The sequence below is a fragment of the Paracoccus aminovorans genome (assembly GCF_001546115.1).
In the GTDB taxonomy this organism is placed as follows: Bacteria; Pseudomonadota; Alphaproteobacteria; order Rhodobacterales; family Rhodobacteraceae; genus Paracoccus; species Paracoccus aminovorans_B.
In genome coordinates this window covers 306,159-361,795 of sequence record NZ_KQ955209.1, presented here as the reverse complement: position 1 = coordinate 361,795, position 55,637 = coordinate 306,159, and the positions used below count along the sequence as shown (strand labels likewise).

General features: G+C 67.6%; 55 protein-coding genes and 1 pseudogene (2 of these 56 cut by a window edge). 44 read left to right on the top strand and 12 right to left on the bottom strand.

Going from position 1 to position 55,637, the window contains the following annotated elements:
- A protein-coding gene (locus ASV56_RS13690; RefSeq protein WP_062562615.1) for a GlxA family transcriptional regulator crosses the window boundary here: on the top strand, positions 1 to 686 show its 3' portion. Its footprint begins 283 nt before the window's first position; the window shows 686 of its 969 coding nt (coding positions 284–969); its start codon lies beyond the left edge, outside the window; it ends in the stop codon at positions 684 to 686.
- A gap of 3 nt (positions 687 to 689) precedes the next feature.
- Here ASV56_RS13690 and ASV56_RS13685 read toward each other — a convergent pair whose 3' ends face one another.
- Entirely contained in the window at positions 690 to 1,595 is a 906-nt protein-coding gene (locus ASV56_RS13685) for a LysR family transcriptional regulator (protein ID WP_062562614.1), read from the bottom strand.
- 98 nt (positions 1,596 to 1,693) lie between these two features.
- On the opposite strand from ASV56_RS13685, the gene ASV56_RS13680 reads away from it, so the two are divergent.
- From ASV56_RS13680 to ASV56_RS13670, 3 genes are all read left to right on the top strand, one after another.
- Positions 1,694 to 2,467 (top strand): SDR family oxidoreductase, encoded by a 774-nt coding sequence (locus ASV56_RS13680; RefSeq protein WP_062562613.1) that lies wholly within the window; start codon positions 1,694 to 1,696, stop codon positions 2,465 to 2,467.
- Positions 2,468 to 2,736: 269 nt separating this feature from the next.
- Complete coding sequence (locus ASV56_RS13675) at positions 2,737 to 2,934, top strand: hypothetical protein (RefSeq protein WP_062562612.1); 198 nt, start codon at positions 2,737 to 2,739, stop codon at positions 2,932 to 2,934.
- Positions 2,935 to 3,174: 240 nt separating this feature from the next.
- Complete coding sequence (locus ASV56_RS13670; RefSeq protein ID WP_062562611.1) at positions 3,175 to 3,435, top strand: hypothetical protein; 261 nt, start codon at positions 3,175 to 3,177, stop codon at positions 3,433 to 3,435.
- Positions 3,436 to 3,518: 83 nt separating this feature from the next.
- Here the strand turns inward: ASV56_RS13670 and ASV56_RS13665 are convergent, their stop codons facing one another.
- Complete coding sequence (locus ASV56_RS13665) at positions 3,519 to 4,244, bottom strand: aspartate/glutamate racemase family protein (RefSeq protein WP_062562610.1); 726 nt, start codon at positions 4,242 to 4,244, stop codon at positions 3,519 to 3,521.
- 15 nt (positions 4,245 to 4,259) lie between these two features.
- The gene (locus ASV56_RS13660) at positions 4,260 to 5,774 is read right to left on the bottom strand and encodes an NCS1 family nucleobase:cation symporter-1 (protein ID WP_156429170.1); all 1,515 of its coding nucleotides are present in this window, start codon (positions 5,772 to 5,774) and stop codon (positions 4,260 to 4,262) included.
- 264 nt (positions 5,775 to 6,038) lie between these two features.
- On the opposite strand from ASV56_RS13660, the gene ASV56_RS13655 reads away from it, so the two are divergent.
- Both ASV56_RS13655 and ASV56_RS13650 read left to right on the top strand, forming a co-directional pair.
- Positions 6,039 to 6,695: a GntR family transcriptional regulator gene (locus ASV56_RS13655; RefSeq protein ID WP_062562608.1), complete on the top strand. Its 657-nt coding sequence runs from the start codon at positions 6,039 to 6,041 to the stop codon at positions 6,693 to 6,695.
- A 274-nt stretch (positions 6,696 to 6,969) separates the two neighbouring features.
- Complete coding sequence (locus ASV56_RS13650; protein ID WP_062563321.1) at positions 6,970 to 9,759, top strand: bifunctional aconitate hydratase 2/2-methylisocitrate dehydratase; 2,790 nt, start codon at positions 6,970 to 6,972, stop codon at positions 9,757 to 9,759.
- A 542-nt stretch (positions 9,760 to 10,301) separates the two neighbouring features.
- On the opposite strand, the gene ASV56_RS13645 is transcribed toward ASV56_RS13650, so the two are convergent.
- Both ASV56_RS13645 and ASV56_RS13640 read right to left on the bottom strand, forming a co-directional pair.
- On the bottom strand, positions 10,302 to 10,547 hold the full coding sequence (locus ASV56_RS13645) for a hypothetical protein (RefSeq protein WP_062562607.1): 246 nt from the start codon (positions 10,545 to 10,547) through the stop codon (positions 10,302 to 10,304).
- Positions 10,547 to 11,104: a hypothetical protein gene (locus tag ASV56_RS13640; RefSeq protein ID WP_062562606.1), complete on the bottom strand. Its 558-nt coding sequence runs from the start codon at positions 11,102 to 11,104 to the stop codon at positions 10,547 to 10,549. Before ASV56_RS13640 ends, ASV56_RS13645 begins: the two co-directional genes overlap by 1 nt.
- 116 nt (positions 11,105 to 11,220) lie before the next feature.
- On the opposite strand from ASV56_RS13640, the gene moaA reads away from it, so the two are divergent.
- Complete coding sequence (moaA, locus tag ASV56_RS13635; RefSeq protein ID WP_172823773.1) at positions 11,221 to 12,255, top strand: GTP 3',8-cyclase MoaA; 1,035 nt, start codon at positions 11,221 to 11,223, stop codon at positions 12,253 to 12,255.
- On the opposite strand, the gene ASV56_RS13630 is transcribed toward moaA, so the two are convergent.
- Complete coding sequence (locus ASV56_RS13630; protein ID WP_062563319.1) at positions 12,252 to 12,605, bottom strand: GFA family protein; 354 nt, start codon at positions 12,603 to 12,605, stop codon at positions 12,252 to 12,254. The genes moaA and ASV56_RS13630 overlap by 4 nt on opposite strands.
- 138 nt (positions 12,606 to 12,743) lie before the next feature.
- Between ASV56_RS13630 and uvrA the strand changes: the two genes are divergently transcribed.
- From uvrA to aroA, 28 genes are all read left to right on the top strand, one after another.
- A complete protein-coding gene (gene uvrA, locus ASV56_RS13625) occupies positions 12,744 to 15,602 on the top strand; it encodes an excinuclease ABC subunit UvrA (protein ID WP_062562605.1) in 2,859 nt (952 codons plus the stop codon).
- 424 nt (positions 15,603 to 16,026) lie between these two features.
- On the top strand, positions 16,027 to 16,392 hold the full coding sequence (locus tag ASV56_RS13620; protein WP_018000806.1) for an NADH-quinone oxidoreductase subunit A: 366 nt from the start codon (positions 16,027 to 16,029) through the stop codon (positions 16,390 to 16,392).
- On the top strand, positions 16,392 to 16,916 hold the full coding sequence (locus ASV56_RS13615) for a NuoB/complex I 20 kDa subunit family protein (RefSeq protein WP_026155504.1): 525 nt from the start codon (positions 16,392 to 16,394) through the stop codon (positions 16,914 to 16,916). Before ASV56_RS13620 ends, ASV56_RS13615 begins: the two co-directional genes overlap by 1 nt.
- 4 nt (positions 16,917 to 16,920) lie before the next feature.
- Entirely contained in the window at positions 16,921 to 17,535 is a 615-nt protein-coding gene (locus tag ASV56_RS13610) for an NADH-quinone oxidoreductase subunit C (protein WP_062562604.1), read from the top strand.
- A complete protein-coding gene (locus ASV56_RS13605) occupies positions 17,532 to 17,963 on the top strand; it encodes a thioesterase family protein (RefSeq protein ID WP_156429169.1) in 432 nt (143 codons plus the stop codon). The genes ASV56_RS13610 and ASV56_RS13605 overlap by 4 nt, the downstream gene beginning before the upstream one ends.
- A gap of 2 nt (positions 17,964 to 17,965) precedes the next feature.
- Positions 17,966 to 19,204, top strand: a complete 1,239-nt coding sequence (locus tag ASV56_RS13600; RefSeq protein WP_026155505.1) for an NADH-quinone oxidoreductase subunit D — start codon at positions 17,966 to 17,968, stop codon at positions 19,202 to 19,204.
- Entirely contained in the window at positions 19,204 to 19,923 is a 720-nt protein-coding gene (gene nuoE, locus ASV56_RS13595; RefSeq protein ID WP_062562603.1) for an NADH-quinone oxidoreductase subunit NuoE, read from the top strand. Before ASV56_RS13600 ends, nuoE begins: the two co-directional genes overlap by 1 nt.
- A gap of 27 nt (positions 19,924 to 19,950) precedes the next feature.
- Positions 19,951 to 20,520 (top strand): hypothetical protein, encoded by a 570-nt coding sequence (locus tag ASV56_RS13590; RefSeq protein ID WP_062562602.1) that lies wholly within the window; start codon positions 19,951 to 19,953, stop codon positions 20,518 to 20,520.
- Positions 20,521 to 20,531: 11 nt separating this feature from the next.
- Positions 20,532 to 20,783 (top strand): DUF5337 domain-containing protein, encoded by a 252-nt coding sequence (locus ASV56_RS13585; protein ID WP_437435921.1) that lies wholly within the window; start codon positions 20,532 to 20,534, stop codon positions 20,781 to 20,783.
- Positions 20,784 to 20,787: 4 nt separating this feature from the next.
- Entirely contained in the window at positions 20,788 to 22,083 is a 1,296-nt protein-coding gene (nuoF, locus tag ASV56_RS13580) for an NADH-quinone oxidoreductase subunit NuoF (protein WP_062562601.1), read from the top strand.
- A 149-nt stretch (positions 22,084 to 22,232) separates the two neighbouring features.
- Positions 22,233 to 22,631, top strand: a complete 399-nt coding sequence (locus ASV56_RS13575; protein ID WP_062562600.1) for a DUF5333 domain-containing protein — start codon at positions 22,233 to 22,235, stop codon at positions 22,629 to 22,631.
- Positions 22,628 to 23,089: a hypothetical protein gene (locus ASV56_RS13570; RefSeq protein WP_253880033.1), complete on the top strand. Its 462-nt coding sequence runs from the start codon at positions 22,628 to 22,630 to the stop codon at positions 23,087 to 23,089. Before ASV56_RS13575 ends, ASV56_RS13570 begins: the two co-directional genes overlap by 4 nt.
- Before the next feature lie 87 nt (positions 23,090 to 23,176).
- Positions 23,177 to 25,198 (top strand): NADH-quinone oxidoreductase subunit NuoG, encoded by a 2,022-nt coding sequence (gene nuoG, locus ASV56_RS13565; RefSeq protein WP_062562598.1) that lies wholly within the window; start codon positions 23,177 to 23,179, stop codon positions 25,196 to 25,198.
- Positions 25,199 to 25,203: 5 nt separating this feature from the next.
- Entirely contained in the window at positions 25,204 to 25,977 is a 774-nt protein-coding gene (locus ASV56_RS13560; RefSeq protein WP_062563317.1) for a hypothetical protein, read from the top strand.
- A gap of 18 nt (positions 25,978 to 25,995) precedes the next feature.
- On the top strand, positions 25,996 to 27,033 hold the full coding sequence (nuoH, locus tag ASV56_RS13555) for an NADH-quinone oxidoreductase subunit NuoH (protein ID WP_062562597.1): 1,038 nt from the start codon (positions 25,996 to 25,998) through the stop codon (positions 27,031 to 27,033).
- Positions 27,034 to 27,036: 3 nt separating this feature from the next.
- A complete protein-coding gene (locus ASV56_RS13550) occupies positions 27,037 to 27,219 on the top strand; it encodes a hypothetical protein (RefSeq protein WP_062562596.1) in 183 nt (60 codons plus the stop codon).
- Positions 27,219 to 27,710, top strand: a complete 492-nt coding sequence (gene nuoI, locus ASV56_RS13545) for an NADH-quinone oxidoreductase subunit NuoI (RefSeq protein WP_018000820.1) — start codon at positions 27,219 to 27,221, stop codon at positions 27,708 to 27,710. Before ASV56_RS13550 ends, nuoI begins: the two co-directional genes overlap by 1 nt.
- Positions 27,707 to 28,111 (top strand): carboxymuconolactone decarboxylase family protein, encoded by a 405-nt coding sequence (locus ASV56_RS13540; RefSeq protein ID WP_018000821.1) that lies wholly within the window; start codon positions 27,707 to 27,709, stop codon positions 28,109 to 28,111. Before nuoI ends, ASV56_RS13540 begins: the two co-directional genes overlap by 4 nt.
- Positions 28,108 to 28,710 carry an NADH-quinone oxidoreductase subunit J gene (locus tag ASV56_RS13535; protein ID WP_062562595.1) on the top strand — a complete coding sequence of 201 codons (603 nt, stop codon included), beginning with the start codon at positions 28,108 to 28,110 and terminating at the stop codon, positions 28,708 to 28,710. Before ASV56_RS13540 ends, ASV56_RS13535 begins: the two co-directional genes overlap by 4 nt.
- Before the next feature lie 92 nt (positions 28,711 to 28,802).
- Positions 28,803 to 29,108 carry an NADH-quinone oxidoreductase subunit NuoK gene (gene nuoK, locus ASV56_RS13530; protein WP_018000823.1) on the top strand — a complete coding sequence of 102 codons (306 nt, stop codon included), beginning with the start codon at positions 28,803 to 28,805 and terminating at the stop codon, positions 29,106 to 29,108.
- Between the two features lie 6 nt (positions 29,109 to 29,114).
- Positions 29,115 to 31,226: an NADH-quinone oxidoreductase subunit L gene (nuoL, locus tag ASV56_RS13525; RefSeq protein WP_062562594.1), complete on the top strand. Its 2,112-nt coding sequence runs from the start codon at positions 29,115 to 29,117 to the stop codon at positions 31,224 to 31,226.
- A 1-nt stretch (position 31,227) separates the two neighbouring features.
- On the top strand, positions 31,228 to 32,769 hold the full coding sequence (locus ASV56_RS13520) for an NADH-quinone oxidoreductase subunit M (RefSeq protein ID WP_062562593.1): 1,542 nt from the start codon (positions 31,228 to 31,230) through the stop codon (positions 32,767 to 32,769).
- Between the two features lie 9 nt (positions 32,770 to 32,778).
- Positions 32,779 to 34,284: an NADH-quinone oxidoreductase subunit NuoN gene (gene nuoN / locus ASV56_RS13515; protein WP_062562592.1), complete on the top strand. Its 1,506-nt coding sequence runs from the start codon at positions 32,779 to 32,781 to the stop codon at positions 34,282 to 34,284.
- On the top strand, positions 34,277 to 35,032 hold the full coding sequence (locus tag ASV56_RS13510; RefSeq protein ID WP_253880031.1) for a biotin--[acetyl-CoA-carboxylase] ligase: 756 nt from the start codon (positions 34,277 to 34,279) through the stop codon (positions 35,030 to 35,032). The genes nuoN and ASV56_RS13510 overlap by 8 nt, the downstream gene beginning before the upstream one ends.
- Before the next feature lie 5 nt (positions 35,033 to 35,037).
- Positions 35,038 to 35,817, top strand: a complete 780-nt coding sequence (locus ASV56_RS13505) for a type III pantothenate kinase (RefSeq protein WP_062562590.1) — start codon at positions 35,038 to 35,040, stop codon at positions 35,815 to 35,817.
- Entirely contained in the window at positions 35,810 to 37,486 is a 1,677-nt protein-coding gene (locus ASV56_RS13500) for a ribonuclease J (protein WP_062562589.1), read from the top strand. The genes ASV56_RS13505 and ASV56_RS13500 overlap by 8 nt, the downstream gene beginning before the upstream one ends.
- Positions 37,487 to 37,533: 47 nt before the next feature.
- Positions 37,534 to 38,235 (top strand): tRNA (guanine(46)-N(7))-methyltransferase TrmB, encoded by a 702-nt coding sequence (gene trmB, locus ASV56_RS13495; RefSeq protein WP_062562588.1) that lies wholly within the window; start codon positions 37,534 to 37,536, stop codon positions 38,233 to 38,235.
- 73 nt (positions 38,236 to 38,308) lie between these two features.
- Positions 38,309 to 39,643, top strand: a complete 1,335-nt coding sequence (gene aroA / locus ASV56_RS13490; protein ID WP_062563316.1) for a 3-phosphoshikimate 1-carboxyvinyltransferase — start codon at positions 38,309 to 38,311, stop codon at positions 39,641 to 39,643.
- A 128-nt stretch (positions 39,644 to 39,771) separates the two neighbouring features.
- On the opposite strand, the gene ASV56_RS13485 is transcribed toward aroA, so the two are convergent.
- A complete protein-coding gene (locus tag ASV56_RS13485) occupies positions 39,772 to 41,676 on the bottom strand; it encodes a propionyl-CoA synthetase (RefSeq protein ID WP_062562587.1) in 1,905 nt (634 codons plus the stop codon).
- Positions 41,677 to 41,891: 215 nt separating this feature from the next.
- Complete coding sequence (locus ASV56_RS13480) at positions 41,892 to 44,171, bottom strand: NADP-dependent malic enzyme (protein WP_062562586.1); 2,280 nt, start codon at positions 44,169 to 44,171, stop codon at positions 41,892 to 41,894.
- A 148-nt stretch (positions 44,172 to 44,319) separates the two neighbouring features.
- On the opposite strand from ASV56_RS13480, the gene ASV56_RS13475 reads away from it, so the two are divergent.
- The 6 genes from ASV56_RS13475 to ASV56_RS13450 all read left to right on the top strand — a co-directional run bounded on the left by ASV56_RS13475 (position 44,320) and on the right by ASV56_RS13450 (position 49,954).
- Complete coding sequence (locus ASV56_RS13475) at positions 44,320 to 44,715, top strand: cytidine deaminase (protein ID WP_018000834.1); 396 nt, start codon at positions 44,320 to 44,322, stop codon at positions 44,713 to 44,715.
- Positions 44,712 to 45,989: a thymidine phosphorylase gene (locus ASV56_RS13470; RefSeq protein WP_062562585.1), complete on the top strand. Its 1,278-nt coding sequence runs from the start codon at positions 44,712 to 44,714 to the stop codon at positions 45,987 to 45,989. Before ASV56_RS13475 ends, ASV56_RS13470 begins: the two co-directional genes overlap by 4 nt.
- On the top strand, positions 45,986 to 47,179 hold the full coding sequence (locus ASV56_RS13465) for a phosphopentomutase (protein WP_062562584.1): 1,194 nt from the start codon (positions 45,986 to 45,988) through the stop codon (positions 47,177 to 47,179). The genes ASV56_RS13470 and ASV56_RS13465 overlap by 4 nt, the downstream gene beginning before the upstream one ends.
- Entirely contained in the window at positions 47,176 to 48,144 is a 969-nt protein-coding gene (locus ASV56_RS13460) for an adenosine deaminase (protein ID WP_062562583.1), read from the top strand. The genes ASV56_RS13465 and ASV56_RS13460 overlap by 4 nt, the downstream gene beginning before the upstream one ends.
- Entirely contained in the window at positions 48,141 to 48,773 is a 633-nt protein-coding gene (upp, locus tag ASV56_RS13455) for a uracil phosphoribosyltransferase (protein ID WP_018000838.1), read from the top strand. Before ASV56_RS13460 ends, upp begins: the two co-directional genes overlap by 4 nt.
- A gap of 71 nt (positions 48,774 to 48,844) precedes the next feature.
- Positions 48,845 to 49,954 (top strand): SPOR domain-containing protein, encoded by a 1,110-nt coding sequence (locus tag ASV56_RS13450; protein WP_062562582.1) that lies wholly within the window; start codon positions 48,845 to 48,847, stop codon positions 49,952 to 49,954.
- Between the two features lie 4 nt (positions 49,955 to 49,958).
- Here the strand turns inward: ASV56_RS13450 and ASV56_RS13445 are convergent, their stop codons facing one another.
- The 3 genes and pseudogenes from ASV56_RS13445 to ASV56_RS13435 all read right to left on the bottom strand — a co-directional run bounded on the left by ASV56_RS13445 (position 49,959) and on the right by ASV56_RS13435 (position 53,183).
- Positions 49,959 to 50,978 carry a hypothetical protein gene (locus ASV56_RS13445; protein WP_062562581.1) on the bottom strand — a complete coding sequence of 340 codons (1,020 nt, stop codon included), beginning with the start codon at positions 50,976 to 50,978 and terminating at the stop codon, positions 49,959 to 49,961.
- 261 nt (positions 50,979 to 51,239) lie between these two features.
- Positions 51,240 to 52,091: pseudogene (gene rpoH / locus ASV56_RS13440) on the bottom strand (RNA polymerase sigma factor RpoH); the annotation flags it as partial.
- Positions 52,092 to 52,157: 66 nt separating this feature from the next.
- The gene (locus tag ASV56_RS13435; protein WP_062562580.1) at positions 52,158 to 53,183 is read right to left on the bottom strand and encodes an RluA family pseudouridine synthase; all 1,026 of its coding nucleotides are present in this window, start codon (positions 53,181 to 53,183) and stop codon (positions 52,158 to 52,160) included.
- On the opposite strand from ASV56_RS13435, the gene ASV56_RS13430 reads away from it, so the two are divergent.
- Positions 53,182 to 53,487 carry a DUF6476 family protein gene (locus ASV56_RS13430; protein WP_253880029.1) on the top strand — a complete coding sequence of 102 codons (306 nt, stop codon included), beginning with the start codon at positions 53,182 to 53,184 and terminating at the stop codon, positions 53,485 to 53,487. The two genes, ASV56_RS13435 and ASV56_RS13430, sit on opposite strands and share 2 nt — an antisense overlap.
- Here the strand turns inward: ASV56_RS13430 and ASV56_RS13425 are convergent.
- On the bottom strand, positions 53,478 to 53,720 hold the full coding sequence (locus tag ASV56_RS13425; RefSeq protein WP_018000844.1) for an accessory factor UbiK family protein: 243 nt from the start codon (positions 53,718 to 53,720) through the stop codon (positions 53,478 to 53,480). The two genes, ASV56_RS13430 and ASV56_RS13425, sit on opposite strands and share 10 nt — an antisense overlap.
- A gap of 114 nt (positions 53,721 to 53,834) precedes the next feature.
- Between ASV56_RS13425 and lgt the strand changes: the two genes are divergently transcribed.
- Positions 53,835 to 54,725 carry a prolipoprotein diacylglyceryl transferase gene (lgt, locus tag ASV56_RS13420; protein ID WP_062562578.1) on the top strand — a complete coding sequence of 297 codons (891 nt, stop codon included), beginning with the start codon at positions 53,835 to 53,837 and terminating at the stop codon, positions 54,723 to 54,725.
- Positions 54,722 to 55,637, top strand: partial view of a class I SAM-dependent methyltransferase gene (locus tag ASV56_RS13415; RefSeq protein WP_062562577.1) — the 5' portion only. Its footprint extends 128 nt past the window's final position; 916 of the gene's 1,044 nt are visible here — the first part of the coding sequence; the start codon lies at positions 54,722 to 54,724; its stop codon lies beyond the right edge, outside the window. Before lgt ends, ASV56_RS13415 begins: the two co-directional genes overlap by 4 nt.

The window sequence follows — 55,637 nt, the reverse complement described above, 5'->3', positions numbered from 1 at the left end:
CGGTGCTGGCCTGGCTCAGGCGCGAGGCCCGGCGCGGCGCCCGCATCGGCGCGCTCTGCACCGGCGCCTGGGTGCTGGCCGAGGCCGGGCTGCTCGCCGGCCGGCGCTGCACCATCCATTGGGAAAACCAGGACGCCTTCGCCGAAAAATTCCCCGACACCACCCTGATCCGCACCGTCTTCGTCGAGGACGGCAACCGCCTGACCGCCGCCGGCGGCACCGCGGCCATCGACCTGATGCTGCGCCAGATCGCCCGCGACCACGGCGCGGCGCTGGCCGGGCGGGTGGCCGACCAGATGATCCACACCGCGATCCGCTCCGAGGAGGACCACCAGCGCCAGTCGGTGCCGGTGCGGCTGGGCGCGCGCCACCCGCGCCTGGCGCAGGTGGTGGCGCGGATGGAGGCCAATATCGAGGAGCCGCTGAGCCCGGCGCGGCTGGCGCAGGACGCCGGCCTGTCGCCGCGCCAGCTCGAGCGGCTGTTCGCGCGCTATCTCGGCCACTCGCCCAAGCGGCATTACATGGCGCTGCGGCTGGAGCGGGCGCAGAACCTGCTGGCGCAGACCGAGATGAGCGTGATCGAGATCGCGCTCGCCTGCGGCTTCGCCAGCACCGCGCATTTCTCGAAATGCTACCGCGCCCAGTATGGCGAGACGCCCTATCGCAAAAGGGGCGGCAGGGACTGAGCCTCAGCCCGGGGGCGCGAGCCGGCGGCGCAGCAGCGGCTCCAGCCAGTCGGCCAGCACCTGCACGCGCCGCGGCGGGCGCGGATGCGCCAGGACCAGGTGCATCGGCATCGGCGCCGGGCGGTGGCGCGGCATGACCTCGACCAGCGCGCCCGCCGCCAGGTGCCCGGCCACGTCATAGGCCGGGATCTGGATCAGCCCCAGCCCGGCCAGCGCGGCGGCGATATAGGTCTCGGCGCTGTTGGCGCTGACCTGCCAGGGCAGGGCGCGGCCGTGGCTGCGCCCGCCCTCCTGCCACTCCCAATCCGCGACCCGGCCGCTTTGCGGCGAGGCATAGCCGACCTGGAGATGCGCGCCCAGATCGGCCGGGTCGGCGGGGGTGCCGCGGCGGGCCAGATAGGCGGGACTGGCGACATTGATCTGGGCGATCTCGCCGATGCGGCGGGCGCGCAGGCCGGAATCGGGCAAGCGTCCCACGCGCAGCGCCAGGTCCACCTGTTCGCCCACCAGGTCCACCGCCCGGTCGCTGGCGCCGAGCTCGACCGCGATGCCGGGCCAGGCGGCCAGGAACTCCGGCAGCGCCGGGGCCAGGATCAGCCGGCCGATGCGCCCGGGCACGTCGATGCGCACCCGGCCCGCGACCCGCCGGGCGCCGGTGCGGAACATCGCCTCGATCTCCTCGGCCTCGGCCAGGAACGCCAGGCAGCGGTCGCGGAACTCCTCGCCCTCGGGGGTCGGGGTGACGCTGCGCGTGGTGCGGTTCAGCAGCCGCGCGCCCAGCCGCGCCTCGAGCTCGGCCACCGCGGCCGAGACCGAGGAGCGCGGCATCTGCAACCCGTCCGCCGCGCGGGTGAAGCTGCGGGTTTCGATGACGCGGATCAGGATGCGATAGAGGTCGAGCCGGTCCATTGTTCGCGATCCTTGACAGGTGAAGTCAGAGCAAGCGGATTTATATCCGATTTTCCGAACATAGAGTGCCGCCACGGATTTCGACAAGGAGAACGGCCATGACGGAGCGCAACATCAAGGACAAGGTCATTCTGATTGCCGGCGGGGCCAAGAACCTGGGCGGGCTGATCGCGCGCGACTTCGCCGCGCAGGGCGCCCGCGCGGTGGTCGTGCATTACAACAGCGACGCCAGCGCCGGCGACGCGCAGGACACCGTGGCGGCGGTCAAGGCGGCGGGCGCCGAGGCGCTGGCGATCCAGGCCGACCTGACCACGGCCGGCGCGGTCGAGACGCTGTTCGCCGAGGCCGTCGCCGCCTTCGGCCGGCCCGACATCGCCATCAACACCGTGGGCAAGGTGCTGAAGAAGCCCATGGCCGAAATCTCGGAGGCGGAATATGACGAGATGAGCGCGGTGAACGCCAAATCCGCCTTTTTCTTCCTGAAAGAGGCCGGCCGGGCGGTCAACGACAATGGCGCGATCTGCACGCTGGTGACCTCGCTGCTGGGCGCCTATACGCCCTTCTATGCCAGCTATGCCGGCACCAAGGCGCCGGTCGAGCATTTCACCCGCGCCGCGTCCAAGGAACTGGGCGAGCGGGGGATCTCCGTCACCGCCATCGGCCCCGGTCCGATGGATACGCCCTTTTTCTATGGCCAGGAATCGCCCGAGGCGCAGGCCTATCACAAATCCGCCGCGGCGCTGTCGCCCTTCAGCAAGACCGGGCTGACCGACATCGAGGACATCGTGCCCTGGATCCGCTTCCTGGTGACCGAGGGCTGGTGGATGACCGGCCAGACCATCCTGGTGAACGGCGGCTATACCACGAAATAGGTTCTGTGCGCGGGCCCTGCCGCTGGTCAGTGGTGCGCGGCCGGGCGTCATCCGGCCGCGGTTTTTCATCCCGATCCGAGTTGCCGGACCGCCGCGGGCGATCCGACTGTTTCTGTCAGGGGAAAGCGCCCGATATAAACTGTCAACTATATGAAATCGTTCGATTTTCTATTGACGCTTCTGCGGGGGCCGCCTATATCGCGGTCAAGAGACAGCCAGCCAGCATTTCGCCAGCCAGCCATCCAGGACCAGCAAGCAAAGGAAGCCCCATGGCCCATTCTTCGTGCAGCGCATGCGCGTTCTTCGAAAACCATGCAGCCAATTCCGACAGCCAGCTCGCCGACGCCGGCCTGTGCCGCGCCAAGCCGCCCGTGACCCAGAAGGATGCCGACAGCCGCGGCTTCTGGCCGGTGGTCAGTTCGAACGACTGGTGCGGGGAATTCGCGACCCAGTTCGCCGCCGAATAAGCGGCAGCCAGGCAGCCGTTCCGGCCCGATGCAGGCAGCCCCCCGGGGCTGCCTTTGCCATTTCCGCCACCTGTGCGCGTGGCGCCGCCGTGGCCTAACGACATCTATCCCCTGTTTTTTTTCCTTCGACCGATGTGATATTCAGGCGCGGCGGGCTTATCCTGCGTTGCATCAACAGGGAAACCGGAGATAGGCGGTTCGGCGGTCTTGCCGTCCTGCGTCCGAAGGAAAGGCACCGACATGTTCCGCATCAACAGCCAGGGATTCGTCGTCGACTGCGAGGATGAGCAGCCGGTGGCGCTTGTTTCCCACGGCAGCGTCGCCGTCGAGGCCAGGATGCAGGATCAGCGTTGCGTGCTGTTGCGTTTCGATGGCCAGCAAGACCTGCCGCCCGGCGCGCGGCTGTCGGCGGCGCAGGTGCATCAGTTCGCCTTGCCGCTGGAACAGGCGCTGGCGCTGGCGCGGGCCATCCTGACGATCACCGAGCCGGGATTGGGCTGAGCCCACGGCAGCCGAAACCCCGGGCGGAATCGCGACGCCGCACGGGGGGTTCCCCGCCCGGCGCCGGTCAGGACAGGCCGCTGTCAGAGCCCGGCCAGCGGGAAGCCGGTGATGCGTTTCGGCCGCGGCGGGGCATAGGTGCGCACCTTCGAGGTCTTCAGCCCCAGCCGCACCAGCGACTCGGCGATGGTGACGGCGGCCGCGACCCCGTCCACCACCGGCACGCCGGTGCGGGCGCGGACCTTGGCCTCAAGCTCGGCCATGCCGCCGCAGCCCAGGCAGATCACCTCGGCATGGTCCTGGGTGACGGCGGCGGCGGCCTGCTCGACGATGGTCTCGACCGCGCGCTCGGGCTGGGTTTCCAGCTCGAGCACCGCCATGCCGCTGGCCCGGACCGAGGCGCAGCGGTCGTAAAGCCCGGCGAGCTTCAGCCGGTCCTCGATCATCGGCACGGCGCGGTCGAGCGTGGTCACCACCGAATACTTGTGGCCGAGGAACATCGCGGTCGAGGCGGCGGCCTCGGTGATGTCGACCACCGGCACCTCGAGCAGCTCCTGCAACCCCTCGCGCCCATGCTCGCCATAGCCGGCCTGGATCACCGCGTCGAAGGGCTGGTCATAGCGCATGACCGCGTCCATCACCCCCACCGCCGCGAGATAGCTCTCGAAATTGCCCTCGACCGATTCGGCGCCGAAGCGCGGGGTCAGAGCCACGATCTCGGTGCCCGGGGCGGCGGCCTTGCGAGCCGACTCCGCGATGCCATGGGTCATGGTTTCGGTCGTGTTGACGTTCACGACAAGGATACGCATTGCGACGGTCTCCGTTCAGTGGCTGGTGGCGACGGCGATGGATTCGCCATCGCGGTCGGCATAGGTCAGGCCCTTGGGCGCGATCAGGGTGTAGAGCAGCGCCCCCAGGCCCGCGGCGATGAACCACGAGAATTGCGACAGCGAATGCAGCGCCGGCAGGAAGGCGAACAGAAGCGAGATCGCGGCCGAGGGGATCAGCGCCTGGATCGCCTTGGGGTTGATGCCGTTGACATAGTGATAGGGACCGGCGGCGCTGTCGCTGTAGAGCGCCGGCACGTCGACCTGCTGCTTGCGGATCAGCCAGTAGTCGGCCATCACGATTCCGAACAGCGGTCCCAGGAAAGCCCCGAGCGCGCCCAGGAAATAGACGATGACGATGGGCGAGTTGTAGAGGTTCCAGGGCAGGATGACGAAGCCGATCAGCGCGCTGACCACCGCCGCCCGGCGGAAGTCGAGGTGACGCGGGAACAGGTTCGCCAGCGCGAAGGCCGGGGCCACGAAATTCGCCATCAGGTTCACGGCGATGGTCAGGATCAGCAGCGACAGGCTGGCCAGCACCAGCAGCGGCTTGCTGGGAATGCTCTGCACCACGTCGGTCGGGCTTTGGATCAGCGTGCCGTCGATCGACAGCTGGCCGCCGGTCAGGATCACCACGATCAGGCCAAAGATCAGCATGTTGATCGGGATGCCCCAGAAATTGCCGCGCACCACCGCCTGGCGCGAGGTGGCGCCGCGGGTGAAGTCGCAGAAGTTCAGCACGAAGGTGCCATAGATCGCCACCCAGAGCGAGGCGCCGCCCAGGATCTGCGCCCACATCGCGCCGCCGGAGAGCGGGTTCGGCGGGCTCCATTGCAGCCGGCCGCCGGCGCTGTAGAGCATCCAGCCCGCCAGCGCGACGAAGGTGACCAGGATCACCGGGCCGGCGAAGGCCTCGTATTTGCGGATGCTTTCCATGCCGTAGCAGGCGATGACGACCTGGACGATCCAGAGCAGGGTGAAGCTGATCCAGCCCAGCACCGACAGGCCCAGCACCATCTGCTGCGCCAGCGGCGCAAGCCCGGGCATCAGCGCGATCAGCAGCACGTCGAGCACCATCGAGGCCAGATAGGTCTGGATGCCGAACCAGACGATGGCCACGCCGCCCCGGATCAGCGCCGGGATCTGGGCGCCGCGGGTGCCGAAGCTGATGCGGCTCATTACCGGGAAGGGCACGCCGGTCTTGATGCCCATGAAGCCCGACAGGTTCAGCAGCACGAACAGGAAGGCCGCGCCGAACAGCAGCGCGGCCAGGATCTGCCATCCGCCGAGTCCCAGCGCGAAAAGCCCGATGGCAAAGGAATAATTGCCCAGGCTGTGCACGTCATTGGCCCAGAGGGCGAAGATGTTGTAGGCGCTCCAGGTTCGGCCCTGCTTCAGGGTCGGGGCCAGGTCGCGGTTGTAAAGATTGGCCGAGACCCCGGGCGGGACCGCCTCATCCAGGGCGGCGCCGTGATGATGCGCTTGCTTGTCGCGCAGGATGTTCTGGTCCATCGTCATCCCCTTGTCGCCGCGGGGTTGCGCGCGCCATATGCGGGGCAGCGCGCCGTCATATTCTCAGGTGCCATGGTTACCTCCCGTTCCGATGGCAGCCGCCGGAGTGCGGCGGAGCAGCCCGATATCTGAGCTTGCAACTAAAATGTTACATATTATTCTATGAAAGCGTCTATATAGAATTCCTGGTATAACCTTACTGCATAAATTGAAAATAAAGGCGCTAGACTGGTGCGAATCTGGCGGGAAGGATTGGGCGGGAGCATGGGCGAGGAAGAGATGCTGAACACGCGCGCGCTGCTGGCGCTGACCGAGGCGCTGCGCTCGGGCGCGTTGCGGGCCGGGCAGTTCCTGTCCATGCCGCAGCTGGTCGAGATCCTGCGCGTGCCCATCGCCGCCGTGCGCGAGGCGACGCGCCACGGCCAGGTCTCGGGCTGGCTGGACGTGATCCCCAAGCGCGGCGTGCAGATCCTCGAGGCCGAGCCGGCGACGATCCGCGACAGCCTCGACCTGCGCATGGTGCTGGACCAGGAGGGGGCGCGGCGCTGGATCCGCGGCGGCCTCGATGCCGGCGAGCTGGCCGCGCTGCGCCAGGCGCATGAGCGGATGCGCGAGACCGCGCGCGGCGCCGGCACGCCCGAGTTGTCGGCGCAGGCGATCCAGGTCGACCTGTCGCTGCATGACTTCCTGGCGCGCGGGCTGGGCAACCCGATGCTGCGCGCCGATTACGAAAGCAACCGCATCCGCATCGCGATCTTCCAGCGCGTCCGGCCCTTCGTGCAGGAGCGCGTCCGCTCGGCGATGGAGGAGCATCTGGCGATCATCGCTGCCCTGGAGCGCCGCGACAGCGCCGCGACCACCGAGGCTATCGCCTATCACTGCGAACGCACGCAGCATTGGTGGGGTGTCAGTCCGGGCTGAGGCGGGTGGTCAGGGCGACGCGGTCTTACGGGCAGCCGGGCCGGCGCGCATCGGCGTCACCTTCCGAGCCACGGGGCCAGGGACCGGCGCGCTGCCGCCGAAACGGCGCTTATCCGTGATTTTCCCGCCCCGGCGGCGCGATCAGCGGCGCCGAGCCTCTTGCGAGGCGGGGCGGTTTAGTATACCTCGGCATACAATGAGCTTGCCGCCGCCCGCCAGACCTGACCGCGACCCGGTGTTCCTGCTCAATCGGCATTGCATCGTAGGGATCGTCATGAGCTTGTACACCGACTACCTAACCGAGATCGAAACGCGCAAGACCACCGGGCTGCACCCCAAGCCCATCGACGACGGCGCCCTGGTGCAGGAGCTGATCGCGCAGATCGAACAGCCCGGCAACCCGTATCGGGCCGATTCTCTGCAATTCTTCATCTACAATACCCTGCCCGGCACGACCAGCGCGGCGGCGGTCAAGGCGCGCTTTCTCAAGCGCATCATCCTGAGCGAGGCGGTGGTGCCGGAGATCACGGTGGCCTTTGCCTTCGAACTCTTGTCGCACATGAAGGGCGGGCCCTCGGTCGGGGTGCTGCTGGACCTGGCGCTGGGAACCGACGAAGCCATCGCCCGGCAGGCCGCCGAGGTGCTCAAGACCCAGGTGTTCCTCTACGACGCGGACATGGGCCGGCTGGCCGAGGCCTTCAAGGCCGGCAACCCGGTCGCCCGCGACATCCTGGACAGCTATGCCAAGGCCGAATTCTTCACCAAGCTGCCCCCGGCCCCGGACGAGATCAAGGTCGTGACCTATATCGCCGCCGAAGGTGATATCTCGACCGACCTGCTGTCGCCCGGCAACCAGGCGCATTCGCGCTCGGACCGCGAATTGCACGGGCAATGCATGATCTCGCCCGAGGCGCAGGCCGAGATCGTCGCGCTGCAGGCCCGGCACCCCGACAAGCGGGTGATGCTGATCGCCGAAAAGGGCACCATGGGCGTCGGCTCCTCGCGCATGTCGGGGGTGAACAACGTCGCGCTCTGGACCGGCCGGCGCGCCAGCCCCTATGTGCCCTTCGTCAACATCGCCCCGGTGGTCGCGGGCACGAACGGCATCTCGCCGATCTTCCTGACCACGGTGGACGTGACCGGCGGCATCGGCATCAACCTGAAGAACTGGGTCAAGAAGACCGGCCCGGACGGCAAGCCGATCCTGAACAATGACGGCAATCCGATCCTGGAGCAGGCCTATTCGGTCGAAACCGGCACCGTCCTGACCATCGACGCGAAGAACAGGAAGCTGCGCGACGAGACCGGCAAGGAACTGGTCGACATCGCCGCCTCGTTCACGCCGCAGCGGCTGGAGTTCCAGCGGGCCGGCGGCTCTTATGCCATCGTCTTCGGCAAGAAGCTGCAGACCTTTGCCGCGCAGACCCTGGGCGTCGAGGCGCTGCCGGTCTTCGCCCCGAACAAGGAGATCAGCATCCCGGACCAGGGCCTGACCGCGGTCGAGAAGATCTTCAACGCCAATGCCGTGGGCGTCACCCCCGGCAAGGTGCTGCATGCCGGTTCCGACGTGCGGGTGCGGGTGAACATCGTCGGCTCGCAGGACACCACCGGTCTGATGACCGCGCAGGAACTCGAGGCGATGGCGGCGACCGTCATCTCGCCCCTGGTCGACGGCGCCTATCAGTCGGGCTGCCACACCGCCTCGGTCTGGGATCGCAAGGCGCAGGAGAACATCCCGAAGCTCATGGCCTTCATGAACAATTTCGGCCTGATTACCGCGCGCGACCCCAAGGGCGTCTATCACGCCATGACCGACGTGATCCACAAGGTGCTGAACGACATCACCGTGGACGACTGGGCGATCATCATCGGCGGCGACAGCCACACCCGCATGTCCAAGGGCGTGGCCTTCGGCGCCGACTCGGGCACGGTGGCGCTGGCGCTTGCCACGGGCGAGGCGACCATGCCGATCCCGGACTCGGTCAAGGTGACGTTCAAGGGCCGCATGCAGCCGCATATGGACTTCCGCGACGTGGTCCATGCGACCCAGGCGCAGATGCTGAAGCAATGCGGCGACAACGTGTTCCAGGGCCGGGTGATCGAGGTCCATATCGGCACGCTGCTGGCCGACCAGGCCTTCACCTTCACCGACTGGACGGCCGAGATGAAGGCCAAGGCCTCGATCTGCATCTCGCAGGACGAGACGCTGATCGAATCGCTGGAGATCGCCAAGTCGCGCATCCAGATCATGATCGACAAGGGCATGGAGAACCCGGCCGGCACGCTGCGCGGCCTGATCGCCAAGGCGGATGCGCGCATCGCCGAGATCCGCTCGGGCGCGCGGCCGGCGCTGGCGCCCGATGCCAATGCGAAATACTTCGCCGAGGTCGTCGTGGACCTGGACCTGATCGACGAGCCGATGATCGCCGACCCGGACGTGAACAACGCCGACGTGTCCAAGCGCTACACCCATGACACCATCCGCCCGGTATCCTATTACGGCGGCACGAAAAAGGTCGACCTGGGCTTCGTCGGCTCCTGCATGGTGCACAAGGGCGACATGAAGATCGTGGCCCAGATGCTGAAGAACATCGAGAAAGCCCAGGGCAAGGTCGAGTTCAAGGCGCCGCTGGTCGTCGCCGCCCCGACCTACAACATCATCGACGAGCTGAAGGCCGAGGGCGACTGGGAGATCCTGCAGAAATACTCGGGCTTCGAATTCGACGACCTGGCGCCCAAGAGCAAGGCCCGCACCGAATACGAGAACATCCTGTATCTGGAACGCCCGGGCTGCAACCTGTGCATGGGCAACCAGGAAAAGGCCGAGAAGGGCGACACGGTGCTGGCCACCTCGACCCGGCTGTTCCAGGGCCGCGTGGTCGAGGACACCGCCGAGAAGAAGGGCGAATCGCTGCTAGCCTCGACGCCGGTGGTGGTGCTGTCGGCGATCCTGGGGCGCACGCCGAGCGCCGAGGAATACAAGACCGCCGTCGAGGGGATCGAGCTGACCCGCTTTGCCCCGCCGTTGGAAAACCCCGGCTTGGCGCGGTCGGTGCATTTCTGAACGATTGCGATGGAAAACGGGAAGGGCCGCGGCGACGCGGCCCTTTTCCTGTGCCGGGGCACGGCGAAGGCGCGGTTTGCGGACATGGCGGTTCGTCCGTCGCCACGGTTCATGTGTCGGCTTTCAATCCGGGGAAACCGGCAGCTATCGAGGGCCGTTCGGGTCGCAGCGAAGGCGGCGGCTGCTCCGGTATAGGCTTCGCATCCGTGCCTTTGCTGTCCAGCCGCGCCGGGTTCGGAAATGGGCCGAGCCGTCCGCTTCGGATCAGGCGGCCTGGTCAGTCGCAACGCTTGGCCGGTCGCATGGCCTGGCCAGTCGCAGGGTCCGGCCAATCGCCGGGAACGAGAGCTACGTGCTTCTCTCTCGGGGACTGCCTGCCCCGGCCTGCGCTTCAGTAACAACCCTGGCCCCTCGGGACTGCCCGGAACAGTCACGCCAAGCTCGCGAGATCCCCTCGCTCCAGCCGTCCCAGCCTCTTGCCCGGGGCTTTTGCAGAAGGCGCAATCCCATCCCGAGCGCCGCACTGGCGGCCGCCGGTGGCGTCAATCCTTGGGCTTCACCCTGTTGGTTTTCCCCACATCCGTGGGAATGCTCGAGGGCGGCGCATCCGACGGCTTCGGCTTGTCGTGGCCCGGTCCATCAGGCTCCTTGCGCTCCTCCTCCATCTCTGCGGGATAGGTCGTCCGGTCTGGCTTCTTGGTCATGTCCGCCTCCAGGATGATGGGATCAACCGGCAGCGCCGGGCGATGTTCCCGCCGCGCATCGCAGGAGCGGAAAACAGTCCTCATCAGCCGGCGAACACCTCGATGGCCGGCAGGTCGGTCAGGCTGACGCCCAGCAGCTGCAGGGCCGGCAGCGAGACCTGGCTGCCGCCGCCCGCCGCGCCGCCCAGCGGGATCAGCCGCACCTTGGCGGATTTGCCATTGGCCGGATTCACGATCCGGCCCTGGGTTTCCGACTGCACCAGCGGCGTCTTGACCCAGAAGCCCGGCTGCGACGGATCGCCCAGCGAGGCGATGGTGGTGCCCAGCCGGCGCTCGCCCCCCGAGGGCGCGGCGGCGGCCTGCTGGCGTTCGCTGCGGGTCGTGGTGTTCAGCGCCTCGGCCCCCTGCGACGCCGGCGCGCCGATCGAGGAGATGCCGCTGGTCTTGCCCGGGGTGCGCGGCGCGGTCCCGGTCAGCACCGGGCCGCGGATCACCGGCTGGCCGGTCGCCGGATCGGTCATCGTGTCCAGCGGCGCGCCGGGCTCCGCCTGGGCTCGCTGCGCGGCCCTGTCGGTCTGGGCGCAGGCGGCCAGCGCCAAAAGCAGCAGCACGCCCAGCAGGCGGCGGAATGGATCGGTCATGAAACCCCCTCGTGCTTCGGAAATCCCCGCAAGGCTAGACCCGGGGCCGCGACCCTGTCCACCGCTACCCGCTTTCTTGGTTACGAGACCATCAACGGATCGGCCAGCTTGCGCCGATGCCGGCGCGCCCCTATTTTGACGGCATGGACACGCGCGCGCCCCTTGTCGATCCCTTTGCCCGGCCGATCAGCTACCTGCGGGTCTCGGTGACGGACCGCTGCGATTTCCGCTGCACCTATTGCATGGCCGAGCACATGCAGTTCCTGCCCAAGAAGGATCTGCTGACGCTGGAGGAACTGGACCGGCTGTGTTCCGCCTTCGTCGACCTGGGCGTGCGCAAGCTGCGCATCACCGGGGGCGAGCCGCTGGTGCGGCGCAATATCATGGAATTCTTCCGCGCCATGTCGCGGCATTTGGACGCAGGCCTGGACGAGCTGACCCTGACCACCAACGGCAGCCAGCTGGCCCGCTTTGCGGGTGAACTGGCCGATTGCGGGGTGCGGCGGGTCAATGTCTCGCTGGACACGCTGGACGCCGACCGTTTCGCGCAGATCACCCGCTGGGGCCGGCTGCCGCAGGTGCTGGAGGGGATCGCGGCCGCGAAACGCGCCGGCATGCGGGTCAAGATCAACACCGTCGCCCTGAAGTGCTTCAACGAGGACGAGCTTTTCCCGCTGCTCGACTGGTGCGCGGGCGAAGGCCACGACCTGACCTTCATCGAGGTCATGCCCATGGGCGAGATGGGCGAGGAGCAGCGCCTGGACCAGTATTGGGCGCTGTCGGACCTGCGCCGGCGGCTGGAAAGCCGGCTGACCCTGACGCCCCTGACCGAGCGCACCGGCGGTCCCGCCCGCTATGTCCGCATCGAGGAAACCGGGCAGAAGATCGGCTTCATCACGCCGCTGACGCATAATTTCTGCGAAAGCTGCAACCGCGTCCGCCTGACCTGCACGGGCGAGCTGTTCATGTGCCTGGGGCAGGAGGACCGCGCCGACCTGCGCGCGCCGCTGCGCGCCAGTGCCGAGGATGAACCGGTGCGGCAGGCGATCCGCGAGGCGATCTCGCGCAAGCCCAAGGGGCACGATTTCGATTATTCCCGCCAGCATGTCGCGGGCCAGGTGACCCGCTTCATGAGCCATACCGGCGGCTAGAAGCCGGCGCCGTCCACCGCCTGGCTGGGCAGGGCGCGGGCATCGACACCTTCCAGGCAATTGACATTGACCGCGACCACCTCGGTCCCGTCCGGACTGGTGCCGCGGGCATAGGATTCGATGCCGCAGGTCGGGCAGAACAGGTGCTGGATCGCCTTGCGATTGAACAGGTATTCCGTCACCGGCCCGTCGGCGGTCAGCCGGAAGTCGGTGGCCGGCACGAAGGTCAGCACCGACCCCAGCCGCTTGCAGCGCGAGCAGTTGCAGGTCACGGTCTGGTCTAGATCGGCCTCGACCTCATAGGCGACGGCGCCGCATTGGCAGCTTCCCTTGTAATGGTGTCTCGCCATGCCTTCCTCCGGGTTTTCGGCCATGGTGGGGCAGGGCGGCCGCGGGCGCAAGGGAAATGTTCCCTTGATGTTCCGTTAACGGTTGTCATTTCCGCGATCATGCCTATCTGATGCGCTTGGCGGAATCAGGACGGCACGATGGAACAGAAGTTCATCGAGGTTCGCGGCGCGCGCGAGCACAATCTGAAGAACGTGGATATGGACATTCCGCGCGACCAGCTGGTGGTGATCACCGGCCTGTCGGGCAGTGGCAAGTCCAGCCTCGCCTTCGACACCATCTATGCCGAGGGCCAGCGGCGCTATGTCGAAAGCCTGTCGGCCTATGCCCGGCAGTTCCTCGACATGATGGGCAAGCCGGACGTGGACCATATCACCGGCCTGTCGCCGGCGATTTCCATCGAGCAGAAGACCACCTCGAAGAACCCGCGCTCGACCGTCGGCACGGTGACCGAGATCTATGACTACCTGCGGCTGCTGTTCGCCCGCGCCGGCACGCCCTATTCGCCGGCGACCGGCCTGCCCATCGAGGCGCAGCAGGTGCAGGACATGGTCGACCGGGTGATGGACCTGCCCGAGGGCACGCGCGCCTATCTGCTGGCGCCCATCGTCCGCGACCGCAAGGGCGAGTACAAGAAGGAATTCCTCGAGCTGCGCAAGCAGGGCTTCCAGCGCGTCAAGGTGAACGGCGCGTTCTACGAGCTGGACGAGCCGCCCACGCTCGACAAGAAATTCCGCCACAATATCGACGTGGTGGTGGACCGCATCGTCGTGCGCGAGGGCATGGAGACCCGGCTGGCCGATAGTTTGCGCACCGCGCTGGACCTGGCCGACGGCATCGCGCTGCTGGAAACCGCGGGGGGCGAGGGGGATGCCGAGCGGATCACCTTTTCCGAGAATTTCGCCTGTCCGGTCAGCGGCTTCACCATCCCCGAGATCGAGCCGCGGCTGTTCTCCTTCAACGCGCCCTTCGGCGCCTGCCCGGAATGCGACGGGCTGGGGGTCGAGCTGTTCTTCGACGAACGGCTGATCGTGCCGGACCAGGCGCTGTCGATCGCGCAGGGGGCGCTGGCGCCCTGGGCCAAGTCGAAATCGGCCTATCTGACCCAGACCGTGAACGCGCTGGCCAAGCATTATGTCTTTGACAAGAAGACGCCCTGGAAGGACCTGCCCGAGGAAGTGCGGCAGATGTTCCTGCATGGCTCGGGGCGCGAGGAGATCCCCTTTCGCTTCGACGATGCCGGCCGGGTCTACGAGATCGCCCGCAGCTTCGAGGGCATCATCCCGAACATGCAGCGCCGGCTGCGCGAAAGCGACAGCGCCTGGGTGCGCGAGGAGTTCGAGAAATACCAGAACAACCGCCCTTGCGGCGCCTGCCACGGCTATCGCCTGAAGCCCGAGGCGCTGGCGGTCAAGATCGCCGGCAACCATATCGGCGAGGTCACGCAGCTTTCGATCCGCGAGGCGCTGGCCTGGGTCGAGGCCGCGCCGAAGCACCTGACCAAGCAGAAGAACGAGATCGCCGCCGCCATCCTCAAGGAGATTCGCGAGCGGCTGGGCTTTCTGGTCAACGTGGGCCTGGATTACCTGACGCTGAGCCGCGCGGCGGGCACGCTGTCGGGTGGTGAAAGCCAGCGCATCCGGCTGGCAAGCCAGATCGGCTCGGGCCTGACCGGGGTGCTCTATGTGCTGGACGAGCCCAGCATCGGCCTGCACCAGCGTGACAACGACCGGCTGTTGGGCACGCTCAAGGGCCTGCGCGACCAGGGCAATTCGGTCATCGTCGTCGAGCATGACGAGGATGCGATCCGCCATGCCGACTATGTCTTCGACATGGGGCCGGGGGCGGGGGTGCACGGTGGCGCGGTCGTCGCCAAGGGCACGCCGGCCGAGATCGCCGCCAATGCCGATAGCCTGACCGGGCAGTATCTTTCGGGTCAGCGCGAGATCCACGTTCCCGACCAGCGCCGCAAGGGCAATGGCAAGGCGATCAAGGTGGTCGGCGCCACCGGCAACAACCTCAAGAACGTCACCGCCGAGTTCCCGCTGGGCAAGTTCGTCTGCGTCACCGGCGTCTCGGGCGGCGGCAAGTCCACGCTGACCATCGAAACCCTGTTCAAGACCGCCAGCCTGCGGCTGAATGGCGCACGCCAGACCCCGGCGCCCTGCGAGACGATCAAGGGGCTGGAGCTGCTGGACAAGGTGATCGACATCGACCAGCGCCCCATCGGGCGGACGCCGCGTTCCAACCCGGCGACCTATACCGGCGCCTATACCCATATCCGCGACTGGTATGCCGGCCTGCCCGAGTCGAAGGCCCGCGGCTACAAGCCCGGCCGCTTCAGCTTCAACGTCAAGGGCGGCCGCTGCGAGGCCTGCCAGGGCGACGGCGTCATCAAGATCGAAATGCATTTCCTGCCCGACGTCTATGTCACCTGCGAGACCTGCAAGGGCAAGCGCTACAACCGCGAGACGCTGGAGGTCACCTTCAAGGGCAAATCCATCGCCGACGTGCTGGACATGACCGTCGAGGACGCGCAGGAATTCTTCAAGGCGGTGCCCTCGATCCGCGACAAGATGGATGCGCTGGTCGAGGTCGGCCTGGGCTATATCAAGGTCGGCCAGCAGGCCACGACGCTGTCGGGCGGCGAGGCGCAGCGGGTCAAGCTGTCCAAGGAGCTCAGCCGCCGCGCCACCGGCAAGACGCTCTATATCCTGGACGAGCCGACCACCGGCCTGCATTTCGAGGATGTGCGCAAGCTCCTGGAAGTGCTGCATTCCCTGGTCGACCAAGGCAATACCGTGGTGGTGATCGAGCATAACCTCGACGTCATCAAGACCGCCGACTGGATCATCGACATCGGCCCCGAGGGCGGCGACGGCGGCGGCCGCATTGTCGCCACCGGCACGCCGGAACAGGTGGCCAAGGTGGCGGAAAGCCATACCGGCCGCTATCTGGCGCCGATGCTGGACGCTGCCGCCGCGCGGGCAGCGGAGTGACCCTGGCGCGCCATGACAGGGTATTTGGAAAACGGTGAAACAGACGGAGCCCCTCGCCGGCGCGGCCTCGGCGGCTTCTTTGCTCTGTAAATACCCAAGCGGCAGACCTGCCGGGCGGTATTGTGGGGACAAAGACTGCATGCCCGGCTTCACGCCCGCGAGGGATTGACCGGCCCGGCGTTTCGGGCCGAAATCGGTTGCGGGCTTTCCTCGGGTCATCCGGCTGGGTGCGGAGAAACTGAGTAAAACACCACGGAAATGCGCCGCGAAAAACGGCGGTTTTCTTGCCCGCAGACCATCCGAAAGCCCAAGTGACGCGGGGGCGGGCCGTTGACCCTGCCGGCGACCGGGGATAAACGGACGGAAGCCAAACCCATCGCGGGGCGCCAGTCGGGTTCCTGCGAGCGAAAGGGAGCCCAACCCAGTGGAATACCTGCTGCAAGAATACCTGCCCATCCTGGTCTTTCTGGGAATGGCCTCGGCTCTGGCCATCGTGCTGATTCTGGCCGCCGTGATCGTGGCCGTCCGCAATCCGGACCCGGAAAAGGTCAGCGCCTATGAATGCGGCTTCAACGCCTTCGACGACGCGCGGATGAAGTTCGACGTGCGCTTCTACCTGGTGTCGATCCTGTTCATCATCTTCGACCTGGAAGTCGCCTTCCTGTTCCCCTGGGCGGTCAGCTTCGCCGGGCTGACGGACGTGGCCTTCTGGGGCATGATCCTGTTCCTGGGCGTGCTGACCGTGGGCTTTGCCTATGAATGGAAGAAGGGGGCGCTGGAATGGGCGTGATGACCGGATTGAACACCGCCGGCCCCGACCGCGAATTCGCCACGGCCGAGCTGAACCGCGAGCTGCAGGACAAGGGCTTCCTGCTGACCACGACCGAGGACATCATCAACTGGGCCCGCAACGGCTCGCTGCACTGGATGACCTTCGGCCTCGCCTGCTGCGCGGTCGAGATGATGCAGACCTCGATGCCGCGCTATGACCTGGAACGCTTCGGCACCGCGCCGCGCGCCTCGCCGCGCCAGTCGGACCTGATGATCGTCGCGGGCACGCTGACCAACAAGATGGCGCCGGCGCTGCGCAAGGTCTATGACCAGATGCCCGAGCCGCGCTATGTCATCTCGATGGGCAGCTGCGCCAATGGCGGCGGCTATTACCACTATTCCTATTCCGTGGTGCGCGGCTGCGACCGCATCGTGCCGGTCGACATCTATGTCCCGGGCTGCCCGCCCACGGCCGAGGCGCTGCTTTACGGCATCCTGCAACTTCAGCGCCGCATCCGGCGCACCGGCACGCTGGTGAGGTAAGGCCATGTCCGACGAATCCCTGCTGGAACTGGCCGAACACATCACCCTGCGCCGCGAGGGCGACCTGGTGGCGACCGAGGTGGCCTTTGGCGAGTTGACGCTGACCGCGACGCTGACCGGACTGACCGGGCTGATCGAATTCCTGCGCAGCGACGCGAACTGCCGCTTCGCCACGCTGATCGACATCACCGCCGTGGACCACCCGGCCCGCCCGGCGCGCTTCGACATGGTCTATCACCTGCTGTCGATGTATCGCAACCAGCGCATCCGGGTGAAGGTCAACGTGCGCGAGGACGAGCTGGTGCCCAGCCTGATCGGCATCTTCCCCGGCGCCAACTGGTATGAGCGCGAGGTCTTCGACATGTTCGGGATCCTGTTCTCGGGCCACCCGGACCTGCGCCGCATCCTGACCGACTATGGCTTCCGCGGTCACCCGCTGCGCAAGGACTTCCCCACCACCGGCTATACTGAGGTGCGCTGGAACGACGTCGAGAAGCGCGTGGTCTACGAGCCGGTGGCGCTGGTCCAGGAATACCGCCAGTTCGACTTCCTCTCGCCGTGGGAGGGCGCGAAATACGTGCTGCCCGGCGACGAGAAGGCGCCGGAGGCCAAGAAGTGAAGCCCGGACTGAAACCCGGCGACCGCGCCCGCTTCAGCATGGCGGTGCAGGGGCAGGATACCGTGCGCGCGCTGTTCGCGGATCGCAGCGCCTTCCCCGAGATGCCGGCCGTCTTTGCCACCGCCAAGATGATCGGGCTGATGGAATGGGCCTGCGTCGAGCAGCTGCGCCCGCATTACGAGCCGGGCGAGGATTCGCTGGGCGTGCATGTCGACGTGGACCATACCGCGCCGACCCTGCCCGGGCAGGTGGTGACGGTCGAGACCGAGATCGAAGAGATCGACGGCCGCTTCATCTGGTTCCGGGTCGAGGCGCATGACGGCATCGACCGGATCGGCGCAGGACGGCACCGCCGCGCGCTGATCCAGACGGCGAAATTCAACGACCGGCTGGCCGCCAAGCGCGCCACGGCCGGGCTGGAGGGATGACCATGGACGGCGACATCCGCAAGAACAGCTATGACGACGGCTCGGTCGACGCCCTGACCGGCGAGCAGAGCATCCGCAACTTCAACATCAACTTCGGCCCGCAGCACCCGGCCGCGCACGGCGTGCTGCGCATGGTGCTGGAACTGGACGGCGAGATCGTCGAACGCGCCGACCCGCATATCGGCCTGCTGCATCGCGGCACCGAGAAGCTGATGGAAAGCCGGACCTATCTGCAGAACCTGCCCTATCTCGACCGGCTGGATTACGTCGCGCCGATGAACCAGGAACATGCCTGGTGCCTGGCGATCGAGCGGCTGACCGGCACCACGATTCCGCGCCGGGCCAGCCTGATCCGCGTGCTCTATTCCGAAATCGGCCGCATCCTGAACCACCTGATGGGCCTGACCACCGGCGCCATGGACGTGGGCGCGCTGACCCCGCCGCTCTGGGGTTTCGAGGCGCGCGAAGAGTTGATGATCTTCTACGAACGTGCCTGCGGGGCGCGGCTGCACGCTGCCTATTTCCGCCCGGGCGGGGTGCACCAGGATCTGCCGCCCGACCTCTTGGACGACATCGAGGAATGGTGCGAGCGCTTCCCGCGGCTGGTCGACGACCTCGACACGCTGCTGACCGAAAACCGCATCTTCAAGCAGCGCCTGGTCGGCATCGGCGTGGTGACCGAGGAAGACGCGCTGAACTGGGGCTATACCGGCGTCATGGTGCGCGGCTCGGGCCTGGCCTGGGACTTGCGCCGCGCGCAACCCTATGAGTGCTATAACGAATTCGACTTCCAGATCCCCGTCGGCACCAATGGCGACTGCTATGACCGCTATCTCTGCCGCATGCAGGAGATGCGCGAGTCGACCAGGATCATGAAGCAGGCGATCCAGAAGCTGCGCGCCGAGCCTGCCGGCGACGTGCTGGCGCGCGGCAAATTGACGCCGCCCAGGCGCGCCGACATGAAGCGCGACATGGAAAGCCTGATCCATCACTTCAAGCTCTACACCGAGGGTTTCCACGTCCCGGCCGGCGAGGTCTATGCCGCCGTCGAGGCGCCCAAGGGCGAATTCGGCGTCTACATGGTCGCGGACGGCACCAACAAGCCGTGGCGCGCCAAGCTGCGGGCACCGGGCTTCACGCATCTGCAATCCATCGACTGGATGTCCAAGGGTCACATGCTGGCCGACGTTCCGGCCATCATCGCCACCCTTGATATCGTTTTCGGAGAGGTTGACCGCTGATGCTGCGCCGTCTGTCCCCCATCCAGCCTGAATCGTTCGAGTTCACCGCGGCCAACCTGGAATGGGCCCGCGCCCAGATGACCAAATACCCGGAAGGGCGCCAGCAATCGGCGGTGATCCCGATCCTGTGGCGGGCGCAGGAGCAGGAGGGCTGGCTGAGCCGGCCGGCCATCGAATATGTCGGCAACCTGCTGGGCATGCCCTATATCCGCGTGCTCGAGGTCGCGACCTTCTACTTCATGTTCCAGCTGCAACCCGTCGGCAGCGTGGCGCATATCCAGATCTGCGGCACCACGACCTGCATGATCTGCGGCGCCGAGGACCTGATCCGCCTCTGCAAGGAAAAGATCGCGCCGCATGCGCATGAGGTCTCGGCCGACGGCCGCTTCAGCTGGGAAGAGGTCGAATGCCTGGGCGCCTGCACCAACGCGCCCATGGTCCAGATCGGCAAGGATTTCTACGAGGACCTGACGGTCGAGAAGCTTTCGGCGCTGATCGACAGCTTCGCCGCCGGCGAGGTGCCGCTGCCCGGGCCGCAGAACGGCCGCTTCTCGGCCGAGGCGCTGGGGGGGCCGACCGCGCTGGCCGGGCTGAAGGGCGGCGAGCAGTATAACGGCAGCGTCGCGCGCGCGGTGCAGATCCGCGACACGATCAAGCGTATCGACGGGACCGAGGTTCCGATCACCACGCCTTGGCTTGCCGCGGAAAAGCAGGCTTAATCCCAGGGGTAAAGAGTTCGGATCGCCATGGAACGGGCAGAGTGCAACAGGAACTGCTGGATCTCGGCGGCCATCGCCGGGACCGTGGTCTTGCTGTTCGTCTCGGGCCTGGGCGAGCTGAACTGGCTGGGCGGGCTGTTCCTGGGCTTCGTGACCTTCGTGCTGTTCGGGTCGCTGATGGTCTGGCTGGTCTGCCACGACATGCCGCTGCCGGTGCCGCCGCTGGAGGCCACGCCGCCCGAGGATTGGCGCCGGCGCCAGGCCGAAAGCCAGCCCGAGGCGCTGCTGGTCTCGGCCAGCCTGCCCGAGACCCCGGCGCCGGTGCAGATGCCGCTGCGGGCCCGGGATGCCGTGGACGACCTGCGCCGGATCAAGGGCATCGGGCCCAAGATCTCGGACTGGCTGAACGCCAACGGCGTGACGCGCTATGACCAGATCGCCGGCTGGGATGCGGCGGCGGTCGCGGATTTCGTCCAGCGCATGGGGCGCATGGGCAGCCGGATCGAGGCCGACGACTGGGTCGGCCAGGCGAAGGTATTGGCGGCGGGCGGCGAGACCGAGCATTCCCGCCGCGTCGACAAGGGCGAGCCGGGCTGATGGCCCGCCCGGTGAAACAGGACCCGGCGCAGGCGGCGATGGCCGCGGCGGCGGACGCCCGGCAGATGCGCCTGGTCGCGGTGGTGATCGCCCTGACCATGGTGGCATGGCTCGGGCTGCAATGGCTGGGGGGCCAGCAGGGCTGGCCCGCGAAATACGCCTTTCTCGCCGATCTGATGGCGATTGGGGCCTTGATCTGGTCGCTGATGGTGACCTTTCGGATCTGGCGGCGGCGCAAGGCGCTGTCGCAGGGACAAGGATAAGACGATGCTGAACGATCAGGACCGGATCTTTACCAATATCTACGGCATGGGCGACCGCAGCCTGGCCGGCGCGAAGAAGCGCGGCTGCTGGGACGGCACCGCCGCGATCATCGCCAAGGGCCGCGACGGCATCGTGAACGAGATGAAGGCCTCGGGCCTGCGCGGCCGCGGCGGCGCAGGCTTCCCCACCGGCATGAAATGGTCTTTCATGCCCAAGGAATCCGACGGCCGCCCCTCCTATCTGGTCATCAACGCCGACGAATCCGAGCCCGCGACCTGCAAGGACCGCGAGATCATGCGCCACGATCCGCATACGCTGATCGAGGGCGCGCTGATCGCCAGCTTCGCCATGGGCGCCCATGCCGCCTATATCTACATCCGCGGCGAATTCATCCGCGAACGCGAGGCGCTGCAGGCCGCCATCGACGAATGCTATGACGCCGGGCTGCTGGGTCGCAATGCGGCGGGCTCGGGCTGGGACTTCGACCTTTACCTGCACCACGGCGCCGGCGCCTATATCTGCGGCGAGGAAACCGCGCTGCTGGAAAGCCTGGAAGGCAAGAAGGGCATGCCCCGGATGAAGCCGCCGTTCCCGGCCGGCGCGGGTCTTTACGGCTGCCCGACCACGGTGAACAACGTCGAGTCGATCGCCGTGGTCCCGACCATCCTGCGCCGCGGCGCCGAGTGGTTCGCGGGCTTCGGCCGTCCGAACAACGCCGGGGTCAAGCTCTTCGGCATGACCGGCCACATCAACACCCCCTGCGTGGTCGAAGAGGCCATGTCGATCCCGATGCGCGAGCTGATCGAGAAGCATGGCGGCGGCGTGCGCGGCGGCTGGAAGAACCTCAAGGCGGTGATCCCCGGCGGTGCCTCCTGCCCGGTGCTGACGGCAGAGCAGTGCGAAAACGCCATCATGGACTATGACGGCATGCGCGAGCTGCGCTCGTCCTTCGGGACCGCCTGCATGATCGTCATGGACCAGTCCACCGACATCATCAAGGCGATCTGGCGGCTCTCGGCCTTCTTCAAGCATGAAAGCTGCGGCCAGTGCACGCCCTGCCGCGAAGGCACCGGCTGGATGATGCGGGTCATGGACCGGCTGGTGCGCGGCGAGGCCGAGGTCGAGGAAATCGACATGCTCTTCGACGTGACCAAGCAGGTCGAAGGCCACACCATCTGCGCGCTCGGCGACGCGGCCGCCTGGCCGATCCAGGGCCTGATCCGCAATTTCCGCGAAGAGATCGAGGACCGCATCAAGGCGAAACGCACCGGGCGCATGGGCGCCATGGCGGCGGAGTAAGGCGCATGACGCAGGCCCGGCACAGCGCGGCAGGACGGACCCCCCCGGGGGATCGCGGCCGCATGTCCGGGCGGCGCTCAAGACAAGGTGTCGAACCCATGGGGCGCGGCCGTGTTATGACCGGGTGTCATGACGGAAAGGCCAAAGCCATGAAACTTCTGCCGCTTGCCCTGATCGGGGCGCTGCTGGCGACCCCCGCCGCCGCGCTGGAATCGCTCTCCAGGGAAAAATACATCAACGACCGGCTGATCGCGGCGCGCATTGCCGACCGCATCCGCCGCACCTGCCCAAGCATCGACGGGCGCATCCTTTACGCCTATGGCGAGGCGCGCAAGCTCAAGACCTATGCGCGTAACAAGGGTTATTCCAACGCCCAGATCGACGCCTTCCTGGACAGCAAGGACGACAAGACCCGCATCTATGCCGTGGCCGAGGACTATCTGAAGCGCAAGGGCGCCAAACCGGGCGACCCGCAAAGCTTCTGCGCCATCGGCCGGCAGGAGATCGCGAACAAGACCATCATCGGCAGCCTTCTGGTGGCGAAATGAGAAAGTGGTTGAACTGGATCGGCCTGGGACTGATGGCGGCGGCCGCGGCCTCGATGATCGCCGCCGACGCCATGGCCGGCGAGCCCTCGCAGGGCTGGGAGCCGACGGCGCAAAAATTCTATCTGCAATTCTCGATCTTCGCGCCGGGCGACCTGACCTGCGACGCGACCGGGCCGGGCGTGCGCACCAAGCTGTCGCGCGGGATCACCGGGGCGCCGCTTCTGCGCATCACCGGCAATGCCGACCAGGCGGTGATCCTGTGCTCGCGCCCCGACGGCAGCCGCTACACCACCGACCTGAACCGGACGCTGCCCTATAATACCGCCGGTGCGATCCGGGCGACCGTGACCTTTCAGCCCGGACAGGATACCGGCAGCGTCCTGGTCCGGCGCGACGGCGAAAGCGACAGATTGGTGCCGACCGTCTATCCCCGCGCCTTCGTGAGGGTGCAGGAATGACGGCGCACGAAACCGGGCCAGCCTTGGGCCAGCATTTGAAACCCGCATCGGCCGCCGGCCGCCGCGGGGCATGAGGGAAGACGAAAGATGGCAGATCTTCGCAAGATCAAGATCGACGATGTTGTGATCGAGGTCGATCCGAACCTGACCCTGATCCAGGCCTGCGAACAGGCCGGCATCGAGGTGCCGCGCTTCTGCTATCACGAGCGGCTGTCCATCGCCGGCAACTGCCGCATGTGCCTGGTCGAGGTCGTGGGCGGCCCGCCCAAGCCCGCCGCCTCCTGCGCCATGCAGGTCAAGGATTTGCGTCCGGGCCCCGACGGCGCGCCCTCCGAGATCAAGACCAACAGCCCCATGGTCAAGAAGGCCCGCGAGGGGGTGATGGAGTTCCTGCTCATCAACCACCCGCTCGACTGCCCGATCTGCGACCAGGGCGGCGAATGCGACCTGCAGGACCAGGCCGTGGCCTATGGCGTCGATTTCAGCCGCTACCGCGAGCCGAAGCGCGCCAGCGAGGACCTGAACCTGGGCCCGCTGGTCGAAACCCACATGACGCGCTGCATCTCCTGCACCCGCTGCGTGCGCTTCACCACCGAGGTCGCCGGCATCACCCAGATGGGCCAGACCGGCCGCGGCGAGGACAGCGAGATCACCAGCTATCTGAACGAGACGCTGGCCTCGAACCTGCAGGGCAATATCATCGACCTGTGCCCGGTCGGTGCGCTGGTGTCGAAACCCTATGCCTTCACCGCCCGGCCCTGGGAACTGACCAAGACCGAATCCATCGACGTGATGGACGCTCTGGGCAGCAATATCCGCGTCGATACCAAGGGCCGCGAGGTCATGCGCATCCTGCCGCGCAACCATGACGGCGTGAACGAGGAATGGATCAGCGACAAGACCCGGTTCGTCTGGGACGGGCTGCGCCGCCAGCGCCTGGACCGGCCCTATATCCGCGAGAACGGCAAGCTGCGCCCGGCCTCCTGGCCCGAGGCGCTGGAGGCCGCCGCCCGTGCGATGCAGGGCAAGAAGGTGGCCGGGTTGATCGGCGACCTGGTTCCGACCGAGGCGGCCTTCAGCCTCAAGCAGCTGGTCGAGGGCTTGGGCGGCAAGGTGGAATGCCGCACCGATGGCGCGCGGCTGCCGGCCGGCAACCGCTCGGCCTATGTCGGCACGGCGCGGATCGAGAACATCGACAGCGCCAAGCGCATCCTGCTGATCGGCACCAACCCGCGCGACGAGGCGCCGGTGCTGAACGCCCGCATCCGCAAGGCCTGGGCGCATGGCGCGCAGGTTGCGCTGCTGGGCGAGGGGGTGGACCTGACCTATGACTACCACCACCTCGGCAGTGACCGGGCGGCGCTGTCGGCGCTGGTCGCCGATCCCAAGATCTCCGAGGGCACCGAGCTGCCCGGCATCGTCATCGTCGGCCAGGGCGCGCTGCGCGAGGCGGATGGCGAGGCGGTTCTGGCCAATGCCATGCGCATCTGCGAGCTGGGCGACTGCAAGCTGCTGGTGCTGCACAGCGCCGCCAGCCGCGTCGGCGCCATGGACGTGGGCGCGGTGACCGAGGGCGGCCTGCTTGCCGCCATCGAGGGCGCGGAGGTGGTCTATAACCTCGGCGCCGACGAGGTCGATGTCGCCCCCGGCCCGGTGGTGATCTATCAGGGCAGCCACGGCGACCGCGGCGCGCATCGCGCCGATATCATCCTGCCCGGCGCCTGCTACACCGAGGAAAGCGGGCTGTTCGTCAACACCGAGGGCCGGCCGCAACTGGCCATGCGCGCGAATTTCGCGCCGGGCGAGGGCAAGGAGAACTGGGCGATCCTGCGCGCGCTTTCGGCCGAACTGGGCAAGACCCAGCCCTGGGACAGCCTGGCCGGCCTGCGCCGCCAGCTGGTCGAGGCGGTGCCGCATCTGGCGCAGATCGACCAGGTGCCGGAAAACGCATGGCAGCCGCTGGAACGGCTCGACATGGGCCGGGCCGCCTTCCGCTATGCCATCAAGGATTTCTACCTGACCAACCCCATCGCGCGCTCCTCGCCGCTGATGGGCGAGCTTTCGGCGATGGCGGCGGCGCGCAAGGCGCCGGCCCTGGCAGCGGAGTGAACAGCATGCGGCCTCGTCTTGCCCTTCTGATCGGACTGGGAGCCTCGGCCCTGCTCGCCGGCTGCGGCGACGAGACCGCGCGCGATTCGCGGCCGCAGCCGAAGCCCGCCGAACTGGCGGTCAGCGTGCTGCAAAGCGATGCCGGTGCGCCCGACAAGAAGGTGCTGTCGCGCGGCCGCATCTCGACCAAATCCGGCGATATCCTGATCCTGGAGCCCGACGGCTCGATCAGCGAGATGCAGCTGGACAGCGCCGCGGGCCGCGACGCCTTTGCCGTGACCGAGGCCGACCTGATGGCGCTGAACGCCAACCTGGACCTGGACCTGTCGGGCATGCCGAATCTGGGTCCGGTGAAGAAGCGCGCGCCGACGGCGCAGGAAAAGGCGCTGGCCGATTTCGCCGCCCGCACCCAGCCGATGCGGCTGAACCTGCCGAAAAGCTTCGAAGCCGAGCCCAAGGATTTCCTGGGCGCGCGCATCACCGGCCTCGCGAACTCGCGCAAGGGCGCCGACAGCCTGGTCGAAGTCAGCGCGAACCTGCGGGGTGGGGTGGACGCCGATACCGCCTTCGCCTATGCCACATGCGCGCTGGCCAGTTGGGCGGAATCGAAAGGGACACCCTATGCCCGCCACATCCGCACGCTCAGCGACAAGCGTGATGGCAAGATGATCGTCGGCTCGGTCTTTACCTTGTCCGAGAAGAAACCGATGGGCCTGACGGTGATGACAACGAAAGAGACCTTGCAGGAATGCAAGGCGCGCGGCATTCCCGCGGCGTGATGAGAGGGACGACTGATCATGGCTGAATTCTGGGCCTCGCCCTATGGTTTCGCGCTCAGCCTGCTCTTGCAGGGTCTGGCGGTCATCGCCTTTGTCATGGGCTCGCTGATCTTCATGGTCTATGGCGACCGCAAGATCTGGGCGGCGGTGCAGATGCGCCGCGGCCCGAACGTCGTCGGTCCCTGGGGCCTGCTGCAGACCTTTGCCGATGCGCTGAAATACATCGTCAAGGAAATCGTCATCCCGGCCGGCGCCGACAAGTTCATCTTCTTCCTGGCGCCCTTCCTGTCGATGATGCTGGCGCTGTTCGCCTTTGTCGTGATCCCCTTCGACGAGGGCTGGGTCATGGCGAACATCAACGTCGGCATCCTGTTCGTCTTCGCGGCGTCCTCGCTCGAGGTCTACGGCTCGATCATGGGCGGCTGGGCCTCGAACTCGAAATATCCGTTCCTGGCCTCGCTGCGCTCCGCCTCGCAGATGATCTCCTACGAGGTGTCGATGGGGCTGATCATCATCGGCATCATCATCTCCTCGGGCTCGATGAACCTGACCGAGATCGTGCTGGCGCAGAAGGGCAGCTATGGCCTGTTGAACTGGTACTGGCTGCCGCACCTGCCGATGGTGGTGCTGTTCTTCGTCTCGGCGCTGGCCGAGACCAACCGCCCGCCCTTCGATCTGGCCGAGGCCGAGTCGGAACTGGTCGCCGGCCACATGGTCGAATATTCGTCCACGCCCTATCTGCTGTTCATGGCCGGCGAATATATCGCCATCTATCTGATGTGCGCGCTGCTGTCGCTCTTGTTCTTCGGCGGCTGGCTGTCGCCGGTGCCGTTCATCGCCGACGGCTGGTGGTGGATGGTCATCAAGATGTGGTTCTGGTTCTACATGTTCGCCATGGTCAAGGCGATCGTGCCCCGCTATCGCTACGACCAGCTCATGCGGATCGGCTGGAAGGTGTTCCTGCCCCTGTCGCTGGGCTGGGTCGTCCTGGTCGCCATCCTTGCCCGCTACGAAGTGCTGGGCGGTTTCTGGGCCCGTTTTGCGGTCGGAGGATAAGCCATGTATTCCAACAAGCTAGCCGAGGCCTTTGCCAAAGCCAGTGAGACCGACAAGGTGGAGCTGGCGCATTTCCTCGCCAACAATCTCGACACCGCGGAACATGCGCATGACAGCGCCCGGGTGCGGGACTATGTCGCCGCGTTCGACCGTTTCGCGGCGCCGCGGGAAGGGGAGCGTTTCTGATGGCCTTCGATTTCGCGCGGGCGACCAAATATTTCCTGATGTGGGACTTCATCAAGGGCTTCGGCCTGGGCATGCGCTATTTCGTGTCGCCCAAGCCGACGCTGAACTATCCGCATGAGAAGGGCCCGCTGTCGCCGCGCTTCCGCGGCGAGCATGCGCTGCGCCGCTATCCGAACGGCGAGGAACGCTGCATCGCCTGCAAGCTCTGCGAGGCGATCTGCCCGGCCCAGGCCATCACCATCGACGCCGAACCGCGCGAGGACGGCAGCCGCCGCACCACGCGCTACGATATCGACATGACGAAATGCATCTATTGCGGCTTCTGCCAGGAGGCCTGCCCGGTCGATGCCATCGTCGAGGGGCCGAATTTCGAATACGCCACCGAGACCCGCGAGGAGCTGTTCTACGACAAGCAGAAGCTGCTTGCGAACGGCGAACGCTGGGAGGCCGAGATCGCCCGCAACCTCCAGATGGATGCGCCCTACCGATGACCGATGCGTTCACCAAGCTTTTCGCGCAGATGATGGCTTCCGGCCAGGAGATGGCCCGCGCCTTCAATCCGGCGCTGGAACATTTCGACATGCGCGCCATGGAAAAGCTGGTGCCGACCATGCCGTCGGACATGCTGGAGATGTGGTTCGGCAAGACCTTCAACCGCGAGGGGCTGGACGCCAAGACGCGCCTGCTGCTGACCATCGGCGCGATCACCGTCCAGGGCGCGCTGGCCGAGCCGCAGCTGCGCATGACCATCCGCCAGGCGCTGGCGGCCGGCGCCACGAAACGCGAGATCGCCGAGACGATCTTTCAGATGAGCATGTTCGGCGGGCTGCCTGCGATGCAGAAGGCGCTCGAGATCGCCCAGAGCGTCTATGCCGAGGAGGACGAGGAATGATGACCTTCGCTTTCTACCTGTTCGCGATCTGCGCCTGCGTCGCGGGCTTCATGGTCGTGCTCAGCCGCAACCCGGTGCATTCGGTGCTGTGGCTGATCCTTGCCTTCTTCTCGTCCGCCGGGCTTTTCGTGCTGCAGGGCGCGGAATTCGTCGCCATGCTGCTGGTCGTGGTCTATGTCGGCGCCGTGGCGGTGCTGTTCCTGTTCGTGGTCATGATGCTCGACGTGGATTTCGCCGAGCTCAAGGGCGAACTGGCGCGCTACCTGCCCCTGGCGCTGCTGATCGGGCTGGTGCTGCTGGCGCAGCTCGGCATCGCCTTCTCGGGCTGGACGCCATCCGAACATGCGCAGTCGCTGCGCGCCGCGCCGATCGTCGAGGGCGTGCAGAACACGCGGGGCCTGGGCATGGTGCTCTATGACCGCTATGCGCTGATGTTCCAGCTGGCCGGCCTGATCCTGCTGGTCGCGATGATCGGCGCCATCGTGCTGACCATGCGCCACCGCCGCGACATCAAGCGCCAGAACGTGCTGGAGCAGATGTGGCGCGACCCGGCCAAGGCGATGGAGCTGAAGGACGTGAAGCCGGGGCAGGGGCTTTAGGCCCCGCCACAGCCAATGCGGGCCGCTGCCTGTGCGGCCCATAAGTAGCGAACGGATATTCAACGGGTGAACGACCCGGAGGGACCAGGACGATGATCGGATTGACACATTACCTTGTCGTGGGGGCGATACTGTTCGTCACCGGCATTTTCGGCATCTTCGTGAACCGAAAGAACGTCATCGTCATCCTGATGTCGATCGAGCTGATCCTGCTTTCGGTCAACATCAATTTCGTCGCCTTCTCGACCCATCTGGGCGACCTGGCGGGGCAGGTCTTCACCATGTTCGTGCTGACCGTGGCCGCGGCCGAGGCCGCCATCGGCCTGGCGATCCTGGTGGTCTTCTTCCGCAACCGCGGCACCATCGCGGTGGAAGACGTGAACGTGATGAAGGGTTAAGGCGGCATGGAAAAGATCGTCCTCTTTGCGCCCCTGCTGGGGTCGCTGATCGCCGGTTTCGGCTGGCGCCTGATCGGCGAGAAGGCCGCGCAATACCTGACCACCGGCATCCTGTTCCTGTGCTGCCTGCTCAGCTGGTACCTGTTCCTCAGCTTCGACGGCACGCCACGGCACATTCCGGTGCTGGACTGGGTCGTCGCCGGCGACTTCCACGCCGAATGGGGCATCCGGCTGGACCGGCTGACCGCGATCATGCTGATCGTGGTGAACACGGTCTCGGCGCTCGTGCATATGTATTCGATGGGCTACATGGCCCATGACGACAACTGGACGCATGACGAGCATTACAAGGCGCGCTTCTTCGCCTATCTGTCGTTCTTCACCTTCGCCATGCTGATGCTGGTGACCGCCGACAACCTGTTGCAGATGTTCTTCGGCTGGGAGGGCGTGGGCGTCGCCTCCTATCTGCTGATCGGCTTCTACTACAAGAAACCCAGCGCGAACGCGGCGGCGATGAAGGCCTTCATCGTCAACCGCGTCGGCGACTTCGGTTTTCTGCTGGGCATCTTCGGCCTTTACTGGCTGACCGGCACGATCCAGTTCGACGAGATCTTCCGCCAGGTGCCCGAGATCGCGCAGACCAACCTGCACTTCCTGTGGCGCGACTGGAATGCCGCGAACCTGCTGGCCTTCCTGCTGTTCGTCGGCGCCATGGGCAAGTCGGCGCAGCTCTTTCTGCACACCTGGCTGCCCGACGCGATGGAGGGCCCGACCCCGGTCTCGGCCCTGATCCACGCCGCGACCATGGTGACCGCCGGGGTATTCCTGGTCTGCCGCATGTCGCCGCTTTACGAATTCGCGCCGGACACCAAGAACTTCATCGTCATCATCGGCGCCACGACGGCCTTCTTCGCCGCGACCGTGGGCCTGGTGCAGAACGACATCAAGCGCGTCATCGCCTATTCGACCTGCTCGCAACTGGGCTACATGTTCGTGGCGGCCGGCGTCGGCGTCTATTCGGTCGCCATGTTCCACCTGCTGACGCATGCCTTCTTCAAGGCCATGCTGTTCCTGGGCGCCGGCTCGGTCATCCATGCCATGCATCACGAACAGGACATGCGGAACTATGGCGGGCTGCGGAAGAAGATCCCGCTGACCTTCTGGGCGATGATGATCGGCACCTTCGCCATCACCGGCGTCGGCATCCCGCTGACCCATATCGGCTTTGCCGGCTACCTGTCCAAGGACGCGGTGATCGAAAGCGCCTGGGCCGGCAGCAGCTATGCCTTCGCCATGCTGGTCATCGCCGCCTGCTTCACCAGCTTCTATTCCTGGCGGCTGATCTTCCTGACCTTCTACGGCAGGCCGCGCGGCGACCATCATGCCCATGACCATGCGCATGAAAGCCCGCTGGTGATGACCATTCCGCTGGGGGTGCTGGCCATCGGCGCGATCTTCTCGGGCATGGTCTGGTATGGTCCCTTCTTCGGCGACCACCACAAGGTGACCGAGTTCTTCCACATCGCCGGCGCGCATGAGGCCGAGGGCGAAGCCGCCGAGGGCCATGCCACGGCCGAGGCCCCGGTCGAGCATGTCGGCGCTGATGCAACGGCCGCCGAGGGCGAACCTGCCCCCGAAGCCGAGGCGCATGCCGCGGTCGCCGCGCCGGTCGGCGGCGCGGTCTACATGCATCCCGACAACCACATCATGGACGAGGCGCACCACGCCCCGGTCTGGGTCAAGGTCTCGCCCTTCATCGCCATGGTGCTGGGGCTGATCACCGCCTGGCTGTTCTATATCGTCAACCCGACGCTGCCCAAGCGTCTGGCGGCGCAGCAGCCGGCGCTGTATCGGTTCCTGCTCAACAAGTGGTATTTCGACGAGATCTATAATTTCATCTTCGTGCGTCCCGCGCTGTGGATCGGCCGCTTCCTGTGGAAGAAGGGCGATGGCGAGGTGATCGACGGCACGATCAACGGGGTCGCCATGGGGCTGATCCCCAAGCTGACGCGCGCGGCGGTCCGCGTGCAGTCGGGCTATCTGTTCCACTATGCCTTCGCGATGGTCCTCGGCATCGTAGGCTTGCTGATCTGGGTGATGATGCGGGGCGCGCACTGACATGACGAACCTACTTTCCATCATCACCTTCCTGCCGATCGTCGCTGCGATCATCATGGCGCTGTTCCTGCGCGGCCAGGATTCGGCGGCGGCGCGCAATGCCAAGTGGCTGGCGCTGCTGACCACGACGGCGACCTTCGTGATCTCGCTTTTCGTGCTGTTCCGCTTCGACCCGGCCAACACCGGCTTCCAGTTCGTGGAAGACCACGCCTGGATCATGGGCCTGCGCTACAAGATGGGCGTGGATGGCATCTCGGTGCTGTTCGTGCTGCTGACCACCTTCATGATGCCGCTGACCATTCTCTCGACCTGGGATGTCGAGGTGAAGGTCAAGGAATACATGATCGCCTTCCTGGTTCTGGAAGGGCTGATGATCGGCGTCTTCACCGCGCTGGACCTGGTGCTGTTCTACCTGTTCTTCGAGGCCGGGCTGATCCCGATGTTCCTGATCATCGGCATCTGGGGCGGCAAGGACCGTATCTATGCCAGCTTCAAGTTCTTCCTCTACACCTTCCTCGGCTCGGTGCTGATGCTGGTCGCGATGATCGCCATGTATCGCATGGCGGGCACCACCGACATCCCGACGCTGCTGACTTTCGACTTCCCGTCCGAGACCTATCGCCTGCTGGGCGTCACGGTGGTCGGCGGCACGCAGATGCTGCTGTTCGTCGCGTTCTTCGCCAGCTTCGCGGTCAAGATGCCGATGTGGCCGGTCCATACCTGGCTGCCCGACGCGCACGTCCAGGCGCCGACCGCCGGTTCGGTCCTGCTGGCGGCGGTGCTCTTGAAGATGGGCGGCTATGGCTTCCTGCGCTTCAGCCTGCCGATGTTCCCGGTCGCCAGCGACGTGGCCCAGCCTTATGTCTTCTGGCTCTCGGCCATTGCCATCGTCTATACCTCGCTGGTGGCGCTGGCGCAGTCGGACATGAAGAAGGTCATCGCCTATTCCTCGGTCGCGCATATGGGCTATGTCACCATGGGCATCTTCGCGGCGAACCAGATCGGCGTCGACGGCGCGATCTTCCAGATGCTGTCGCACGGCTTCATCTCGGGCGCGCTGTTCCTGTGCGTCGGCGTGATCTACGACCGCATGCATACGCGCGAGATCGACGCCTATGGCGGCCTGGTGAACCGGATGCCGAAATACGCCATGGTGTTCATGTTCTTCACCATGGCCAATGTCGGCCTGCCCGGCACCTCGGGCTTCGTGGGTGAGTTCCTGACGCTAATGGGGGTGTTCCGCGAAAACACCTGGGTGGCGCTGGTCGCGACCTCGGGCGTGATCCTGTCGGCGGCCTATGCGCTGTGGCTCTATCGCCGCGTCACGCTGGGCCAGATGATCAAGGAGAGCCTGAAGTCGATCACCGACATGACCCCGCGCGAGCGCTGGATCTTCGTGCCGCTGATCGCCATGACGCTGATCCTGGGCGTCTATCCGCGGCTCGTCACCGATGTGACCGGACCGGCGGTGGAAGGCCTGCTTACCCATTATCACCAAAGCCAGCCGGTGGTCGAAACCGCCGCGGCGACGACCAGCCACTAGGGGACAGACATGACCTCGCTCGACTTCTCGACCATTCTGCCCGAGGTGGTGCTGGCCGCTTATGCTCTTGCCGCGCTGATGGCCGGCGCCTACCTCGGCAAGGACGGGCTGGCCCGGACGCTGCTCTGGACCACGGTCGCGGCCTTCCTGGTCGTCGCCGCCATGCTGGGCCTGGGCAACCGGGCCGACCAGACCGCCTTCTACGGCATGTTCATCGATGACGGCTTCTCGCGCTTTGCCAAGGTGGTGATGCTGGTCGCCGCCGCAGCCGTGCTGGCGATGAGCGCCGATTACATGGCGCGGCGCAACATGCTGCGCTTCGAGTTCCCGATCATCGTGGCGCTGGCGGTCATCGGCATGATGTTCATGGTCTCGGCCGGCGACCTCTTGACGCTCTATATGGGGCTCGAGCTGCAATCGCTGGCGCTTTACGTCGTGGCCGCGATGCGGCGCGGCTCGGTGCGCTCGTCCGAGGCGGGGCTGAAGTATTTCGTGCTGGGCTCGCTGTCCTCGGGGCTGCTGCTCTATGGCGCCTCGCTGGTCTACGGCTTTGCCGGCACCACCAGCTTCGCGGGCATCGTCACCGTGATCGAGGGCGGCCACCTGTCGCTGGGCGTGCTCTTCGGCCTGGTGTTCATGCTGGTCGGCCTGTCCTTCAAGGTCTCGGCCGTGCCCTTCCACATGTGGACGCCCGACGTCTATGAGGGCGCGCCGACGCCGGTCACCGCCTTCTTCGCCACCGCGCCCAAGGTCGCGGCCATGGCGCTGATCGCGCGGCTGGTCTTCGACGCCTTCGGCCATGTCATCGGCGACTGGAGCCAGATCGTCGCGGCGTTGGCGGTCATGTCGATGTTCCTGGGCTCGGTCGCCGGGATCGGCCAGACCGACATCAAGCGGCTGATGGCCTATTCCTCGATCGCGCATATGGGCTTCGCGCTGGTCGGCCTTGCCGCCGGCACCAGCCTGGGCGTGCAGGCGATGCTGATCTACATGACCATCTATGCGGTGATGAACGTCGGCACCTTCGCCTTCATCCTGTCGATGGAGCGCGACGGCGTGCCGGTCACCGACCTCGCCTCGCTGAACCGCCTGGCCTGGAGCGAGCCGGTCAAGGCGCTGGCCATGCTGGTGCTGCTGTTCAGCCTTGCCGGCGTGCCGCCGACGCTGGGCTTCTTCGCCAAGTTCGGCGTGCTGACCGCCGCGGTCGATGCCGGCCTGGGCTGGCTGGCGGTGGCGGGCGTGATCGCCTCGGTCATCGGCGCCTTCTATTACCTGCGCATCGTCTACTACATGTATTTCGGGGCCGAGGGGCAGGGCGTGACCTCGCGCATGGGGACGGTGCAATACCTGGGCCTGATGCTGCCGGCGCTGGCCATGCTGCTGGGCGCGATCAACATGATGGGCGTCGATGCCGCCGCCGGCCGCGCGGCCGAGACGCTGGTCGCGCCGGTGCTGGCCTCCGAGGCCCCGGCCGATGCCGCCGCCCCGGCCGCCGAGCCCGAACCCGTTGAGTGAGGCCTGGCCCGAAGGCGTGGGCCGGCATGTGCTGGCCCGCACCGACAGCACCAACGCCGAGGCGCTGAGGCTGGCGCCCAGCCTGTCCGCTCCGGCCTGGATCATGGCGCGTGAGCAATTCGCCGGACGCGGCCGCCGCGGCCGCGACTGGGCGATGCCGGCGGGGAACTTCGCCGGCACGCTGGTCCTGCGCAGCCCGGGCGGCGTCGCGGCGGCGCAGCTGTCCTTTGTCGCGGCGCTGGCGCTTTACGACGCGCTGGCCGATGCCTGCGGCCCCGCCGCGCGCATGGCGATCAAATGGCCGAACGACGTGCTGCTGAACGGCGGCAAGGTCGCCGGCATCCTGCTGGAAAGCGCCGGCTCCGGACAGGGCATGGGCGCCGTCGCGGTGGGCATCGGCGTCAACCTGGCGGCCGCGCCCGGCAGCGGCCAGGTCGAGCCCGGCGCCGTCACCCCCGTTTCGGTCCTGGCCGAGACCGGCCATGCCGTCGCACCCGAGGATTTCCTGGACCTGCTGGCGCCGGCCTTCGCGCGCTGGCTGGCGCAGATGCAGACCTATGGTTTCGCGCCGATCCGCCACGCCTGGCTGGCCCGCGCCGCCCGGCTGGGCGAGCCGATCCTGGCCCGCACCGGCGCGACCGAGCGGCGCGGCATCTTCGAGGGCATCGACGACAGCGGCGCGCTGATCCTGCGCACGCCCGCCGGCCCGCAGATGATCCCCGCCGCCGACGTGTTCTTCGGGGGCTGAGGACCATGCTGCTCTGCATCGACACCGGCAACACCAACACCGTCTTCTCGGTCTGGGACGGCGAGAAATTCGCCGGCCTGTGGCGGATCTCGACCGACCATCGCCGGACGGCGGATGAATATTTCGTCTGGCTCTCGACGCTGATCCAGCTGCAGAAGCTGGATCTGAACATCACCGACTGCATCATCAGCTCGACCGCGCCGCGGGTGGTCTTCAACCTGCGCGTGCTCTGCAACCGCTATTTCGACACGCGCCCGCTGGTGGTGGGCAAGCCCGACTGCCTGCTGCCGGTTGCGCCGCGCGTCGATTTCGGCACCGTGGTCGGCCCCGACCGGCTGGTGAACACCGTGGGCGCCTTTGACCGGCATGGGCCGGACCTGATCGTGGTCGATTTCGGCACCGCCACCACCTTCGACGTGGTCGACACCGACGGCGCCTATGTCGGCGGCGTCATCGCGCCGGGGGTGAACCTGTCGCTCGAGGCGCTGCACATGGGCGCGGCCAGCCTGCCGCATGTCGATGTGACCATGCCGGCCCGGGTGATCGGCACCAATACCGTGGCCTGCATCCAGTCGGGGATTTTCTGGGGCTATATCGGCCTCGTGCAGGGCGTGGTGGACAAGATCCGCGACGAGCGCGGCCGGCCGATGCAGGTGATTGCCACCGGCGGGCTTGCGCCGCTGTTCGATCAGGGCTTTGATCTTTTCGACGCGATCGAGGACGATCTGACCATGCATGGTCTGCGTCTGATCCATGATTACAACAAGGAGATGGGCAATGTCTGAGCGCCTGATCTATCTGCCGCTGGGCGGCGCGGGCGAAATCGGCATGAACGCCTATGTCTACGGCTACGGCCGGCCGGGGCGCGAGCGGCTGATCGTCGTCGACCTGGGCGTGACCTTCGGCGACATGGACACGGCGCCGGGCATCGACCTGATCATGGCCGATGTCGGCTGGCTGGAAGCCAACCGCGACCGCATCGAGGCGATCTTCATCACCCATGGGCACGAGGATCACGTCGGCGCGCTTGGCCTGCTGTGGGGCCGCATCCAGAAGCCGGTGCATTGCCGCCGCTTCACCGGCGCGCTGGCCCGGCTGAAGCTGGAGGAGGCCGGCCAGCCGGTCGATCAGCTGCATATCCATGCGCCCCGCCCCGAGGTGGTGACGGCCGGTCCGTTCCAGGTGCAATTCGTGCCGGTCAGCCATTCCATCCCGGAAAGCTCGGCGCTGATCATCGACACGCCGGCCGGCCGCATCGTGCATACCGGCGACTTCAAGCTGGACGGCACCCCGGTGGTGGGCGAGGCCTTCGACCCGATCCTGTGGCACGAGATCGCGGGCGAAGGCAACGGCGTCAAGGCGCTGGCCTGCGATTCGACCAATATCTTCGTGCCGCATCCCGGCCGGTCCGAGGCGATCCTGGCCAATCCGCTGCTGGATTTCGTGACCTCGCAAAAGCAGATGGTGGTGGCGACGACCTTTGCCAGCAACATCGCCCGGCTCAAGACGCTGGCCGAGGCCGGCACCGCCTCGGGCCGCAAGATCTGCCTTCTGGGCCGTGCCATGCGCCGCATGGTCACCGTCGGCATCGAGACCGGCATCCTGACCAGTTTCCCCGCCACCGTCAGCCCCGAGGACGCCTCGGAACTGCCGCGCGACAAGGTGATGCTGATCGTCACCGGCAGCCAGGGCGAGCGCCGCGCCGCCAGCGCCCAGCTGTCGCGCGGCCGCTACCTGGGCATCCAGCTGCGCGAGGGTGACAGCTTCCTGTTCAGCTCGCGCACCATCCCCGGCAATGAGCGCGGGGTGATCCGCATCCAGAACCAGCTGTCCGAGATGGGCGTCGACCTGTTCGATGCCGACGACGGGGTCTATCACGTCTCGGGTCACGCCAACCGGCCGGACATCGAGGCGGTGCATGAACTCTTGAAGCCGCAGATGGTGATCCCGATGCATGGCGAGCACATGCACCTGCGCGAGCATGTGAAGCTGGCGCAGGCCCGCGGCATACCAGCGGCCATCGCCACCAACGGCACCATGCTGGACCTGACCGGCGACACGCCGCGGATCGTGGACCAGATCGACACCGGCCGGGTCTATCTGGACGGCACCAGGCTGATCGGCGCCATGGACGGCGTGGTCCGCGACCGCATCCGCATGGCGCTGAACGGCCATGCCATGGTCTCGATCATCATCGACGAGGACGACAGCCCGCTGCCCGACGCCTGGGTCGAGCTTTCGGGCCTGCCCGAGACCGGACGCGCCGGCGTGCCGCTGGCCCGCAACATCGAATCGGAACTGGCCGCTTTCCTGGAGCGTGCCGACGACCGCACGGTGATGGACGACGACCGGCTGGAGGAGGGGATTCGCAGGATCACCCGCCAGGTCTCGATGGAAGAGATCGGCAAGAAGCCCGAGGTGACGGTGGTGATCTCGCGCCTGGCCGCGGAATGATCGGGGAATGACTTGACCTCGCGCCGCGCCCGGGGCATGGGCGCGGCATGAGCGAATTCGACCCGAACCCTCCGCGCCGCAATTTCTATGGCCGCCGCCACGGCAAGACCCTGCGCCAGTCGCAGAAGGGCTATCTGTCCGAGGATCTGGGCGAATTGCGCCCGCGCGGCATCACCCATGCCGAAAACCCAGAGCGCAAGCCGGTGGCGCCGGCCAGGATCTTTGGCGATGACCGTCCGGTCTGGCTGGAGGTCGGCTTTGGCGGCGGCGAGCACATGGTGCATATGGCCGCCCGCTATCCGCAGATCGGCATCATCGGCTGCGAGCCCTTCATCAACGGCGTCGCCATGCTGCTGGGCAAGATCCGCAACGCCGGGGTGACGAATGTCAGCGTGCATCCGGGCGATGCCCGCGACCTGATGGACGTGCTGCCCGATGCCTCGATCGCGCGCGCTTTCCTGAACTATCCCGACCCCTGGCCCAAGGCGCGCCACCACCGCCGGCGTTTCGTCACGCCCGAGCATCTGATCCCGCTGGCGCGCGTCATGCGTCCCGGCGCAGAGTTCCGCGTCGCGACCGACATTCCCGACTATGTGCGCCAGACGCTGGAAGAAGTGCCCGGCGCCGGCTTCGAGCTGCTGCATGAGGGGCCGGAGCCCTGGGACGACTGGCTCTCGACCCGCTACGAGCAGAAGGCGCTGCGCGAGGGGCGCGTGCCGCATTACGTGACCTTCCGCCGGCAAGGATGAATTTCGGGCGGGCTGATTGCGCCTTGCGCCCGTGACCGCTATCACCTTGCGCGACAAGCACCAGGGGGCCCCGATGTCACATTCCGCCGAACCGCTTCCGATGACCGCGCGCCGCTCGGGCCCGCTGAAGGGCGAGGCCCAGGTGCCCGGCGACAAGTCGATCAGCCACCGCGCCCTGATCCTGGGCGCGCTTGCGGTCGGCGAGACGCATATCACCGGCCTGCTGGAAGGCCAGGACGTGCTGGACACGGCATCGGCGATGCAGGCCTTCGGCGCCCGGGTCGAGCGACTGGGCGAGGGCGAATGGAAGGTCCACGGCGTCGGCGTCGGCGGCTTTGCCGAGCCCGAGGCCGTGATCGACTGCGGCAACTCGGGCACCGGCGTGCGGCTGATCATGGGCGCCATGGCGACGACGCCGGTCACCGCCACCTTCACCGGTGACGCCAGCCTGTCGCGCCGGCCGATGGGCCGCGTCACCGACCCGCTGGAGCTGTTCGGCTGCGAAGTGACGGCGCGCGAGGGCAAGCGGCTGCCGGTCACCATCAAGGGCGCGGCCGAGCCGGTGCCGGTGCGCTACAAGACCCCGGTCGCCTCGGCGCAGATCAAGTCGGCGGTGCTGCTGGCGGGTCTGAACGCGCCGGGCCAGACCGTGGTCATCGAATCCGAGCCGACCCGCGATCACACCGAGCGCATGCTGGCCGGTTTCGGCGCCAGCATCACCACCGAGGTGACCGAGGAAGGCCGGGTCATCACCCTGACCGGCCGGCCCGAGCTGAAGCCGCAGCCCGTCGCCGTGCCGCGCGACCCCTCCAGCGCGGCTTTCCCGGTGGCGGCGGCGTTGATCGTGCCGGGCTCCGAGATCCGGGTGCCGGGCGTCAGCCGCAACCCGACCCGCGACGGGCTCTATGTCACGCTGCTGGAAATGGGCGCCGACATCCGCTTCGAGAACGCGCGCGAGGAAGGCGGCGAGCCGGTCGCCGACCTGCTGGTGCGCCATTCCGCGCTGAAGGGCGTGACCGTGCCGCCCGAGCGCGCCGCCAGCATGATCGACGAATTCCCGATCCTGTCGGTCGTGGCCTGCTTTGCCGAGGGCCCGACCGTGATGCGGGGCGTGCATGAGCTGCGCGTCAAGGAAAGCGACCGCATCGCGGCGATGGAGGCCGGGCTGATCGCCAATGGCGCCCGCGTGACATCCACCGAGGACAGCATGACGGTCGAAGGCAGCGGCGGGCTCGCGGGTGGCGGCGCCAGCGTGGTGACGCATCTTGACCACCGCATCGCCATGTCCTTCCTGGTGGCGGGGCTCGCCTCGGACCAGCCGATCAGCGTCGATGACGGCAGCCCGATCGCCACGTCCTTCCCGGATTTCCTGCCGCTGATGCAGAGGCTGGGCGCCGCGATCGGCTAAGTTAGCGCCGGGGGCTGTCTGCCCCCGGACCCCCGAAGATATTTTCCCACAAAAGAGAAAACAGGGCGCGGCGACAGGAACAAGTCCGCGCCGCGTCTTTTCCGTTTTTCAAATACCCCTGCGGCGTCTCAGCCGGCGTTCGCGGCTTCGGGATAGCCCAGGCCCGCGAGCGCTTCGCGGATCTCGTCCAGGATAGCCGGGTCGTCGATGGTGGCGGGGGCCTTGAAGGGCTGGCCGTCGGCGATCTTGGCCATGGTGGCGCGCAGGATCTTGCCCGAGCGGGTCTTGGGCAGCCGCTCGACCACGCAGGCCGATTTGAAGGCCGCGACGGGGCCGATGCGATCGCGCACCAGCTTCACCACCTCCTTGACCACCTGCGCATGCGGCGTGCTGACGCCGGCCTTCAGGCACAGGAAGCCGACCGGCGACTGGCCCTTGAGGCTGTCGGCCACGCCGATCACCGCGCATTCGGCGACGTCGGGATGGCTGGCCAGCACTTCCTCCATGGCGCCGGTGGACAGGCGATGGCCGGCGACGTTGATGACGTCGTCGGTGCGGGCCATGATGTAGAGATAGCCGTCCTCGTCGACATAGCCGGCGTCGCCGGTCTCGTAATAGCCGGGGAAATGCTCAAGATAGCTCTTGCGGAAGCGGTCTTCCGCATTCCACAGCGTCGGCAGCGTGCCGGGCGGCAGCGGCAGCTTGATCGCGATGGCGCCGAGCGTGCCGGCGGGGACCGGATTGCCGCTCTCGTCCAGCACCTGCACGTCATAGCCCGGCATCGGCACCGAGGGGCTGCCGGGCTTGGTGGGCAGGGTCTCGATGCCGATGGGATTGGCGGCGATGGCCCAGCCGGTCTCGGTCTGCCACCAGTGGTCGACCACCGGCACGCCCAGGTGTTCCTGCGCCCATTTCACCGTGTCGGGGTCGGCGCGCTCGCCGGCCAGGAACAGCGCCTGCAGGTCGTGCAGCTTGTAGCGGCGGATCCATTCGCCGTTCGGATCCTCGCGACGGATGGCGCGCAGGGCGGTGGGCGCGGTGAAGAAGCTCTTGATGCGGTGGTTCTGGATGATGCGCCAGAAGACGCCCGGATGCGGCGTACCGACCGGCTTGCCCTCGAAGACCACGGTGGTCGCGCCGGCGATCAGCGGACCGTAGCAGATATAGGAATGCCCGACGACCCAGCCGACGTCCGAGGCGGCCCAGAAGCGGTCGCCGGGGCCGATGTTGTAGATATTGCTCATCGACCATTGCAGCGCCACCAGATGGCCGGCGGTATGGCGCACCACGCCCTTGGGCTGGCCGGTGGTGCCCGAGGTGTAGAGGATATAGGCTGGGTGGTTGCCCTCGACCGGCACGCAATCGGCGGGTTTCACGCCATATTGGAAGCCGTGCCAGCTGAAGTCGCGGCCCTCGACCAGCTTGGCGACCTCTTGCTCGCGCTGGAAGATCACGCAGAACTCGGGCTTGTGCTCGGCCATGTCGATGGCGGCGTCGAGCAACGGCTTGTAATGCACCACCCGGTTCGGCTCGAGCCCGCAGGAGGCGGCGATGATCGCCTTGGGCTGGCAATCGTCGATGCGCACCGCCAGCTCGTTCGCCGCGAAGCCGCCGAAGACGACCGAGTGGATGGCGCCGAGCCGGGCGCAGGCCAGCATCGCCTCCAGCGCCTCGGGGATCATCGGCATGTAGATGATGACACGGTCGCCCTTTTCGACGCCGCGCATCCGCAGCGCGCCGGCCAGCGAGGCGACGCGATCCTGCAACTGCTTGTAGGTGATGCCCTTGGTGGAATGGGTGATCGGGCTTTCATGCATGATGGCGATCTGGTCGCCGCGCCCGGCCAGCACATGGCGGTCGACTGCGTTCCAGCAGGTGTTGACCATGCCGTCCGAGAACCATTCGTAGATCGGCGCGTTGCGGTCATCGAGCGCCTTCGAGGGCTTCTGCTGCCAGTCGATCGCCTCGGCGCCCTGCATCCAGAACCCTTCGGGATCGGCCTGCCACGCGGCATAGATCTCGCGATACCCCATCACTCTTCCTCCTCACAGACAGCCGAGATCTAGGCGCGGGCAGGGCGGGGCGGCAAGGCTGTTAACGGCCAAACTCGGCCGCGGGGATGCAGAATTTTGCAGATCCTGTCTCACATTCGGACAGAAGTTTGCAAATGCAGGCGGGCTTTGCATGGGATGGAAAACCGCGCGGCGTTTTGCAAAATCGCCGCGCGGTGGGTCGGGTCAGGCCCGAATCAGCGGTAATGGCCGACCGGGGTGCCGGCGATGGCGCTCATGTTCAACAGGCCCCGCGTGGTGATCGAGGGCGTCACGATATGGGCGCGGTTGCCCATCCCCATCAGGATCGGCCCGACTTCGAGCCCGTTCGCCTTGAGTTTCAGCGCGTTGCGCACCCCCGAGGCCGAGTCGGTACCCGAGAAGACCAGCACGTTGGCTGCGCCCTCGATGCGCGAATTCGGCAGCAGGCGTTCGCGGATGGTCGGGTCCAGGGCCGAGTCCACATGCATTTCGCCGTCGAAGATGAAATCGACGCCGCGCTCTTCCAGGATGCGCAGGGCGGCGCGCATCTTGCGGCCCGAGTCGGTGTCGAGATTGCCGAATTGCGAATGGCTGCACAGCGCTACCTTGGGCGTCACGCCAAAGCGGCGGACGTGGCGCGCGGCGCCGATGGCGGCATCCGCCACCTGTTCGGGGCTGGGTGCGTGATGGACCTGGGTGTCGGCGATGAACAGCGGCCCGTCTTCCAGGATCATCAGCGACAGCGCGCCTTGCGGGCGCAGCCCGTCGCGGGCCAGGATCTGGGTGATGTAGTTCAGGTGCCAGCTGTATTGGCCGAAGGTGCCGCAGATCAGGCTGTCGGCCTCGCCCCGGTGCACCATGACCGCGCCGATGGCGGTGGTATTGGTGCGCATGATCGCCCGGGCGATGTCGGGGGTAACGCCCTGGCGGGCCATCAGCTCGTGATAGGTGCCCCAGTAGTCGCGATAGCGCGGGTCGTTTTCGGGGTTCACGATCTCGAAATCGCGGCCGGGGCGGATCGGCAGGCCGGCGCGCTCGGCGCGCATCTCGATCACCTCGGGGCGGCCGATCAGGATCGGCGCGTCGGTGGTTTCCTCGAGCATGGCGTTGGCGGCGCGCAGCACGCGCTCATCCTCGCCCTCGGCGAAGACGATGCGGCGGTTGGCGGTCGCGGCGGCCTCGAAGACCGGGCGCATGATCATGGCCGAGCGGAAGACCGAGCCGTCCAGCTTGCGCTTGTAGGCGGCGATGTCCTCGAGCGGCCGGGTGGCGACGCCGGTCTCCATCGCGGCCTTGGCGACGGCGGTCGAGACGACGCCGATCAGCCGCGGGTCGAAGGGCTTCGGGATCAGGTATTCGGCGCCGAAGGTCAGCGTCTCGCCGCGATAGGCCATGGCGGCCTCGGCCGAGGTGGTGGCGCGGGCCAGCGCGGCGATGCCCTCGATGCAGGCCAGCTGCATCTCGTCATTGATCGTGGTCGCGCCCACGTCCAGCGCGCCGCGGAAGATGAAGGGGAAGCACAGCACATTGTTGACCTGGTTCGGATAATCCGAACGGCCGGTGGCGATGATCGCGTCCGGGGCCACGGCGCGCACCGCCTCGGGCAGGATCTCGGGCGTCGGGTTGGCCAGGGCGAAGACGATGGGGCGCGGCGCCATCTTCGACACCATCTCGGGCGTCAGCACCCCGGGGCCCGACAGGCCCAGGAACAGGTCGGCGCCGCCGATGACCTCGTCCAGGGTGCGCAGGTCCGAGACTTGGGCGTAATCGGCCTTTTGCGGCGTCATCTGCTCGGTCCGGCCTTCGTAGACCAGGCCGGCGATGTCGCAGAGCCAGACGTTTTCCCGCTTCACGCCCAGTTTCAGCAGCATGTTCAGGCAGGCGATGCCGGCCGCGCCGCCGCCGGTCGAGACCACCTTGATGTCCTGGAACCGCTTGCCGGCGATGTGCAGCGCGTTGGTGGCGGCGGCGCCGACAACGATGGCGGTGCCGTGCTGGTCGTCGTGGAAGACCGGGATGTTCATCCGCTCGCGGCAGATCTTCTCGACGATGAAGCAGTCGGGGGCCTTGATGTCCTCGAGGTTGATGGCGCCGAAGCTCGGCTCCAGCGCGCAGACGATCTCGGCCAGCTTTTCCGGGTCGGGCTGGTCCAGCTCGATGTCGAAACAGTCGATATTGGCGAATTTCTTGAACAGGACCGCCTTGCCCTCCATCACCGGCTTCGAGGCCAGCGCGCCGATATTCCCAAGCCCCAGCACGGCCGTGCCGTTCGAGACCACGGCGACGAGATTGCCGCGCGCGGTATAGCGGGCGGCGGTGGCGGGATCGGCCTTGATCTCCAGGCAGGCCTCGGCCACGCCGGGGGAATAGGCGCGGCTCAGGTCGCGGCCGTTGGCCAGCGGCTTGGTCGCCCGCACCTCCAGCTTACCGGGACGCGGAAATTCGTGATAATCCAGTGCCGCCTGTCTGGCGTTGTCCTGCCGGCGTTCTTCCATGGCCAGACCCTCCTCTCAAGATGGTTCAGCGTTAAACTATTTTTTCGTCCCCGAACAGGGGGTCCGTGTTTCGCGGCGGACTTGCATCGTGCCGGGGGCGGGCGCAATGTGTCGGCAGGCAATGAGGACTGGGCGAAAGGCGGGGCAGATGACGCTTCTGGACGCGGCGCGGGCGGTGCGAGAACGCGCCTATGCGCCCTATTCGCATTTCAAGGTGGGCGCGGCGGTGCGGGGCGCCTCGGGCACGGTCTATCACGGCTGCAACGTGGAAAACGTGGCCTATCCCGAGGGCACCTGCGCCGAGGCCGGCGCCATCGCGCTGATGGTCGCCAGCGGCGAAACCGAGCTGGTCGAGGTCGCCGTCATCGCCGACAGTCCCAGCCCGGTGCCGCCTTGCGGCGGCTGTCGGCAGAAACTGGCCGAGTTCGGCCGCGCCGACACGCCGGTGCTGCTGGCGACCACCGCGGGCCGGACGCTGGCCACCACCATCGGCGAATTGCTGCCCGGCCGCTTCGACATCTCGCATATGTCGGGCAACGAATGACGCCAGCCGATCCGCGTCCGGTGATTGCCCGGGTCCGCGACGGCCAGGGGCTGGACCCGGCCGGCGCCACGCTGATGGCGCAGGGTCTGGCCGACGGATCGGTCAGCGACGCGCAGGCGGCGGCATTCGCCATGGCGGTGTTGCTGCGTGGGCTCGACGGCGCGGGCCGGGTGGCGCTCACCCGCGCCATGCGCGATTCCGGCCACGTCCTGCGCTGGGATCTGCCGGGGCCGGTGCTGGACAAGCATTCGACCGGCGGCATCGGCGACACGGTCAGCCTGGTGCTGGCGCCGCTGGTCGCGGCCTGCGGCGGCTATGTGCCGATGATCTCGGGGCGGGGCCTGGGCCATACCGGCGGCACGCTGGACAAGCTGGAGGCGATCCCCGGCTTTCGCTGTGCCCTAGATGAAGCCGATTTCCGCGCCGTGGTCGGGCAGGTGGGCTGCGCCATCGTCGCGGCGGGGCCCGACCTGGCGCCGGCCGACGCGCGGCTTTACGCGATCCGCGACGAAAGCGCGACGGTGGGCTCGGTCGATCTGATCGTGGCCTCGATCCTGTCCAAGAAGCTGGCGGCGGGGCTCGACGGGCTGGTGCTGGACGTCAAGCAGGGCTCGGGCGCCTTCCTGCACAGCCCCGAGGCGGCCTTGGGGCTGGCGCGCGCGCTGGTCGAAGTGGCGCGCGGCGCGGGTTGCGCGGTCCGGGCCTATGTCACCGACATGGACCAGCCGCTGGCCCCCGCCGCCGGCAACGCGCTGGAGCTGCGCGAAGCCATCGCCGTGCTGAAGGGCGCCCCGGGCCCCTTGCGCGACCTGTCGCTGGCGCTCTCCGAGGCCTGCCTGGGCCTGGCGGGGCGCGCGGGTGCCGCGGCGGCCCTGGACAGCGGCGCGGCGGCCGAGCGTTTCGCCCGCATGGTCGCGGCGCAGGGCGGGCCGGTGGATCTGCTGGAAGCCCCCGACCGCCACCTGCCGCCGGCGCCGGTCATCCGCCCGGTGCCCGGCCGTGGCCGCGTCGCCGCCATCGACACCGAGGCGCTGGGGCATGTCGTCGTCGCCCTGGGCGGCGGGCGGCTGCATGCGCGCGACCGCATCGACCCGCGCGTGGGGCTTGCGCAGCTCTTGCGGATCGGGCAGGAGGCCGGTCCCGACCGCCCGCTGGCGCTGGTGCACGCTGCGACCGAGGCCGCGGCCGAGGCCGCCATCGCCACGGTGCAATCGGCCTATCTGCTGGGCGACGGACCCGACCCCGGCCCCCTGATCCGATGCGAGGTCCCATGAGCCGGCAAGACCAGCGGCGCGCCTTTCTGATCGTGATGGATTCCGCCGGCATCGGCGGCGCCCCCGATGCCGCGCAGTATTTCAACGAGAAACTGCCCGATACCGGCGCCAATACCATCGGCCATATCGCCCAGGCGCGGGGCCTTGCCATGCCGCATCTGGACGCGCTGGGGCTGGGGGCGGCGATCCGGCTGGCCTCGGGGCTCGAGGCGCCGGGGCTCGGGGCCGAGCCGCAGGGGCTCTGGGGGGCGGCGACCGAGGTGTCGCGCGGCAAGGACACGCCCTCGGGCCATTGGGAGATCGCCGGCGTGCCGGTGCCCTGGGACTGGCATTATTTCCCCGATACCCGCCCGGCCTTTCCGCCGGAACTCAGCGCCCGCCTCGCCCAGGCTGCGGGCACCGAGGGCATCCTTGGCGACGAACATGCCTCGGGGACCGAGATCATCGCCCGGCTCGGGGCCGAGCATCTGCGGACCGGCTGGCCGATCTGCTATACCTCGGTCGACAGCGTGATCCAGATCGCCGCGCATGAACAGGCCTTCGGCCTCGACCGGCTGCTGCGGCTCTGCCAGGACGTGGCCGAGATGGCGCATCCGATGCGTGTCGGCCGGGTCATCGCCCGGCCTTTCCTGGGCGCCGAGGGCAGCTTTGCCCGCACCCCCAACCGCCGCGACTTCGCCATCGCGCCCCCCGGCCGGACCATCCTGGACGCGGCGCATGAGGCGGGCCGCGTCACCCATGCCGTGGGCAAGATCGGCGACATCTTCTCGCATCGCGGCATCGCGCATCTGCACAAGGGCAAATCCGACGCCGACCTGGCCGGCCAGCTTCTGCGTCTGGGCGAGGAGGCCGAGCCGGGCAGCCTGACCTTCGCCAATTTCGTCGAATTCGACACGAATTACGGCCATCGCCGCGATGTCGAGGGCTATGCCCGGGCGCTGGAATGGTTCGACGGCGTGGCCGGCGCCCTGATCGCGCGGCTGCAACCGGGGGATCTGGCGATCTTCACCGCCGACCATGGCAACGACCCGACCTGGCGCGGCACCGACCACACGCGCGAGCGCGTGCCGGTGCTGGGCTGGGGCTACGGCCCGCGCGCCGTGGGGCAGGTGGGTTTCACCGACATCGGCGCCTCGGTCGCCGCGCATCTGGGCCTGGGGTCGGTCGGGCCGGGGAGGTCGTTCCTGTGAGGTCGCTGAAGAAGATCGAACTGCATCTGCATCTGGAGGGCGCCGCGCCGCCGGCCTTCATCCGCGCGCTGGCTGCGGAAAAGCACCAGGACATCGGCGGCATCTTTGACGAGCGCGGCGCCTATGCCTATCGCGATTTCAGGGAGTTCCTGCGCGTCTATGAGGCCGCGACCTCGGTCCTGACCAGCCCGCGCGACTATGCCCGGCTGCTCGCCGAGGTGCTGGCGGAATGCGCCGAGCAGGGCGCGATCCATGTCGAGCTTTTCGTCTCGCCCGCGTTCTGCGGCGGGGCCGAGCTTTCGGCCTGGCGCGACTATCTGGCGGCGATGCAGGAGGTCGCGGAAAGCGCCGAACAGGGCGGCATCTCCAGCCGCGCCATCCTGACCGCGATCCGGCATTTCGGCCCCGAGCGTGCGCGCAAGACCGCGCTTTGCGCGGCCGAGACTTCGGGCGGCTGGGTCACCGGTTTCGGCATCGGCGGCGCCGAGGATGCGGGCGAACTGCCGGATTTCGCCTGGTCCTTCGACTGCGCGCGCGAGGCCGGGCTGGGCCTGACCGCGCATGCCGGCGAATGGCGCGGCCCGCAGTCGGTGCGCGATGCGCTGAGCCTTGGCGTCAGCCGCATCGGCCACGGCATCCGCGCCGTCGAGGACGCGGCTCTGGTCCGCGACCTGGCCGAAGGCGGCGTGACGCTGGAGATCTGCCCCGGCTCGAATGTCGCGCTTGGCCTGGTGCCGTCCTGGTCGGCGCATCCCATCGCCCGGCTGGCCGATGCGGGCGTGCGCGTCACCGTCTCGACCGACGATCCGCCGTTCTTCCACACCAGCTTGTCCCATGAATATCAGCGGCTTGCCGATGCTTTCGGCTGGGCCGAGGCCGAATTCCGCCAGATGAACCTCTGGGCCGTGGACGCGGCCTTTTGTGACGAGACCACCAAGACACGCCTGCGAAAGGAACTGACATGAGCCAGCATCTGACCATCGTGGATCACCCCCTGGTCCAGCACAAGCTGACCATCATGCGCCAGAAGGACGTCTCGACCGCCGGCTTCCGTCGCCTGCTGCGCGAGATCAGCCTGCTGCTGGCCTATGAGGTCACGCGCGAACTGGAACTGACCGAGATCACCATCGAGACGCCGCTCTGCGAGATGCGGGCGCCCACGCTCGAGGGCAAGAAGCTGGCGCTGATCTCGATCCTGCGGGCCGGGAACGGGCTTCTGGACGGCATCCTCGAGCTGATCCCGGGCGCCCGCGTCGGCTTCGTCGGCCTCTACCGCGACCCCGAGACGCTGCGCCCGGTCGAATATTACTGCAAGGTCCCGAAGGAACTCGACGCGCGCATGACCATCGTCGTCGACCCGATGCTGGCCACCGGAAACAGCTCGGTCGCGGCCATCGACATGCTCAAGGAGCGCGGGGCGAAAAACCTGCGATTCCTATGCCTTCTGGCCGCGCCCGAGGGGGTGGAGCGGATGCGCGGCGCCCATCCCGACGTGCCGATCTTTACCGCGGCGCTGGACGAGCGGCTGGACGATCACGGCTATATCGTCCCCGGCCTGGGCGACGCCGGCGACCGCATGTTCGGCACGAAATAGGCCGGCGTTAACCGGTTGTTCAAGGCTTTCGTCCTATCACCGTCCCAAAGGGCCGATTCGGGGATGGGACGATGCTTTGGATGCTGCGGGTGATGCTGGTCTTGGCCCCTGGGCTGGCCTTGGCGCAGGATCCGCGCCCGGCCGAGACGCCTCCGGCCGATTTCTTTGCCCGGCAATATATCGACAGCAAGGGCTGCGTCTTCCTGCGGGGCGAGGATGGCGGCTGGCAGGCGCGCGTCTCGCGCGATGGCACGCCGATCTGCGGCTATCCGCCGACGCTGTCCGCGCGGGGCTTGGACGGCAAGCCCCGGCTGCGGGCGCTGGATCCCAATGCCGGGCGCAGCCGGGCCGAGCTGCTGTCCGAGGCGCTGTCGCAGACCGTGCTGACCAATATGCGCCCCGGTGAGCTTGCGGGCGATCCGCAGCCGATGGAAAAGCTGCCCGACCTGGGGCTGGAGCCCGCAGCCTCGGGCCCGGCCGATGCGTTGCAGGCCGCGGTCGCGGCCGCACCGGCGCTGCGCCAGGACATGGGTGGCGGGCTGAAGCCGAACCTGCGCCTGTGCGAACTGCTGGGCTATGACGGCAAGGCCGGCGCGACGGGGCTGGGCAGCGATCCGTCGCAAGGCTATTGCGGCTCGCTGCCGCCGGCGGATCTGTCGCGGCTAAGCTTTGCGCGCCCGATCGGCAGCAGCGCCGGCGACACGCCCGCCGCAGACGGCAAGGCCGCGGATACGAAGCCCGCCGCCGCGCCTGTCCCGGGCGCAAAGCCGGCGACCGAGAAAGCCGTGGCGGCCGAAAGCATCGCTGCCGTCTCGCCGAAGCCAAGGACTCCGCAGACGGCAAGACCCGCTGCTGGACCTGTTGCCGTGCCCGGCAAGCCGGCGGTTGCCAAGCCCCAGGGGCCGGTCGCGACACCCGACAAAGCCGCCGCGCCCGCGCTCGGCACGATCCCGGCCGGCGCCCGCTATGTGCAGCTTGGCACCTTCGCCGATCCCGGCAATGCGGATCGGGCGGTGCAGCGCGTGGCGGGCCTGGGCTATCCGGTCCTGCGCGGCAAGGACCGCGTGAACGGGCGCGAGGTGCAATTCATCATGGCCGGCCCCTTCGACGACCGCGAGGGCATCGTGCGCGCGCTGAACGCCATCCGCCGCGCCGGCTATCGCGATGCCTTCCCGCGCTGAGTCGTCATTGGTCGCAGATCTCTTGCAGGGCGATCCATTCGCGGTCGCTCAGCACCGGCTTCGGGATCGCGGTGCGGAACGGGTCGGCTTCGATCAGCCCCAGCACCGCCTCGCCGGTCGGGTCCAGCGACCGGGCATAGGGCTCGCTGGAAATGCCGGCGCGGGTGAAATAGGCCAGAAGCTGCTCGTCGTCGGGCCGCGGCACGGCATCGGCCAGCAGCTTCTCGCCATAGCCGGACAGCGCCTTGCCCGGCAGCGTCCCCGCGGTCAGCAGGTGGAAGGTGGCGCGTGGCCCGGCATAGCGCAGCGCCGCCAGCATCGGGTCGTTCGTGACCGCCGCCGCCTGGGCGGCCAGGACATGGCCGGCGGCGACCTCGGGCGACAGCTGGCCCTCGATCAGGTCTTCGCCGATCACCGTGATCGGGCCCGGCAGGCGCAGGGCGCCGCGCAGCGTGGCGGGAACCACGGCAATCTCGGCATCCGGGCCGATCAGCCGCGTCGCCAGCTTCTGGCGCACCATGTCGCCGGCGGGGCGCGAGCAGGGGCTGCCGGTGGTCTTGGCGATCTCGGCCAGGATCAGCCGCCCGATCTCGGCGCGCTGCGCCGGGGGCGCGATGTCGGCGGCGTGGCGCACCAGCGCCGGCGGCACCCAGAACAAGGCCAGGACCGCCATCACCGCCGCCGCGCCCAGCATCAGCCCGCCGCGCAGGCGCCCGGGATGCGGCTTGCTGGCCTCGATGGCGCGATGCACCTTCGAGATAGCCGAGATCATCAGCTCGTCCTCGATCTCCAGCTCCTCGCCGGCCTCGGGCCCGCCGGGCGCATAGCGCGCCGGCATCTTGCCCGGGTTGAGCCGGGTCACCGCCGGCAGCGACCAATGCGTCAGCGGCACCTCGGACCGCGGATCGGTCAGCACCAGCGTCGCGTCGCCGAACGAGACGATGACATCACGCAATTGCGCCTTGGGCGTTTCGCGCCAGATGCCGGCGGCCTCGAGCCGTTGATATTGGTTCAGCGCTGTCATTCCTGCGCCATCGGCCTCCGCTGCCCTGTCCCGACCATAAGCCAAGCCCGGCGCCGGTCAACGGCCCCGCTTTTCAAGGAAATTCCCGCCCGGCGCCAGAGGGGGAATGCGCGGAAGGGCCGAGGTCGGCTTGCGACGAAAACCAACCCCGCCTTGGCAGCGGCGATCCGGCGGTCCGCGCCGGGCCCGGCGCAGCCCCGAGGGCCATCAGAGCGCGGAAGGCACCGCCATGCCCCGCTCGCGCGCCAGTTCGCGGATGCGATTTTGCAGCTTTTCGAAGGCCCGCACCTCGATCTGGCGGATCCGCTCGCGCGAGACGTCGTAGCGCGTCGACAGATCCTCGAGCGTCATCGGGTCGTCGCGCAGGCGCCGCTCCATCAGGATGTCCTTCTCGCGGTCGTTCAGGACGTCCATGGCGGCGATCAGCATCTCGCGCCGCGCCGACATCTCGTCGGCCTCGGCAAAGGCCTCGGCCTGGTTGGCGCTGTCATCCTCGAGCCAGTCCTGCCATTGCGCCGTCGATTCGCCGTCGCCCGAACCCACCGTCGCGTTCAGCGAGGCATCGCCCCCCGACAGCCGGCGGTTCATGTCGATGACTTCCTGTTCCGACACGTTCAGGTCATGCGCGATCTGGGCGACGTTTTCCGGCCGGAGGTCGCCCTCTTCCAGCGCGCCCAGCTTGGACTTGGCCTTGCGCAGGTTGAAGAACAGCTTCTTCTGCGCGCTCGTCGTGCCCATCTTCACCAGCGACCAGGACCGCAGGATATATTCCTGGATCGAGGCGCGGATCCACCACATCGCGTAAGTGGCCAGTCGGAAACCCTTTTCCGGGTCGAATCGCTTGACCGCCTGCATCAGGCCAACGTTCGCCTCGGAAATCACCTCGGCCTGGGGCAGGCCATAGCCGCGATAGCCCATGGCGATCTTGGCGGCCAGCCGCAGGTGTGAGGTGACCAGCTTCTGCGCCGCCTCGGGATCCTCGTGATCCGTCCAGCGCTTGGCCAGCATGTATTCCTCCTCCGGCTCCAGCAGGGGAAACTTGCGGATCTCCTGCAGGTAGCGGTTCAGGCCCTGTTCGGGGCTGGGTGCCGGAAGCTGGGTATAGTTCGCCATCTGAAAATTCCCTGTCCCGCGCGGTCGCGGGCCTTTGTGAACGCTATCATCCCGGGGCGGGTTCCGTCATGCGGTCCGCCCGCGCAGTTTTTCCAGAAGGCCGGCCATGTCGGGCGGCACCGGGCTGGAGAAGGCCAGCGATTCGCCGCTGACCGGATGGTCGAAGCCCAGCTCGGCCGCATGCAGCGCCTGGCGGGGAAAGGCCGCGACGGCCGCGGCAAGGTCGGGCCCGAGCGCCCGGGCCGAGGCGCGTCTCGCGCCACCATAGACCGGATCGCCGACCAGCCCCAGCCCGGCATGCGCCATATGCACGCGGATTTGATGGGTGCGGCCGGTCTCCAGCCGGCATTCCACCAGCATCACCGCGGGCGGCGTGCCGAAGGTCTCGATCAGCCGCGCCCGCGTCACCGCATGGCGGCCGTTCTGGAAGCTGACCGCCTGGCGCTGCCGGTCGGTCGGGTGCCGGCCCAGCAGCGTGGTGATGCGCAACACGCCGCCCGGTTCGAAGGCAATGCCGGGCAGGCCGCGCAGCCGCGCATCGGCCGGGTCGATCGCGCCATGCGCCAGCGCCAAATAGCGCCGATGCGCCGAATGGTCGGCGAATTGCCGCGCCAGGCCCTGATGCGCGCGGTCGGTCTTGGCCACGACCAGGAGGCCCGAGGTTTCCTTGTCGATGCGGTGCACGATCCCGGGCCGGGCCGCGCCGCCGATGCCCGAGAGGCTGTCCGCGCAATGGTGCAGCAGCGCATTGACCAGCGTGCCCGAGGGGCTGCCCGGCGCCGGATGCACCACCATGCCGGCGGGCTTGTCGACCACGATCAGGTCCGTGTCCTCATAGGCGATGCTCAGCGGGATCGCCTCGGGCAGCGCGTCCAGGGCCTCGGGGGCGCCGATCTCGATGCGGTAGTCGCCGGTCTCGGCCCGGGCCTTGCCGTCCGTCACCGGCCCCGAAGGGCCGCGCACCGCGCCTTCGGCGATCAGTTTCGCCAAGCGCGAGCGCGACAGCGCCGCCTGCTCTGGCGCGCAAAGCGCAAGCGCCTTATCAAGCCGGTCGGAAAGACCTTCGGGAATGGTGATGAGGATTTCGGCCATGGCGCGGGATGATAGGGCGGATGCGGGGCCAGAGGAAGCGCTGCCGATGCTGCGCTGGCTGCGCCTGCTGGTGACCTCGCTGGCGGTGGTGATGGGCCTCGGCGTGCTGGTGATCGCGGCGCTGCTGTGGCTGCGGCTCTCCGAGGCGCCGCTGCCGGACCTGCCGGAAAGCGTCGCCCTGCCGCACGGCGCCAAGCCCGCCGCCGTGACCTTCGCCCGCGACTGGCTGGTCGTGGTCACCGAAGCCGGCGAGGTGCTGCTTTACGACCGCCAGGGCAAGCTGCGCGAGCGGCTTCAGCCCTGAGCCTTCAGCGCCTCGATCTCGGCGCGCAGCTCGGCGTTTTCGGCCCGGGCCTTGATCGCCATCTCGCGCACCGCCTCGAATTCCTCGCGGGTGACGAAGTCGCGGTCGGCCAGCCAGCGGTCGATCCAGCCGTTGAAGGCGGTCTGCGCCTCGTCCTTGGCGCCTTGGGCCACGCCCATGGCATTGGTCATCAATTTCGAGAGATCGTCGAAGAAGCGGTTGTTGGCGGTCATGGCGGGCCTTTCGATTCCATGTTGCCCCCTATATGGCCCCGGGGGCGCGGCTGTTCAATCGGTTGACACCCGCCGCCCCCCGCGTAGCCTGCGCCGGCGCCAGATGAGGATCCTATGACCGACATTCCCTGGATCTCGCCCGAGATCTTCACCATCCACCTGTTCGGCATGGAGTTTTCGCTGCGCTGGTATGCGCTGGCCTATCTGGTGGGGCTGCTGGTCGGCTGGCGGATCATGGTGGCGCTGATGCGCCGGCCGGCGCTTTGGGGCGACCGCGCGCCGATGTGGCCGGGCCAGGTCGAGGAGCTGCTGACCTGGGTGATCCTGGGCGTGGTGCTGGGCGGGCGGCTGGGCTTCGTGCTGTTCTACGAGCCGGCCTATTACCTGGCCAACCCCGCGCAGATCCCGCTGCTGTGGCAGGGCGGCATGTCCTTTCACGGCGGGTTCCTGGGCGTGGTGCTGGCCTCTTGGTGGTTCTGCCGGCGCCACGGCATCCCGGCGCTGCGGCTGGCCGACGCGCTGGCGGTGGCGACGCCGATCGGGCTGGGCCTGGGCCGGGTGGCGAATTTCATCAATGCCGAACTGTGGGGCCGGCCGACCGATGCGCCTTGGGGCGTGGTCTTCCCGGGCGAGGCGGCGCAGACCTGCCCCGGCGTGGCTGGCCTCTGCGCCCGCCACCCGAGCCAGCTCTACGAAGCCGGGCTCGAGGGCGTGGTGCTGGCAGCCCTGCTGTTCCTGCTGGTCCGCCTGGGCGGGTTGCGCCGGCCCGGGCAGGCGCTGGGGGTTTTCCTGATGGGCTATGGCCTGTCGCGCTTCGTGGTCGAGTTCTTCCGCCAGGCCGACGCGCAATTCATCACGCCCGACAATCCGCTGGGCCATGTGCTGGGCGGGCCGGTCTGGGGCCTGACCATGGGACAGCTGCTATCGCTGCCGATGGTGCTGGTCGGGCTGGCGTTCCTGATGCGCGCGCGGATGCGCCCCACGGTGCCCGCAGCCGCGCCATGACCCCGCTCGCGCGCCTGATCGCGGCGCAGATCCGGCTGTCGGGGCCGATGCGGCTGGACGATTACATGCGGCTGTGCCTGCTGCATCCGCAGCACGGCTATTACGCGACGCGCGACCCGTTCGGCGCGCGGGGCGACTTCACGACCGCGCCCGAGATCAGCCAGATGTTCGGCGAGATGATCGGGCTGGCGCTGGCGCAGGCCTGGCTGGACCAGGGGCGCCCCGCGCCCTTTGCCCTGGCCGAGATCGGGCCGGGCCGCGGCACGCTGATGGCCGACATCCTGCGCGCCATCCGCATCCTGCCCGGCATGGCCGAGGCGGCGCAGGTGCATCTGGTCGAGGCCTCGGCCCATCTGCGCCAGGTGCAGCGCGAGCGGCTGGGCGCGGTCACGCATCTGGATGACGCCGCGCAACTGCCTGAAATGCCGCTGTTCCTGGTCGCGAATGAGTTCTTCGACGCCCTGCCGATCCGGCAGTTCCAGCGCACGTCCGACGGCTGGGCGGAACGCATGGTCACGCTGGACGACACGGGCGCGCTGGCTCTAGGCCTCGGCCCCACCGCGCCCGGTCCCGCCGCGCCCGAAGGCCAGATCCGCGAAACCTGCCCCGAGGCCGCGCCGGTCGTCGCCGCCATCGCCGCCCGCATCGCCCGGCATGGCGGTATGGCGCTGGTCATCGACTATGGCGATTGGGACGGGCAGGGCGACACCTTCCAGGCCCTGCGCCGCCACCGCCCCGAGCCGGTGCTGGCCCATCCCGGCGAGGCCGACCTGACCGCGCATGTCGATTTTCGCAGCTTGGCCGATCTGGCGGCCGCCGGGGGGCTTTGTCCCTCGCGCATGGTCACGCAAGGCGAATGGCTGTCGCGGCTGGGCATCGCCGCGCGGGCCGAGCGGTTGGCGGCGGCCGGAG

Excerpts from the sequence above, each read along its gene's own strand:
- ASV56_RS13590 (WP_062562602.1), top strand. The coding sequence starts at position 19,951 with ATGGAACGGGCAGAGTGCAACAGGAACTGCTGGATCTCGGCGGCCATC.
- uvrA (WP_062562605.1), top strand. The coding sequence starts at position 12,744 with ATGGAACAGAAGTTCATCGAGGTTCGCGGCGCGCGCGAGCACAATCTG.
- ASV56_RS13615 (WP_026155504.1), top strand. The coding sequence starts at position 16,392 with ATGACCGGATTGAACACCGCCGGCCCCGACCGCGAATTCGCCACGGCC.
- aroA (WP_062563316.1), top strand. The coding sequence starts at position 38,309 with ATGTCACATTCCGCCGAACCGCTTCCGATGACCGCGCGCCGCTCGGGC.
- lgt (WP_062562578.1), top strand. The coding sequence starts at position 53,835 with ATGACCGACATTCCCTGGATCTCGCCCGAGATCTTCACCATCCACCTG.
- ASV56_RS13425 (WP_018000844.1), bottom strand. The coding sequence starts at position 53,720 with ATGACCGCCAACAACCGCTTCTTCGACGATCTCTCGAAATTGATGACC.
- ASV56_RS13630 (WP_062563319.1), bottom strand. The coding sequence starts at position 12,605 with ATGGCGAGACACCATTACAAGGGAAGCTGCCAATGCGGCGCCGTCGCC.
- ASV56_RS13650 (WP_062563321.1), top strand. The coding sequence starts at position 6,970 with ATGAGCTTGTACACCGACTACCTAACCGAGATCGAAACGCGCAAGACC.
- ASV56_RS13675 (WP_062562612.1), top strand. The coding sequence starts at position 2,737 with ATGGCCCATTCTTCGTGCAGCGCATGCGCGTTCTTCGAAAACCATGCA.
- ASV56_RS13685 (WP_062562614.1), bottom strand. The coding sequence starts at position 1,595 with ATGGACCGGCTCGACCTCTATCGCATCCTGATCCGCGTCATCGAAACC.
- ASV56_RS13480 (WP_062562586.1), bottom strand. The coding sequence starts at position 44,171 with ATGGAAGAACGCCGGCAGGACAACGCCAGACAGGCGGCACTGGATTAT.
- ASV56_RS13520 (WP_062562593.1), top strand. The coding sequence starts at position 31,228 with ATGACGAACCTACTTTCCATCATCACCTTCCTGCCGATCGTCGCTGCG.
- ASV56_RS13450 (WP_062562582.1), top strand. The coding sequence starts at position 48,845 with ATGCTTTGGATGCTGCGGGTGATGCTGGTCTTGGCCCCTGGGCTGGCC.
- ASV56_RS13670 (WP_062562611.1), top strand. The coding sequence starts at position 3,175 with ATGTTCCGCATCAACAGCCAGGGATTCGTCGTCGACTGCGAGGATGAG.
- ASV56_RS13505 (WP_062562590.1), top strand. The coding sequence starts at position 35,038 with ATGCTGCTCTGCATCGACACCGGCAACACCAACACCGTCTTCTCGGTC.
- ASV56_RS13660 (WP_156429170.1), bottom strand. The coding sequence starts at position 5,774 with ATGGACCAGAACATCCTGCGCGACAAGCAAGCGCATCATCACGGCGCC.
- ASV56_RS13445 (WP_062562581.1), bottom strand. The coding sequence starts at position 50,978 with ATGACAGCGCTGAACCAATATCAACGGCTCGAGGCCGCCGGCATCTGG.
- nuoN (WP_062562592.1), top strand. The coding sequence starts at position 32,779 with ATGACCTCGCTCGACTTCTCGACCATTCTGCCCGAGGTGGTGCTGGCC.
- ASV56_RS13465 (WP_062562584.1), top strand. The coding sequence starts at position 45,986 with ATGAGCCGGCAAGACCAGCGGCGCGCCTTTCTGATCGTGATGGATTCC.
- ASV56_RS13500 (WP_062562589.1), top strand. The coding sequence starts at position 35,810 with ATGTCTGAGCGCCTGATCTATCTGCCGCTGGGCGGCGCGGGCGAAATC.
- ASV56_RS13535 (WP_062562595.1), top strand. The coding sequence starts at position 28,108 with ATGATGACCTTCGCTTTCTACCTGTTCGCGATCTGCGCCTGCGTCGCG.
- ASV56_RS13430 (WP_253880029.1), top strand. The coding sequence starts at position 53,182 with ATGGCGCGGGATGATAGGGCGGATGCGGGGCCAGAGGAAGCGCTGCCG.
- nuoF (WP_062562601.1), top strand. The coding sequence starts at position 20,788 with ATGCTGAACGATCAGGACCGGATCTTTACCAATATCTACGGCATGGGC.
- ASV56_RS13470 (WP_062562585.1), top strand. The coding sequence starts at position 44,712 with ATGACGCCAGCCGATCCGCGTCCGGTGATTGCCCGGGTCCGCGACGGC.
- nuoL (WP_062562594.1), top strand. The coding sequence starts at position 29,115 with ATGGAAAAGATCGTCCTCTTTGCGCCCCTGCTGGGGTCGCTGATCGCC.
- ASV56_RS13665 (WP_062562610.1), bottom strand. The coding sequence starts at position 4,244 with ATGCGTATCCTTGTCGTGAACGTCAACACGACCGAAACCATGACCCAT.
- ASV56_RS13610 (WP_062562604.1), top strand. The coding sequence starts at position 16,921 with ATGTCCGACGAATCCCTGCTGGAACTGGCCGAACACATCACCCTGCGC.
- nuoH (WP_062562597.1), top strand. The coding sequence starts at position 25,996 with ATGGCTGAATTCTGGGCCTCGCCCTATGGTTTCGCGCTCAGCCTGCTC.
- ASV56_RS13550 (WP_062562596.1), top strand. The coding sequence starts at position 27,037 with ATGTATTCCAACAAGCTAGCCGAGGCCTTTGCCAAAGCCAGTGAGACC.
- ASV56_RS13645 (WP_062562607.1), bottom strand. The coding sequence starts at position 10,547 with ATGAGGACTGTTTTCCGCTCCTGCGATGCGCGGCGGGAACATCGCCCG.
- ASV56_RS13640 (WP_062562606.1), bottom strand. The coding sequence starts at position 11,104 with ATGACCGATCCATTCCGCCGCCTGCTGGGCGTGCTGCTGCTTTTGGCG.
- ASV56_RS13570 (WP_253880033.1), top strand. The coding sequence starts at position 22,628 with ATGAGAAAGTGGTTGAACTGGATCGGCCTGGGACTGATGGCGGCGGCC.
- ASV56_RS13575 (WP_062562600.1), top strand. The coding sequence starts at position 22,233 with ATGAAACTTCTGCCGCTTGCCCTGATCGGGGCGCTGCTGGCGACCCCC.
- ASV56_RS13680 (WP_062562613.1), top strand. The coding sequence starts at position 1,694 with ATGACGGAGCGCAACATCAAGGACAAGGTCATTCTGATTGCCGGCGGG.
- ASV56_RS13475 (WP_018000834.1), top strand. The coding sequence starts at position 44,320 with ATGACGCTTCTGGACGCGGCGCGGGCGGTGCGAGAACGCGCCTATGCG.
- upp (WP_018000838.1), top strand. The coding sequence starts at position 48,141 with ATGAGCCAGCATCTGACCATCGTGGATCACCCCCTGGTCCAGCACAAG.
- moaA (WP_172823773.1), top strand. The coding sequence starts at position 11,221 with ATGCCGGCGCGCCCCTATTTTGACGGCATGGACACGCGCGCGCCCCTT.
- ASV56_RS13560 (WP_062563317.1), top strand. The coding sequence starts at position 25,204 with ATGCGGCCTCGTCTTGCCCTTCTGATCGGACTGGGAGCCTCGGCCCTG.
- ASV56_RS13485 (WP_062562587.1), bottom strand. The coding sequence starts at position 41,676 with ATGGGGTATCGCGAGATCTATGCCGCGTGGCAGGCCGATCCCGAAGGG.
- ASV56_RS13540 (WP_018000821.1), top strand. The coding sequence starts at position 27,707 with ATGACCGATGCGTTCACCAAGCTTTTCGCGCAGATGATGGCTTCCGGC.
- nuoE (WP_062562603.1), top strand. The coding sequence starts at position 19,204 with ATGCTGCGCCGTCTGTCCCCCATCCAGCCTGAATCGTTCGAGTTCACC.
- ASV56_RS13655 (WP_062562608.1), top strand. The coding sequence starts at position 6,039 with ATGGGCGAGGAAGAGATGCTGAACACGCGCGCGCTGCTGGCGCTGACC.
- trmB (WP_062562588.1), top strand. The coding sequence starts at position 37,534 with ATGAGCGAATTCGACCCGAACCCTCCGCGCCGCAATTTCTATGGCCGC.
- ASV56_RS13600 (WP_026155505.1), top strand. The coding sequence starts at position 17,966 with ATGGACGGCGACATCCGCAAGAACAGCTATGACGACGGCTCGGTCGAC.
- ASV56_RS13435 (WP_062562580.1), bottom strand. The coding sequence starts at position 53,183 with ATGGCCGAAATCCTCATCACCATTCCCGAAGGTCTTTCCGACCGGCTT.
- nuoI (WP_018000820.1), top strand. The coding sequence starts at position 27,219 with ATGGCCTTCGATTTCGCGCGGGCGACCAAATATTTCCTGATGTGGGAC.
- nuoG (WP_062562598.1), top strand. The coding sequence starts at position 23,177 with ATGGCAGATCTTCGCAAGATCAAGATCGACGATGTTGTGATCGAGGTC.
- nuoK (WP_018000823.1), top strand. The coding sequence starts at position 28,803 with ATGATCGGATTGACACATTACCTTGTCGTGGGGGCGATACTGTTCGTC.